We start from the raw sequence: 57671 nt of genomic DNA, 5'->3' as shown, positions 1-57671 counted from the left end.
TCGAGTGGACTCGGGTTACCATATTGGCTAGCCGTTTCAGGTGCTTTATTAGGTGCGCTTGCGATAGGTGGGTTGAATGCGCTTTTCGTCGTTAAGTTTCGTATTCCGTCAATCATAGTCACCCTCGGCACTATGATGGTCGCGCGCGGTATTGCTCAGGTTATCACTGAAGGCTCACAGAGAAACACGAACCTGCCTGCTGAGTTTGGCATCTTAGGTAACCTGAAAGTATTTGGCACTTCAATGCAGTTCCCGGTCTTATTCATGCTGATCCTTTTCTTTATCGCCATCTTTATTGAACGTAAGACCGTGTTTGGGCGCATCACTTATTGGATTGGAGCTAACCCAGAGGCAGCTAAGCTATCTGGTATTGATAACGCCAAACACGTTACCTATCTCTATTTGTTTAGCGCGTTAGTGGCGGGAATAGTCGGCATTCTTCTCTCTTCAGAATTCAAGTCTGGTTTCTCTAATCGTGGTCTTCTGATGGAGTTTGATGCGTTAGTCATCGCACTACTTGGTGGTATTGCCATTGCCGGAGGATTCGGCTCTGTAATCGGGATGTTCTTCGGTGCGATTATTCTTGCTGTTGTGACATCTGCCGCAACCGGTTTAACGCTCTCTCCGGATTGGCAATTCATTCTCAGAGCCGTAGCTGTGTTCTTGGCAATTACCGCCCAAACTTGGGCTCTGTCCTTACGAAGTAAATAATCAAGGTGTAAGTTATGTCTGAAACTACTAAATCACTCAACTCATCACCAACATTCGGTAACCAAGCCGCAGAGTTTATTCGTAACTATTACATCTACTTTGTGCTTGCAGCTATCGTCGTGTTCCTGAGCAGCGTTAACTTAGATCAGTATGCGCTTTTTGAACGCGGTAACTTTCTTTACAAGAAAAATATCATCAATATCCTGCGCGTTTCCGCTCCTTTGCTTGTTTTAGCCGGGGCGTTCACGTTACTCATGGTGTCTGGGTACATCGATCTTTCCGTCGGTAGCACCATGGGGTTAACCGCCGTGATTTATGCCATGCTTGCGATCAATGGTGTGCCGTTCTGGGCTGCATTTTCGATTACCGTGTTTTGCGGCGTGCTGTTAGGTGCAATAAACGGACTTCTGGTGGTCAAATTTAACATCACTCCCGTTATTGCTACCTTGATTACGTTGAGCCTTTATAAAGGCGTTGCCCTGCTTCTAGTACAAGATGGCGTATCTGCAATCAAATCTATGGGCGATATGAAAATGCCAGCCTGGTTTAATGACTATGGGCGCGATGCTGTACTGCTTGGCTTACCAATGGCGTTTTGGGTCGCGGTTGGTGTCACGGCATTACTCATCATCCTGCAAAACCGTTCTTTGTTGGGTAAGTACGCGGCCGCAACGGGTGGTAACCCTACCGCAGCTAAACTATCGGGAATTAAAACGGGTTTAGTGGTATTTGCTCTGTATGCGATTGTTGGAGCAACAGCTGCACTGGCTGGAATCGCACGCTCTAGCTTTATGTCCCTTGGTGATCCTCTCTCTGGAGATGGTATGGAGCTAACCGCTATTCTTGTGGTACTGATTGGTGGCACAGCATTCAGCGGCGGGGAAGGAAAAGTACTGCGATCATTCATTGGTGCCCTGATCATTATGACTCTTACAGTCGGTATGCTGACGCTGGTTCCTGCGTACTACCAAACCTTGGTAATTGGCGCGGCACTTTTGGCTGCTGCTGCCTCTAACCATCTGGTGAGTAGAAAATAACAAATTCAAAAGCGGAAATATTGCCAGCCTTCCAATGGGAAGGCTGGGTTACCTGATTTAACAACGAGTTGTAGACCTTGGGATTTCACGCCAGGTTTCTTTAGTGATTTTGTATAAGCAATGCCTTTCTAAGGGATGCCCTTTCTCAACCTTCGGGTGATTGAAGTTTTGCTTAGTATCAACCATACCTATTTTCTGCATGACGCGCTGTGAAGGTACATTTTGTAAGGTGGTAAATGCATAGACGGTCGGAACGTCGAGCTCTTCAAAAGCAAACTCTAATGCTTTTTCCGCTGCTTCAGGTGCATAGCCCTGCCCCCAAAACTCAGACAACAACCGCCAACCAATCTCAATAAATGGCGCATTCGGAAAGCCACTGTCTTCATCCTGCTGATGTAAACCAACAAACCCTATGAACTGAGCTGTTGATTTTAGTTCGACCGCCCAAAAACCCCAGCCGTTCTTAGCAATAAGGTTTTGAGCTTTAGTGGCTTGCTCTTCACTCTCTTGGCTGGAAAGTGTTGAAAGGAGGTATCTCATCACATGTGGATCTGCACACAGTTCAGCGTAAGGCTGGAAATCTTCACTTTTCCACTGACGCAGGATCAACCTGCTTGTTTCTAAAATCATAACCTTCCCCCCTGACGAGATAACTAACTAAACACTCAGCTCGGTTTGTGATTCAACTGGCACAATTTTCACCCTTTTCGCTCGCCAATCTTGTGCTGCCATTTCGTCTGGCCAGAATTCTTTTTGTTTAACAATCAACCCATTTTTAACTGTGTGAAACGTTATCGCTCTGGCACTTTGTGCACCATCCGTTACTGATACATCGGTCACCACGGAGTCCCCTTCACACACGACAGAGTGAATTTCAAATTGCCAGACACCATGAGCTGGATAGTACGAATTAATGGCCGCGAAATTTTCTCGGCCTAAAATTAGCTCGCCGGATTGTGGCCAGTATCCTTCAAAACCTTCACTCAGGAATTGGCTCGCTTGAGTGAAGTCATTTGACTTCATTGCATCCCAGAAGCTAAGCACGACTTGCTTTGAATCCATCATCACTCCATATAGGCATATCCTCAGTATTAACGCCTACCTACAACCAACACTCGAAAATAAAGGTGACAACGTCACCCAGTGTGATACTGCATTTCGATTAACTGATGTTCCCCCACTATTTCCACTTCTCGGATAAACTCAAAGCCAAACTTTTCATAGTAGTTTCGCAGATACCCGTGAGCATGAATTTCGATCGAGCTTACCCCATTGTTTTGAGCGTAATCCATTAACGACTGAACGACTTTCGAGGCGATTCCCAAACCTCGATAAGGCTCGGTAACGGCAACTCTCGCCATGACAGAAGATCGGTCTGCTTTGATGGTTAAACGTGCGGTAGCAACCAAAGCATCATTCTGGGTTACTAAGGCGTGAATCGAGGTTTCATCTAAGCCATCCAGATCCAGTTCTCTCGGTATTTGCTACTCAAGCGTAAATACCTGATAACGGATAGCTTGTGCACTTTCTATGATCTCAGGGCTATTCCCAATGACGATTTCCAAACTCACTTCCTTAACTGCCCTAGAGCCCACTCAACGCCATGCGTAGCGTGAATTTGTGTAGTGTCGTACAAGGGTACTGTCGTATCACTTTGTTTCACTAACAATGCAATTTCAGTACATCCCAAAATCACTGCCTGAGCTCCTTGGGCCTGTAAATTGGCAATTATTTCCAAGTAACGCTCTCTGGAGTCACTATTAATTTGTCCCAGGCAAAGTTCTTGATAAATAATGTCATGAACTAAAGTTTGTTCGTCGGCGTCAGGAACAATAACTTCTATTCCAAACTTTTCGGTGATCCTGCCTTTGTAGAAATCTTGTTCCATTGTAAAACGTGTTCCCAGTAAACCAACTTTCGTAACTCCGTCTCGTACCAGGCTTTTTGCTGTCGCGTCGGCGATATGTAAGATCGGAATAGATATTTGCGATTCAATCTCTGGCACAACTTTGTGCATTGTGTTCGTACAAATCATTAAAAAATCGGCACCGCCACGTTCTACTGATTTAGCGGCTTCTGCCAGAATCAAAGCCGTTTCTGACCAATTACCCTGATGCTGTAGCTTTTCTATTTCATCAAAATCGACGCTGTATAAACAGATCTTCGCCGAATGTAAGCCACCCAACTGAGATTTAACACCTTCATTAAGCGCTTTATAGTAACTGGCGGTTGATTCCCAACTCATCCCACCTAACATACCTATTGTCTTCATTTATCTTCCTTTACCTGCGTCACTCAACACTAAATTACCTGTTTATCTGCCAGTGGTACTCCATTTGGCGCGCAACGACTTTCGCTAGCTCATCACTATGTAACTGAGACACCAAATGTAAACTCATGTCGATACCTGCAGAGATACCACCAGATGTGATGTACTTTCCGCAGGTAACCCAGCGCTTATTGTCGATAACAAGTAAATCTGGAAAACTGCTTTTCAAGTCAGGAATATCCTCCCAATGAGTCGTAACCTTACATCCATCAAGTAGTCCCGCACTCGCTAACAAGAATGCACCAGTGCAGACAGACACAACCCGATTCGCACTTTTATCGACTGACTTTATCCAGTTCAGTACATTTAATTTCGTCATTTCCTGCGTGTGTACACCACCAACAACAACGAGTAAATCAATATCAGGGTGATCTTGAATGGAATAGTGGGGCAAGATGTTGAATCCGCCTCTTGCAGCAACAGCATCCTTATTTTCGGCCACGAGAAAGACGTTCCAGTCGCTTGTTGCTAATCGCTTCGCTGTACTAAACACTTCGAAGGGGCCAGAGAAATCCAGAACCTCTGCCTCATCGTAGATATAAATCCCGATATTCATTGCGCCTCCATGCACATCAAGCCTTGCTGCACTTTAACTTTTTGCCCACTGTTTGAGCAACCCTTGCATACTTTTACCGACTAAAACGATCAGAATAGCGCCCAGTAAAACTGGCGTGACCAGGAACGTCCACCCCTGACCAGAAAGCATTATTAACAGAGGGTTTGCTCCTGCTGGCGGATGGGTGGTTTTCGTTATCAGCATCAGACTCACAGCAATACCAGTCGCTAGCGCAAGTGTCAGTGGCGAGACGCCGATATATTGGGTAAAAATGACACCAACTAGCGATGTAATCAGATGCCCGAAAATAACATTCTTAGGTTGAGCCAAAGGGCTATCCGGCACACCAAAAACTAAAACAGCCGTTGCTCCAAAAGGTGCCATTAGCAGAGCAACATCACTCATAGTTGAATCAAAAAAAAGAGAGTAACCCGATTGCTAAAAATGCCCCAACACCTGCAATGATCGATAATCCTATATTTTTCATTTTAAGCTCCAAACAAGTAGACCGATTTGTCTACAAAACAAAAATAGACAAACCGGTCTACTTTTGTCAAACTGCTTTTCCAGGAGGAGTCTTATGAGCAAAAAGCGTCAGTTACTTGTCGATACTGCGTTGTCCCTTTTTTATACCAACGGGATTAATTCGATAGGCATCAATGAAATACTTAACGTATCCGGTGTCGCTAAGCGTACGCTTTACACCCATTTTGCAAGTAAAGAAGCGTTAGTTTTGGCCGCTTTACAACAAAGGCACGACACGTTTTCTGGCTGGCTTGATACAAAGCTTTCCGGAGCAGCCTCAAATCGGGAAGTGATACATAGGTTATTTTCCGCATTAGCGAGCTGGTTCAATAATCAAGAACCAGAACTAGGTGACTTCAGAGGCTGTTTTTTTATTAATACTTCTGCTGAGTTCAGTGATTTGAACTGTGACGTTGCCCGCTTTTGTAGCCAACACAAAAAAGAAGTTCGGTCATTGATAGCTAAGCATCTGCAAAGCCCAAGCGACGCGTTGATTGATGCTGTCTGCATTATTAAAGAAGGTGCGATTGTGACTGCTCATGTGAGTGGGAGCAGCCAAGATATTGCCAATAAATGTATTCAAATACTGGACCAAATTGAGGGCTAATTGAGAGTTAAAGAAATTTTACTCTCTCATCGATGCATTCATATGACCCCATTTCGAACTCACGGCATATCCAGGGCCTGTTCTCGTAAATGGTGCACATGTACGTTTCTCTGTCCAAAGCTGCGCACCACCCGTCATCCAGCCTCATCATGGTTTCACCTCCATACTGGTCACGTAAGATGTACTGTTCTGGCACACCAGTATCTGAAATGATCATAACTTCGAGCCGGCAACAACAGGCTTTACAGTTAGAACAGGAGGGTGTTTCGGGAGAAGTGTTTTTAACCGGTATATTCATGAGTAACTACAATTTAATCAATTGTGCATGATACCTTAAATCTAATATGACTTTCGGAACTTTATAAGAAATATTTGCGTTGTCATCGATGTTGACTGGCCCGTTAGCAAATGCGATGTGAAGAAACATCTCAATAATCTGTACAGCAAACATACTCTTAGGATTTTTTGAACCCAGTGACGGGTATTAATTGCTTGGTTTGTCAGAATATACCTGAGACAATGGCCGCAACTTACTACAGGCAAAACACTATGAAACTTTTAGTCCGCAACCTTGCGCGAACCACCACAGAGCATGAGATTCGTGTTCTTTTTTCAGCCTACGGCACGGTCAATGAATGTAACCTCGTATTAGACCAGGAAACCGGGCAATCTAAAGGCTTCGCTTTCGTTGAAATGCCGGATGCTGAGGAAGCGAAAAATGCACTTGAAGGTCTACATCACACAAACGTAGCCAAGAGCAAAATCAGAGTTAAATTCGCTCAAGACTAAAGCTGTACGCGGAGCCTGACTAACCACGCGTTAACGGGCTTCGCATATTGACTCCCGCCCCCCTTCTGCAGTTCTACAAATATCTATTCTTTTAAGACAATAAAAAACCAACGCCTAGCGTTGGATTTAGATTTTAGCAATAAAGTAATGCGGTTTTGGCTACGACATAATGTGAGTTGCACAAAGTTTATTGCCTGCAGGATCTCGCAAATAAGCGAGATACAGTTCTCGTGGACCACCAGTTCTCACACCCGGAGGATCTTCACATTCTACACCACCACTTTCCAGACCAGTTTTATGCCACAACTCAACTAATTCTGGGCTATCCACTTTAAATCCGATAGTCATTCCATTACCTGAAGTAGCTTCTTCACCATTAATTGGTGCGGTAATAGCGAAAGTACCCTCTGGATGAAAATAGAAGCAGCGGCCATATGGATCTATGATACCTTCCTGGTAACCAAGCACTGACAATATGGCATCGTAAAACTTTTTGGATTCATCGATATCATTTGAGCCAACCATAACGTGACTAAACATTTATACGTCCTTTTTGTGTTATTGAACTAACCTACTCTGCTATATCAACTTTCTTATGTCTATTGAAACTAAGCTAAGGTGTGAAGATCATAAACTCTGGTATTTCAGTAATCAGAGTTTGTTGAGAGTCCTAGAACAAACTATCGTATAATTTTCATCCATTGAAATCCTGATTCTGAGCGTTCCAAGCCAATAAGCAGCTAACGAACTCATAAGCCACTCAAGTTAAATGCCCAGATAACTTTCCAGTTCCGCCTTTTTAGTCTTGCAAACCGCCACATCACGAGATAGGACCACACTACGATGCCTATCACCAGAAAAGGTATTCAAGTTTATATGACAGTTTCTGTTCCTAGTCCCGACATCGAAGGTTACTCTCTCTATATCTGACTTTTCAATATCTTTATCTAGCGCCGACCACACATAGCCTAAGTGTATACGACTGTCCAAAATCTCTAACTGATGAAATCTGGAAACTACTGGATAGGTAAAGAGCGTAAAGATCAGGGCAAATAGCAGCACTTTCATGCTGATACTAAACGCACTTTCTCTTCTCACCATGCCCGCAACAAAAACAATAAAGCACGTTATGGATCCCCAGAATACGATCATATCTAGCGTGACTAATTCTGACTCTAGTTGTACTTGTATGAATTCCATGTTTAATCAACTCAGATAAATCTAACGAATTTACTGCGGGGTTATTGTGTTCATGGCTTCTGCACTTTCCTCAAACATTTGCTTATACGACTTCGTTTGGAGAGCAGATTGAGTAAGTCCAAACTTGAGTGCGAGCGCTTCAAGTTCAGATTTATATCGTGATAGCAGAGCATCATCATCAGTCATGACAGCGAACTCAGCAAAATCACCAATACCAGCTAAAGAATCAACCGTAATATGGAACTCACCTACAAAGTAGATACTGCGAACTTTTTCTGCTTTTAGAACAACCTCGTAACCCATGGTTTCGAGCATACTAACGGCATTTTTAGCATTGGTGATATTGGTAGCTTCACACCTATCTGGCTCAGGACCTTTTACAATCCACAAGTTAATTCCGGACGGTTCCATTGTACGAATGCAGAGGCTTTTATTCTCGGCTTTTAGCGTTTTATCAGGAAAATCAAAATACCAGTCGCACTCAATGTTATCTTCAAGCATCACTTCATGAGGTATTTGATTCAAGATGTCTAAGAACTCTGATTTTGAGCGAAGACGATATTTTAGTTCTACTTCGTACTTGCCCTGGAAATGGTCGTTACTCATCTGCTATGTCTACCGAAAAACAGCAATAATATCATATGGCAGAACTTCACAACATCTGACATCTGCTGAATTAACTGCCTGGCAGTAACAGTTAGTTTTCGTACAATTCTAGCGGAAGTCCGTCTGGATCTTTAAAAAATGTGTATTTCTTTCCGGTGAACTCATCTGTTCGAATCGCTTCGACATCCACTCCTTTAGAAACCAAATACATTGCCATATCTTCAACGGACTCAACAATGAATGCCAAATGTCTAAGCCCCCTCGCTTCAGGGTGACTAGGCCTCAGTGGCGGCTCTGGGAAAGAAAACAGCTCAATTTGATTACCATTAGGCAGCGCAAGATCAAGCTTGTAGGATTGCCTTTCTTCCCGATAATTTTCAGCTATGACTTTTAAACCAAGGGTTTCTGTATAAAACGCCTTTGATTTTGGGTAGTCCGAACAAATGATCGCTGCATGATGAAAACCTTTAAGAAGCACCTGATTCTCCCCAAGAAAATGTGTGTATGAATGATGCTACATTAAACATAAGCACCCAACCACCAAGCCTAACCGATTACTGTATTACTGCAAGCTTGTATTCATCACCACACGTATAACCTAAAGTAAACTAAGAAAAATGCGATGAAAGCAAGACCAAACCAGACAAATTGAAGATAGATACTGCTAAAAGACACGAGAGTCATACGGGCGAGAAAATTAAGCTTTTCAAAATGCGTTATGTAAAGGAATCACTTTTCAGTACAACTAACTATCAACTTATAAATCACACCGGCATTAGCTCGACACTAACCAAGCAAATGTTTACCGACGTGCTCTTTCATATTCACCGTGTAAACACACATCTTTCGTTGCGAGTTAAGGCTTTGAATGGTCTAATACTCTCATCGGTTCCGTAAACGGTAAGCACAATGCACCAAGATAATCAGCCCACTTTTTTCTTCTTTGACTACGAGACTTGGGGCACCAACCCCGCCAAGGATCGTCCAAGTCAATTCGCTGGTGTTCGTACAGATGAAAACTTCAATATCATCGGCGAACCTTTAGTTATGTATTGCCAGCCGCCTGCTGATTATCTCCCTTCACCTGAAGCGGCATTGATTACAGGAATTCCCCCTCAAAAGGCTGTTCAGGATGGCCTTTCTGAACCTGAATTTATTGCCAAAATCCACGCAGAATTATCCAAGCCAAACACCACCAGTTTGGGTTACAACAGTATTCGTTTTGATGACGAAGTAACGCGCTATGCCTGTTACCGCAACTTCATTGATCCGTATGCATGGAGCTGGCAGAACGGCAATTCACGATGGGATCTACTTGATGTTATGCGTGCATGCCATGCGCTTCGTCCAGAAGGCATTGAGTGGCCTGAAAATGAAGACGGGTTTACTAGTTTTAAGCTAGAGCATCTATCCGTTAGAAATGGGATCGAACACAGCAACGCGCATGATGCGATGGCTGACGTTATCGCGACTATCGAGATGGCGAAAAAAGTCAAAGCTGCTCAACCTAAACTGTTTGAGTATTTCTTCTCGATGCGTCAAAAACGTAAGCTGAACGAGCTGGTCGATATCGTCAATATGACACCTCTGATGCACGTATCAGGGATGTTAGGACGTGAGTGCCAGTACACCAGCTGGATTGTTCCGGTTGCATGGCACCCGACCAATAATAATGCGGTAATCACCATTGATTTGGCAAAAGATCCTCAGCCAATCCTTGATTTGTCCGCAGAAGAACTACATGAAAGACTATACACCAAGCGTGAAGAACTCGGTGATCTGTTACCTGTGCCTGTCAAACTGGTACACCTGAACAAGTGCCCTATACTAGCGCCAGCAAAAACACTGACAGCTGAAAATGCAGAGTCTATCGGTATTGATCGTCAACAGTGTTTAACTAACCTAGCGTTACTTCGTCAGCACCCAGAGATTCGTGAGAAGCTGATCAGCCTGTTTGCCGTTGAGCGCAAATTTGAAAAGGATGATGATGTGGATACCCAGCTTTACGATGGATTCTTCTCTCCAGCAGATCGCACAGCAATGGATATCATCCGAGAAACTGACCCGAACAACCTCGCAGCACTGGATATCGAATTCGATGATAAACGTATTAAGCCATTGCTGTTCCGTTATCGAGCCCGAAACTTCCCGGGTACGCTCGATGAACAAGAACAAAGACGCTGGGCACTGCACTGCCGTGAAGTATTTGAAAGCCAAATCGAAGAGTACATGATGAATTTGGAAAACTTAGTTCACGAGCACGAGAGTGATGAAAAGAAAATCGCGCTATTAAAATCTGTTTATCGCTACGTGGAGAGCCTGGCCTCTTAATTTATCAGTCAATCAAGGGCACCTTTGGGTGCACTTGACGTTTTTATATGCTTTCAAAATGATAAAAGATCGATTATTACACCTGATCCAACTGCTTATTTCCCTCTCTCTCATCATGGGCGCACTTGGTATCGGAGTTACTATTCAAAAGTTCACTGACATTTCTGTTCCGGGCAGTGTCATCGGCATGCTCATCTTGTTTTTTACTATGGTCATTGGCATCGTCAAAGTTGAATGGGTCAAACCCGGCGCGACTCTATTCATACGCTATATGATTTTGTTGTTTGTTCCTGTTAGTGTCGGCCTTATGCAGCATTTCGACCTTCTATTTGCCAACGCCTTGCCTATTTTGGCAAGCGCAGTAGGTGGAACATTGATCGTTTTAGTAAGTTTGGCGTGGCTGTTAGATTACCTGCTTAAGGAGAAGCACTGATATGTGGATTATCCTCACTGTTGTCGTTTTCCTTATTGCCCGAAAAATTGCAGTTAAGGCCAACCACCCACTTGTGAACCCGCTACTTATCAGTATCGCGGTTATCATTCCATTGCTGACGTATTTAAAGGTACCCTTTGATACTTACTACGCCGACAATGAAGTGTTCAGCTTCTTATTACAGCCTGCGGTAGTGGCGTTGGCTTATCCACTTTATGAACAGCTTCCGCAAATCAAAGCAAACTGGCGTATTATCTTCTTCGCTTGTGTTCTGGGCAGCGTGATGTCAATGATGACGACGACCTTGATTGCCGTGGCATTCCATACCGAGCTTAGTTTAATCGCAAGTCTAGTAGGTAAATCTGTAACCACCCCTATCGCGATGGAAATCTCCAGTCATCTTGGCGGAGAAGCGGCGGTTGCTGCAATAATGGTTCTTCTGGTTGGTTTGCTGGGCGCGATCATCGCCTACCCAATCTATAACCTCATTGGTATTAAGCACCCTATTGCCCGCGGCCTTACTATGGGTACCGTGTCACACGCTCTTGGTACAGCGACCTGTGTAGAGAAACAACCCGCTGACGCAGCATTTTCATCACTGGCACTAGTATTGTGCGGCATTATCACTTCTGTTTTGGCTCCGAGCTTTTTCGCCTTAGCAGTCTGGTTCTACCAATAGTCAATAATACTCGGCCTGCCTCCTCTCTCTGCAGGCCGAATAGTTTCCTTTCCCTACTCTCTACTTTGGCCATGTCTCGATAAGCTTAGTTGACAGCTTCGACCATTAATTGTCGTAACACACGATCTTCAATTGTTTGGGTATATACGTTTGAGTTGATATATTTATGAGACGCGATTAACACTCAACGCCTGTGCAATCGAATACATGTGTGACATCACTCTAATTGTGTAACGAAGAAATTACTTGCAGCACATACCGTGATCTAAAGCACAGAACATTTCTCTACTTTGCATAGAATAACTGTCCATGCAATAACAAGGATTCCACATGAAAAGTCGCATTGAACAAGCGCTAGCAAGCGCTCCTGAAGCACTTTCAAACCAACTTGCTCCAATCGTCTTAGCCGATGATTTTGATGCCACTCTTTCAGTACAGCAGTTTGAACAGTTACTTTCCGCTACTGGCCTATCAGATAAAGAGCTGCGTGTCGCTCTGCTTCCTTTTGCTGCTGCTTATTCTTACGCTCCTATTTCTGAATTCTATGTTGGCGCAATTGTTCGCGGCCTTTCAGGGCGTCTTTACTTCGGGGCAAACATGGAGTTCCTTGGTGTTCAGCTAGGTCAAACCGTTCACGCCGAGCAATCAGCAATCAGCCATGCTTGGATGAAAGGTGAACGCGGCCTGACGGACATTACCATTAACTTCAGCCCTTGCGGTCACTGTCGTCAGTTCATGAATGAGCTTTCTACAGCCAAAGAGTTAAAAGTACAGCTGCCAGAACGTGAAGAGAAATCACTGCACGAGTACCTTCCTGAAGCGTTCGGCCCTGCAGATCTGGGCATCACATCAGGCTTAATGGCAGAGGTTAAACATCAGTTCGGCTGTGACGACAGTGACACATTGATTCAAAAAGCTGTCGACGCAATGAACATGAGCCATGCTCCTTACACCAATAACCTTAGTGGTTTAGCGTTAGAGCTTACTGATGGCCGAGTTTTCCAAGGTGCATACGCTGAAAATGCGGCATTCAATCCTAGCCTTCCTCCTCTTCAGGTTGCGCTGATTCAGGTTCTGCTAGCAGGCGAAACGTTCGATAAGATCAAAACCGCAGCTCTGGTTGAGAACTCAGAAGGTAAGATTAGCCATCTGGCTGACACGCAATCGACACTGGAAGCACTTAACCCAGACATTCCACTAAGTTTCGTTAACGTGTAAGTCACGCAGCCAAGTCGACAAAAGCTCTACAACAAGTAGAGCTTTTTTATTGGCAAAAATCCTTACGCAAACGTTTGCTTTGCAGAAAAAAATCAGTATGATCCCCTGAAAATTCTGTCTCATCATACCAATCTCAGTACGTAAGTGTTCAGAAATAGCGTAGGAAAAATGCTTGAGAACAAGGCGGATATTTTCGATAAGTAGTTATTCTACAATCAAACTACTTTGTTAACGAAAAAGGTAACGCAGTTATCGAGCATTTTAACAAGCTAGAATGACCACTTATCTACATAAGATTGGTATCAATATATTTTGTAAGGGAACAATATGTTCGGTACTGCAACTAGCGCGAATGCTACCCGTGTATTACTTTTAGGCTCTGGCGAACTTGGTAAAGAAGTAGCAATAGAATGCCAACGACTTGGTTTAGAAGTCATAGCTTGTGACCGTTACGCGAATGCACCAGCAATGCAAGTCGCTCACCGCAGCTACGTACTTGATATGTTGGATGGTCAAGCTTTAGAAGAGATCATCAACAAAGAACAACCTGACTACGTTGTACCGGAAATTGAAGCTATCGCTACCGACAAGCTGGTTGAACTAGAAGCGAAAGGCTTAAATGTGGTTCCAACAGCGAAAGCGACTAAGCTCACAATGAACCGTGAAGGTATTCGCCGTTTAGCGGCGGAAGAACTTGAACTAACCACATCTCCTTACCGATTTGCAGATAACTACGATGACTTCAAAGCTGCAGTAGAGTTCGTAGGTATCCCATGCGTTGTTAAACCAGTGATGAGTTCATCTGGTAAAGGCCAAAGCGTTATCAAAACAGAAGGCGATATTGAAAAAGCGTGGAATTATGCACAAGAAGGCGGTCGTACTGGTGCTGGTCGTGTAATTGTTGAAGGCTTTATTGATTTCGACTACGAAATCACCTTGCTAACCGTACGCGCTGTTGATGGCGTTCATTTCTGCGCGCCAATCGGACACCGCCAGGAAGATGGTGACTACCGTGAATCATGGCAACCACAAGTAATGTCAGAAAACGCAGTAAAAGCGGCAGAGTACGCAGCTGAGAAGGTAGTTAATGCGCTAGGCGGTTACGGTATTTTTGGCGTTGAGCTATTTGTGAAAGGTGACAACGTTATCTTCAACGAGGTTTCTCCTCGCCCACACGATACAGGTATGGTTACGCTGATTTCTCAGGAAATGTCTGAATTTGCGCTGCATGTGCGTGCGTTCACAGGTATGCCAATCAATCAAATCGTTCAGTATGGCCCATCAGCATCAGCGGTCATCCTAGGTCAAGGTACTTCAACGAACATTCGGTTTGATAACCTGTCTGAAGCTCTGGCACAACCACAAACGCAAATTCGTCTGTTCGGAAAACCAGAAATCGATGGTCGCCGTCGTTTAGGTGTTGTACTCACTCGTCGTGAGAACACGCAAGAGTCAGTTCAGGACGCGATAGAAAGTGCATCTAAAGTAAATATCATTTACTAGATTACTCTCGTTAAAACTCTAGAATCACTAAAGCGCAGCTACTAGTTCCTAATAAAGAAAATAGTAAACTGCGCTTTTTTGTCTTCACCCACTAGCTCCAAAAATCACTAAGCTTCGATTAAGTACACTTCTTCAGAGAAACGATTCAGGCCCTGCTTAGCAATTTTCGGATGACTCTCATCTGCTTCATCCACGTTCAGGCACGTTACCTTATAATCAGAGAACAATTGTTCAATCTCGTTAACCGGAACACTAAATGGAGGACCCGCCATTTCTTGCTGAGCGTAATTGAGTGTCACAAGTAAAATACGACCTCCCGGATTGAGAAGCTGTTGTAAACGGCTCGCGTACTCTTCTCGCATTTCTTGCGGCAGCGCAACTAACGCTGCGCGATCATAAACAATATCTGCTTGAGACACAGGTGCGGTAAAAAAGTCTCCGGTGTAAATCGAGAGTTCATCGAACTGATAGAGTTCGTGCATGCCGCTTATCGGTGTAACCGTCGGAGTATAAAAATGCTCCGCAAAGAAAGCGCGCACCGCAATTTGACTTAACTCAACCCCAATCACTTCGTTATGTTTGGTTGCCAGCCATACAAGGTCTTCAGACTTACCACAGAGCGGAACCAAGACCGTATCTTCTCGTTTCGGATTGGTATGATGCCAGTACTGAGGCAATAACGGATTCACATCTTCCAGGTGGAATCCAATTTTGTTACTGGCCCATTTATTGTGCCAAAATTCTGGATCTCTCATGTTTACTTTCTACTTGCCGACTTAGTATTACTTTGTGAAGTAAGACTAATGATTTTTTCGAATTTGTCTATGTCGTTCATCTTTCGTTAACCAATAGATGGTACGGTGGTGCTACTCTACAAAGCTCAGAGGCTGAAACAGCAGAATAATAAAAAGAAAAATGGTGATCTGATACATAGTTCCTCTATAAATACATTTATAAACCTTGGAATATATTATTTAACCTCCATAAATAAGTAACGACCTAATTTGCAAACTTAGCGACCTTTACGTTTCCCTTTTTCTAAGTGCAAGCAAGTAAGGAGAGTGAATGAGCTTATTTTTACGTACAACAGCATTGATGCTTTTGGTATTAAGCCGTGCACCTGCATTCGCCGCAATTCCGATTACTACAACTAACGATCAAACCCGTAGTACCAGCCAAAACGAAGTTTGTCCGAAGTTCTTCAAACACAGCCTCAGTGGTTTGTATGGCATTCAATCTATCGACTCCAAACCAACTCAGCCATACACAGATTTTGATATCCTTTATAGCAAAGCACATCAAGCGCAGTATGAGCTTGAAACCATTTGTAAAAGTACTGCCCTACTCACTGACTCTCAACCCTACTTTGCTGGTGTTAAATCTAAACATCGCGCGGAAGAAAAAATAGCCCACGAGTTAAACGGTCAAGTTGAGCGCATTACCGACCTAGCTCGCGCGACCATTGTGGCAGAAGATGTGGCAAGTTTAGTATCCATTTACGAGACACTAGAACGTGAAACGACGATTGTTAAAGTTAAAAACCGTTTCAAAAAACCGGGGCCTTCAGGTTACCGAGATTTGAACTTACTGGTACGTTTACCCAAAACCAATCTTATTGCAGAAGTTCAGGTGCATTTGAAAGCAATTGCCGATGTAAAAAACGGTACAGAACACGAGCTTTATGAGAATATTCAGAAGATTGAACGACAGGCGAGTATGGAAAAACGCAGTCTGACTGAGTTCGAAATGGCATCCATCAGAAACATGCGTAACCAAGCAAAAAACTTGTATCAGCAAGCATGGCAGCCTTACTTAACAACACATTTAGAAGCGGCTTAGAAAAAGCCCGCCCTGAAAATAGCAAACCACCGCATGCGGTGGTTTTCTTTGCATGCAGATACTACCTGCACACACAACAAAAAATCACTTAAGAAGATGATCTATTTGCTAATTTGCTGTTCTTTCTTAAGGCTTTCTACGCGAGCTTTTAACTTCTGACCCGGGCGGAACGTAACTACACGTCGAGCAGTAATTGGAATATCTTCACCAGTTTTCGGGTTACGACCAGGTCGTTCGTTTTTGTCACGAAGATCAAAATTACCAAAACCTGACAGTTTTACCTGTTCGCCACTTTCTAGTGCCTTGCGAATTTCTTCAAAGAACACTTCCACCGTTTCCTTGGCGTCCCGTTTACTAAATCCCAATTTATCAAACAGGTTTTCTGCCAATTCGGCTTTTGTGAGCGCCATAAAACTTTCCTCAAAGCTATGTTAAACAATGCTACCTTGTGTAGCGCCAGAGCAGTTTTACCCTACCAATTCAACAACATATCGGGGTTACATCAGGAAGTGTATGACAAGCTCATGATTTTCGCCAACATTTTTCTCTACGAATAGGTAAATCGCTAATGTATTAATTATTGCGAAACACCATCATCTCAATATTTTTCATTTATAAAATACACAAAAATACAAAAAATTTTGATTTAAAAAAACCAAAAAATAAGGCCTACGCAATATTTCGCCCTATTTAATAAAAGAATCAACTATAGACTATTTTACAAACACCTGACATAAAACTTATCAGTATTTCAGTAATTTGAGTGTTTTTCTGCTGTTCGAATAGCGCTGCTACCGTTTAAACGACATAACCAACCAGTCAATTTAAAAGCTTGATTCAACCCAAGGTTCTTACTGTTTAGCAATGACTCATCGTACAAAGGTTGATAGTGTGAAATCAGGGTTACTTTGTAACTGAATTATCACATTTTTTACTACCTAACCTCAGCTCGGGATAAGAAAGTCTATATAGCTCGATCTTTCATATAGTTAGTCGAACTGATGAGTCAGTACAGCAATTTTAGATGGATAACAAGGCAAAATCACAAGTCAATAGCTAGTCTATTGCGGTGATTTTAACGCAGTTAGGCGCGAAAAGAGTTGTGCTGAATGGCTTAAATTATCCCGAACTGAGGTTACCTACTTAAGAGCAGCCATGATCAATCAAGTCATCAATATTCTGTTTCCTGTATTTGCCTTAGTAGGTATTGGTTATCTGGTAGGACGCCACCTAAAGCCAGATTTCCGCCCAATTAATCGAATAAATATTGACGTCTTTACGCCCGCGCTTGTGTTTTCTTCACTTGTCAGCATGCCTCTCGATGCAGAACAAGGCCCCCTTCTTTTCGCTGCTATTGTTGCTGTTCTGGTACCTGGACTGATGATGATACCTATCTGTAAAGCGACGGGATTAAACTTCAAAGCATGGGCTCCACCACACATGTTTCGTAACAGTGGAAACTTAGCTATCCCTCTATTTACTTACACATTTGGTGACGTTGCGCTTTCTTCGGCAGTTTTATTGTTCGTTGTATCGGCCTGTTTGCATATCAGCGTAGGAATGATGCTGATAAGTAACGGAAATCCACTTAAGCAAATCATTAAAATGCCCGTTTTTTTCTCAGCAGCTCTTGCGCTAGGTTTTAACTTATCGGGGATAGATGTTTGGACGCCACTCTATGAAGCGACCGCTTTACTAGGTCAAGCCGCGGTACCCGTCATGCTGATTTCTCTTGGTGCACAGATGTGTAGCTTACGTTTAGATGGTTTAAAAGTCGGTGTAATATGTACAGTGCAATCACTGACAACCGGAGCGATTGCATTTGCCGTTATCTACTGGTTCATCCCTCTGCCGACTATGCAGTTACAAATGATGGTGCTTTTCACCATGTTACCACCAGCAGTTATGAACTATTTATTTGCTGAACGACTTAACATAGAGCCAGTAAATGTAGCTTCGATGGTATTGTTTGGTAACTTTTTCAGCGTGTTAACACTGCCACTTCTATTAAGTTACACTCTGTCATTGGCATAGCATAAAAAAACCCTGCCGGTCCGGCAGGGTTTTTATCACTCTAGAGTTAGTTAATTTAGAGCTTAGTCACGTAGAGTTGCACCAAACTTCTCAGATACGTGAGCAACGATAGCTTCTACCGCTCCTGCGATGTCTGCATCTTCAAGCGTGCGCTCTACTGATTGTAGAGTCAGAGCGATTGCAAGGCTCTTCTTACCTTCTTCAACGCCTTTACCTACGTAAACATCGAATAGTTTCGCATCTTTCAGGAATTCGCCACCCTGCTCTAGGCAAGCATTAACAATGTCACCTGAAGCAATCGCGTCATCAACAACAACAGCGATGTCACGACGGTTTGATGGGAATTTAGAAAGCTGTACCGCTTCTGGAATCACTTTCGTGTTAATTGCAGACCATTCGATTTCAAATACGATAGTACGTCCGTTAAGACCAAACTTACGCTCAAGCTCTGGGTGAACAGTACCGATAACACCTACCTCTTTGCCATCTACGATAATTGCCGCAGATTGACCCGGGTGAAGTGCTGGGTGTTTAGCTGCAGCGAAAGAGTATGCTTTTTCGTTAGCTGACAGCTCAAGAATCGCTTCTAAATCACCTTTAAGGTCGAAGAAATCCACGGTATTTGTCTCGATGTCCCAATGCTCTTCACCACGAGTACCAGCGATAACACCTGCTAACATTGGCTCTTGACGCATGCCGTTTTCAGCAGATTCACATGGGATGAAACGAAGACCGTATTCGAACAGACGAACGCGCGGTTGTTGACGCTTCTGGTTGTGAACAACCGTGTTCAATAGCCCCTGGATAAGACCAAGACGCATTGCAGACATGTCTGCTGAAATTGGGTTTGGAAGCACTAGAGGCTCAACCCCCGGAACAACCAGTTTTTGCTGCTCTGGCTCAACGAAGCTGTAGGTAATTGCTTCGTGGTAGCCACGGTCAACAAGTAAGTCACGAACGCGTTTTAGAGGTAGATCCGCTTCAACGTGGTTGTGCATCTTAAGCGCTGCCGCTGGGTGCTGGTTTGGAATGTTGTCGTAGCCGTAGATACGGCCAACTTCTTCAATCAGATCCTGCTCGATAGCGATATCGAAACGCCACGTCGGCGCTACAGCCAGCCAACCTGACTCACCGTTTTCAAGAACAGTAGCTTCTACAGTTAGACCAAGACGCTCAAGAATCTCTACAACGTCCGCATCTGCAATGTGGTGACCAAGTAAGTTATCCAGTTTAGTGCGACGCAATGCAACTTTGTTTGGCTTAGGTAGATCTGCTTCAGACTCAGCCGCAACAACCGGAGCAACTTCACCACCACAGATTTCAACAAGCAGTTGAGTGGCACGCTCCATTGCACTTACTTGTAGTGCGTAATCAACACCACGCTCAAAACGCATAGAAGAGTCTGTGTGCAGACCGTAGCTACGAGCACGACCACGGATATGGTCTGGTGCGAAGAAAGCACACTCTAGCAGCACATCTTTAGTTTCTGTGCTTACGCCAGAATCTTCACCACCAAAGATACCAGCAATTGCCAGTGCTTTATTATGGTCTGCAACGACTAATGTGTCAGCGTTCAATTCTGCTTCGGTGCCGTCAAGAAGTGTAAGCTTCTCGCCTTGCTCAGCCATACGAACAACAATGCCACCTTCGATCTTCGCCAGATCAAACGCATGCATTGGTTGGCCTTGCTCCAGCAGTACGTAGTTCGTGATGTCTACTACAGGGTCGATAGAGCGGATACCACAACGACGCAGTTTCTCTTGCATCCAAAGTGGTGTTTCAGCTTGAACGTTTACGTTCTTAACAACACGACCTAAGTAACGCGGACATGCTGCTGGCGCTTTCACTTCGATAGACACGTTGTCTTCGATTGAAGCTGCGACAGTTTCTACAACTGGCTCAGTTACGTCAACACGGTTAAGTACGCCGACTTCACGAGCCATACCGCGGATGCTGAAACAGTCAGCGCGGTTTGCTGTTAGATCAACGTCTACAGTTACATCGTTTAGACCTAGGAATTCACGGAAATCAGTACCAATCACTGCGTCTTCTGCTAGTTCCATGATACCGTCTGATTCTACATCGATGCCCAGTTCAGTGAATGAACAAAGCATGCCGTGAGAAGGCTGACCACGTAGTTTTGCTTTCTTGATTTTGAAATCACCAGGAAGCACTGCGCCTACTGTTGCAACCGCAACTTTTAGACCTTGGCGACAGTTAGGTGCACCACAAACGATGTCTAGAAGCTCTTCTTCGCCTACGTCGATTTTAGTTACGCGTAATTTGTCTGCGTCAGGGTGCTGGCCACATTCCACAACGTGACCAACTTTAACGCCGGTAAAAGAACCCGCTACAGGAAGAACATCATCTACCTCTAGGCCGGCCATTGTAATTTGGTGAGTTAGCTCGTCAGTAGTAACCGCAGGGCTTACCCACTCACGAAGCCATGATTCGCTGAATTTCATGTTGATGAACCCTCTGGATTACTTGAACTGTTTTAGGAAACGAAGATCGTTCTCAAAGAACGCACGCAGGTCGTTCACGCCGTAACGAAGCATCGTTAGACGCTCAACACCCATACCGAATGCGAAACCAGAGTATTTTTCAGGATCGATGCCTACGCTACGTAGTACGTTCGGGTGAACCATACCGCAGCCTAGTACTTCCAGCCATTTACCATTTTTACCTTTCACGTCTACTTCTGCTGAAGGCTCAGTGAATGGGAAGTAAGATGGACGGAAACGTACTTCTACTTCCTCTTCGAAGAAGTTACATAGGAAATCGTGCAGAATGCCTTTCAGTTGAGCGAAGTTGACGTTCTCATCAACCAGCATGCCTTCCACTTGGTGGAACATTGGCGTATGCGTTTGGTCGTAGTCGTTACGGTATACACGGCCCGGAGCAATGAAGCGGAATGGTGGTTTACCATTTTCCATTGTACGGATCTGTACGCCAGACGTGTGAGTACGAAGCATCAAATCTGGGTTGAAGAAGAAAGTATCGTGATCAGTACGTGCTGGGTGATCAGCAGCGATATTTAACGCATCAAAGTTGTGGAACGCGTCTTCGATTTCTGGACCAGACTCAGTGTTAAAACCAAGTTCGCCAAAGAACTTCTCAATACGCTCTACAGTGCGAGTAACTGGGTGTAGACCACCGTTTTCAATACGACGACCTGGCAAAGTAACGTCGATTGTTTCAGCGGCTAGCTTCGCTTCAAGTTCTGCACGTTGTAGTGCATCTTTGCGAGCTGCGATTGCCTGCTGAACTACGCCTTTTGCTTTGTTGATCTCTTGACCAGCTTCACGGCGCTCTTCTGGTGGTAGTTTACCTAGGCTTTGAAGTTGAGCAGTCAGCTCACCTTTTTTACCCAGGTACTGAACACGCACTTCATCAAGTGCGACTAGCGATTTGGCAGCTTCAATTGCACTGCTCGCGCTAGCAATGATCTCTTCTAGATGTTGCATCGTTTCCTCATCTACCTGTTGGTAGTGTCCATAAGGGAGTGATTGGTTTTTTGATAGCTGTACATAGTAGCCAAACCAGACACCAATTCCAAATTGAATTACGAAAAGAAGAGGTTATTGAGTAAAAAGAACGCAAAAACGTAAAAAAAGCAGTGTTGCTCTTAAAATGAACCTACTTCGGTTGAGTTGATTGCGTAAAACAAAAACCTAGGAGCTCTTGTCAAAACATCCAAGGAAAGTGAAACGTAAAAGTTCACAATGAGGTTTACTGCTAAGAAGAAGTAAGATACCTCTACGATTTCAAACCAAAGCCTATATTAACGGTTTATGAAATAGTAGAGATACTAACTAGCAGAATGAAAAATGTAAGTTAGATTGCCAGGCTTGGCTTCTCACCCGCAGAAGCGATTGCATAGCGGATATCATCAATAAAGTGAGTACTTGTTTCTGTGATACCATCCGAGAATGTGATTGGCTGATGTGGACCCGCTAGTACAACGACGTTGGTAAAATCTGAAACATTGTAGTTTTCCGCCACAACGTTCTTTGAATGGAAATCTAGCACCGATTTTGCAATCTGCTCTTCAAGTTGCAAAAGTTGTTCTTCAGTAATCTTCATCCGTGTTAAAGCAACACGAACACAGTTTTCTGACGCTGTCGCCTGCTCTTTAATGATTTCCGTGTACTTATCGTTAAGCTTCGACTTTTCTGCATACTTGTAATAGAGAGGTCCGTGAAGCGTAATACTGTTATCTTGGTCGACATAGACAAGATCCAATAGTTCCAATGCTTTGAGATAATCGGCCATGCTCTGTTCAGATAGCCCATACTTTTTCTTTAAAATAGTGTAACCGTCTTTACCCCGCAGCATTCTTAACTCACGATAAAAATCATAAAGATGTGGGTATTGGAAAAATACTTCGTCCTGAGTATGACTGAAGTAATCTTCATCTTCTCCTTGTAGCTGGTCTGCCAGTTTTTGTAGTTCATCCAGCGTACAGTCAATCGCACGACAGTATTCGAGTAATTTATCTAAAGCCAGGTTGGTACTGGTTAAATGCCTTTTAAAAGTGGACAATGGCATACTCATTTTTTCAGATAGCTCTCGATATGTTAGCCCTTTTGTTTTAATCGCTTGTCTTAAAGCGGCTAGCAAATACTCGGGAGTCAAATCTCTCATCTAAAATTCCTTCTGGCAACGTTACTGCTGTACAACATTTGTAACAACTTAGAACCACTCGGCAGGTCAATAGTTCATATTTTTATCACAAAAACATGCATTAATATACTCACCATTACATTAACCAAACAAATGAATGAACTAAAAACTCAAATGAGTTCATTATGTTTTCGTAATTAATACAACAATGAAATAAAGCAAATTTGCTATTATTTTAGACATTTAAAATAACACTTATAACAATTGAAGAATGTTACACCATCTAACCCTCACTATCTCAGTACGTTGGCCTTGATAACAACACTCGACAAGTGGAATAAAAATTCAATTTAACCAGCATAAAATACAGTTTTAGAAATTACGACGAAGTTCCCAGAAATGTGATCTTTGTTTTTCCTTGAGAGCTAACAGTCAAAAAGCGCCGAATAGTGCGCCTTTTCATCATCTGTCGGATGCACACTGCAGTTTCAGTCTGGGGGTAAGATAACCTGGAACAAGAAAGGAAAGGAAAGATAAAATGACAGGAAATAAAAAAGGAGAGCAGATGCTCTCCTTTTCTTAAACCTAAACTGCTAATTAAAGAGCAGCTTTCGCTTTTTCAACTAGAACTGCAAATGCAGCTTTGTCGAATACTGCGATGTCCGCAAGGATCTTACGGTCGATCTCGATAGATGCTTTCTTAAGACCGTTGATGAAACGGCTGTAAGATAGACCATTTTGACGAGATGCCGCATTGATACGTGCAATCCACAGTTGACGGAATTGACGTTTCTTAGCGCGACGGTCACGGTAAGCGTATTGACCAGCTTTAGTAACTGCTTGGAAAGCTACGCGGTAAACACGTGAACGTGCACCGTAGTAACCTTTAGCTTGTTTTAGAACTTTCTTATGACGTGCACGAGCTTGTACACCACGTTTTACGCGAGGCATTATGCTTCTCCTAAACTAAACGATTGATAACTAAAAAGAATTAAGCGTATGGCAACATACGAATTACTGCAGCCACTTCACATTTTGGAAGGATTGCATTAGGACGTAGTTGACGCTTGTTCTTAGTAGTACGCTTAGTCAGGATGTGACGTTTAGTAGCGTGCTTGTACTTAATACCACCAGCAGTTTTCTTGAAACGCTTAGCAGCACCTTTGTTGGTTTTCATCTTAGGCATGATGAATAACTCCGCATTGTAGTAGTTTAATAAACAATGTAATTAAGGCGAACAAAACCTAGCCGACATACCTCCTATTTAAAGGAAAGCAGCTAGGTTTTAATTACTTGATGAGCCGTTAATTACTTCTTCTTAGGGGCTAGCACCATGATCATCTGGCGACCTTCAATTCTCGTTGGGAAAGATTCAACAACAGCAAATTCTGCAGTGTCTTCTTTCAAACGATTAAGAACGTCAACACCGATTTCTTGGTGAGCCATTTCACGGCCACGGAAGCGAATTGTTACCTTCACTTTGTTGCCGTCTTCAAGGAAACCAGTCAGGTTGCGTAGTTTTACCTGATAGTCTCCGATATCAGTTCCAGGGCGGAATTTAATTTCCTTAATCTGGATCTGCTTTTGCTTCTTCTTCTGCTCTTTAGCAGCCTTGCTCTTCTCAAAGAGGAATTTACCGTAGTCCATCACACGACAAACTGGCGGCTCAGCGTTAGGACTAATCTCAACAAGATCCATACCTGCTTCTTCAGCAGCAGCAATCGCTTCTTGGATCGATACAACACCAACTGATTCACCGTCAGCGCCTGTTAGTCGAACTTCACGAACGCCACGAATTTCACCGTTTAAACGGTGTGGGTTTTGTTTTACCGGCTGTTGGCCGCGTCTTCCGCCTTTAATAGCTTATTCCTCCAGATTGAGCTTACGGCTTGAAATCTCGTCTTGGATGTAAGAAATAAAATCATCCACTTTAAATTTACCGAGATCTTTACCTTTACGAGTACGTACTGCGATTTCGCCAGCTTCCATTTCTTGGTCACCAACGACAAGCATATACGGTACACGCTTCAAAGTGTGTTCGCGGATTTTAAAGCCAATCTTCTCATTTCTCAAGTCCGCTTTAGCTCTAATTCCACTTTTTTGTAATTTTTGTACGACTTCATGAACATAATCTGACTGTTTATCAGTAATATTCATAAGAATTGCCTGTTCCGGCGCCAACCAAGTTGGGAAGAAACCAGCATACTCTTCAATAAGGATACCAATGAAACGCTCTAGTGAACCTAAAATTGCACGGTGAATCATTACCGGAACAAGACGTTCATTGTTTTCGCCTACGTAAGTTGCGCCAAGGCGACCTGGCAGGTTGAAGTCCAGCTGAACAGTACCACATTGCCATGCACGGTCTAGACAGTCGTATAGCGTGAATTCGATCTTAGGACCGTAGAATGCACCCTCGCCCTCTTGAATCTCGTATGGGATTTCCATTGATTCAAGAGACAGTTTCAGAGCCTCTTCAGATTGATCCCAGATCTCATCAGAGCCTACACGTTTTTCTGGACGAGTAGACAGTTTCACTACAATGTTGTCGAAACCAAATGTTTGGTACGTATCGTAAACCATCTTAATACAGCTTGTTACTTCCTCTTGGATTTGACTCTCAGTACAGAAGATATGAGCGTCATCCTGAGTAAAGCCACGTACACGCATGATGCCGTGTAGTGCGCCAGATGGTTCGTTACGGTGACATGAACCGAACTCTGCCATACGTAGCGGAAGGTCACGGTACGATTTCAGACCTTGGTTAAAGATCTGTACGTGGCCCGGACAGTTCATTGGTTTAATCGCGTATTCACGGTTCTCAGAAGAAGTCGTGAACATCGCATCAGCGTACTTGTCCCAGTGACCCGAACGTTCCCAAAGAACGCGGTCCATCATTAGCGGACCTTTTACTTCTTGGTAGTCGTACTCGTTTAGTTTGTCACGAACGAACACTTCTAGATCACGGAAGATAGACCAACCATTGTGATGCCAGAACACCATGCCAGGTGCTTCTTGTTGCATGTGGAACAGGTCTAGTTGCTTACCGATTTTACGGTGATCACGTTTCGCTGCTTCTTCAAGGCGAGTTAAGTGAGCCTTTAGTGCTTTCTTATCGTGGAAAGCGGTACCGTAAATACGCTGAAGCATTTTATTGTCGCTGTTACCACGCCAGTAAGCACCTGCAACATTCAATAGTGTGAAATGTTGACAGAAGCCCATATTAGGAACGTGAGGACCACGACACATGTCAATGTATTCTTCATGGTGGTAAAGGCCAGGACGATCATCACGAGATACGTTTTCGTCTAAGATTTCCACTTTGTACGGTTCACCACGTGATTCAAATGTATCACGCGCTTCCTGCCAGCTTACTTTTTTCTTAACAACTTCGTATTTGGTTTTCGCTAGCTCTTTCATACGCTTTTCAATCTTTTCAAGATCGTCTTGCGTTAGAGACTCGTCTAGGTCGATGTCGTAGTAGAAGCCATTGTCGATAGTTGGACCAATCGCCATTTTCGCTTGCGGGTAAAGCTGCTTCAGAGCGTGACCAAGAAGGTGAGCGCATGAGTGACGAACGATTTCCAGACCGTCTACTTCATCTTTTACTGTGATGATCTCAAGGCTTGCGTCTTCTTCAATCAGATCACACGCATCTACGCGGTTACCATTAACACGGCCAGCGATGGTTGCTTTTGCAAGACCAGGACCGATCGATAGCGCAACTTCCATTGTAGATACTGGGTTGTCAAATTGACGCTGACTGCCGTCAGGAAGAGTAATAATAGGCATGCTATGTCCTTTACAGTGGTGTTGCACACCAAGCAACACATGTTATTCAAAATTAGAAGCGATTAGATTGAAACTAATGGCTAGAAAATAATTGATGGTCAATAGTGGTCGCTCAGTAACACGAATACCGGACCGCTATTGAATAGGCGATTGTACATAGCTCACAATTAGAATGCAAAGCGCGATTCACTCCGCTAACTTTTCATGCCTAAATTACCGAGTAAAAAGCGTTTTCCCAATAGAGCCAATGGCAATTAACATAAATTTAACACTATGTTTATATTAATTATTGATTTTCATTTAGGTCGTCATAATGATGAAATTCAGATGGTTTCCTACAATTGCCTCGTCAGCTGCTCTTACTACCCTTCCTATCGAGGCAGTAACAGATTTCTATGGCCCGCTACGAACCTATGCCCAGTCACCTATGCAGTCGGTTAGTCATACTAACTACCTCCGCTCCGCCTTTAGTCTGCCTGCTGACTACTTCGAAGCTCATGGCTCGGCTGCGATAGCCAGTGTCTGGGCTCATACCTATGAATATGCATTAGATTACTACCACAATCAGATCGAGCTCGGAGGAAAATGGCAAATCAGTGACCATTGGCAATGGGAGTTAAATTATCGCTGGGTGTTTGCTGCAGATAATCATCTCGATGGACTGACACAAAGCTTCCATGATTTATTTAGCATCGACCAAAATGGCCGAGATGAAGTCAGTAACAATCGATTTTATATCCCAATGCCTCACTATGATATTTTCGAGGATGAGTTTGAAGGCCAATCTATCACTAACAATATTTCATCTTACCTTCAATATCATCTCCTGCAGGATAAGCATCACGCCCTAGCTTTTGGTGGCAGTATTTATTACAACTACGTGTCCCACGGTCCATTTAAACGCAGTAATTTCGAGCAAGGAATCCAGCTGAACTACAGTTACTTAAGAAATCCTCACGCGATTTATACCATGGTCGGAGCGACATTTCGCTCTGACGCTAGTGCGTTAGTAAACTTACCCTATCGTCATACAACTGTCGCGTTAGCTGGTGGTTATCGTTATGCAATAGCAGAAAAACATCACTTGCTCATTGAATACCACTGGTACCAGGGTTCAAATAAGGGGCCGGATGAGTTTTCTGATGCCGCCAATGAGATAGCCATAGGGTATCGCTACCTAATGCAAAGCTCTGCCATTGAACTTATAGCGACGGAAAATGTGAGGAATATGGATAACAGTACCGATATCGCACTTGCGTTTGGATATCGGTACTTATTTTCTCCAGACTGACTAGGGTCTGTTTACAAACTCTAATTTACAAGCTTAAGACAGGTGCTACCGCAGCAGCAACTTGTGCGTCTGTTGCGTTGATTGGCAAGGTAAAAGAGCGATACTGGTCACCAGACAAACTCAGTGATCTGTCAATTTCCGCCAAACAGTGCATCGCCTGACCTTCTAGGATAAACGAAAGCTCAATTTCTTTCGAAGAGATAAAACCGTTATTGCGGAACTCCAGTTCCTGATAGAAACCAGATTTCGAAGAGAAAGAACCGCCTCGTAGGACCCCTTTTTCGACATCCGCTTTCACCATGCTAAAACCGGCTTGTTCAATCGCCTGAATAACTCGGGATGCCACTGGCAATGGTTTAATCTCAAGATAATCACGATCACGTGGGTCCATCGCAAAGTCGATATCTAGCGTTGTTTCCAACCAGACGTGACATTGATTCTTGAGCGCTTTAACAAGCGTAATTGGTGTTTCCTCATGTAGCTTTAATTGAAACGGTACTTGTTTTTCTTCATTAGGCTGAATAACAAACGGTTCCACGGCTTTTAATTGATCAATCGTATAGGTTTGGTAGCTGACACTATCATCCGCTTCAACCTTTATTTCGGTGTTCAGCTTGATAGTAATAGCATCAATCTGCTGTTCAACGTCGCCACCAACAATATGAACGTTACCCGTTAGCGTAGCACCTTGAAACACGCTCATCTCATCCAAGATGGTATCTACTTTTGCCGCCCCAATACCTAATGATGCTTTTAGTTTTTTAAACATTTCTTCCCTTTTTATTACTGTATTTTTGTTAGCTATATTTATTTCTTACACAATAGCTTTGTTCGCTTCAAGCAATAGACTGTAATAGTACGGGCGAATTCCCCTATCGCACCAAAAACCACTCATTTTTCCACAACCGCCAGACTTGCAAAAATCAGAAATTTGTAACTAAACCATGCATATCGATGCGATTTAGAGAGAAGTATTTGCATTTCATACTTAAATTGAGCACTATTTGTATAGTCAATTTATAGGAAGCTATTATGTCTGCACCACTCTATATGCAAATCAAACGATTTATCCTCGATAAGATTGAGTCGGGTGAGTGGATTGTAGGCCAGCGAATCGCAACTGAATTTGAATTAACTGAGCAATTCGGCGTCAGTCGGATGACCGTAAACAAAGCTATCCGTGATCTCGTCAACGAAGGAAAGCTACAACGCCGACCTCGGCTTGGAACATTTGTCTGTGATCCGGTTGAGAAATCGGAATCACCGCTATTAGACATTCGAAACATCGCTGAAGAAGTGAGTGATCGCGGTCGTCAGTACAGCAGTAACGTACTGAAACAAGTTGCGATTAAAGCCGATGATAAAATTGCGATAAAACTCGGGGTAATGCTCGGGTCTACGGTTTTCTACAGTGAAATTATTCACTACGAAGACAGCAAACCGATACAGCTAGAACTTCGCTGGGTTAATAGTCAATACGCGCCTGGTTATCTGAGCCAGGACTTCACTCACATCACACCGAACCAGTATCTATCAGATAACTGTCCGTTGAGTGCGATAGAACATACCGTTGAAGCGATCATTCCCGATAACCGAATCAAACTTGATCTCAAAATGCAGGCCAACGAACCTTGCCTGCTCCTGAACCGCAGAACCTGGAGCCAGGACAAGCTGGTCAGTACTGCACTGCTCTATCATCCGGGTAACAAGTATAAACTGAGTTCCAAAGTTCTGACTTAACGGCTACCTGCAAAGGTAACAGCTAAGTTACGTTCACATTTCTTCCGCATCTATCTTGTCATAGATACTTTCTTGTTATACATATTTGTATATACATTTAAAAATACCAACCAATATAGGATACAAAAATGGATTTGCTGATTGAGAATGTACGTCTGGTCACTATGGCACAAGGAGAAGAAGGTTATTTGCCGACATCACCTGCTCGTGTCGGAATTCAATCAGGAAAAATCGTCGCTATCAGTACTGAAACCGTTGGCGAAGATGATCCTAAAGTAGAATCACTACTGTCTCCTCAAAACTACTCTCAAAGCATCGACCTCAAAGGCAAGTTAATGATGCCGGGTCTTATTGACTGCCATACTCACCTTGTTTACGCCGGTAACCGCGCAAATGAGTTCGAGATGCGTTTAAACGGCGTGCCTTATCAGGAAATCGCGAAACAAGGCGGCGGTATTCTTTCTACCGTAAAGGCGACCCGTGAAGCAACCGAAGAAGAGTTAGTAGAACTCGCCCTGCCCCGTTTAGACGGCTTGTTAGCGAGCGGTGTGACTTCTATTGAAGTAAAATCGGGCTACGGGCTAACGCTCGATGATGAACTTAAGATGCTACGTGCTGCAAAAGCATTGGAACAAAAACGAAAAGTAAAAATCACAACAACACTTCTTGCTGCTCATGCTTTACCACCTGAGTTCACAGGCCGTGCAGACGATTATATTGAGCATATTTGTCAGGATATCATTCCACTGGTCGCAAAAGAAAAGCTGGCCACCAGCGTGGATGTGTTTTGTGAATCAATCGGCTTCAACCTGGAGCAGACAGAAAAAGTATTTGCGACAGCAAAACAACATGGTTTAAAGATTAAGGGGCACACAGAGCAGCTATCTAACCTTGGTGGTACCGCACTTACGGCAAAATACGACGGGCTCTCTGCCGATCATATTGAGTTTTTAGATGAAGAAGGCGTTATCGCACTGTCAAAATCAAATACGGTTGCAACTCTGCTTCCTGGTGCGTTTTACTTCTTGCGTGAAACTCAACTACCACCAATCGAATTGTTAAGAAAGCATCAGATCCCGATGGCGATTGCAACCGATGTAAACCCTGGTACCTCTCCTTTTGCGGATGTCACCTTGATGATGAATATGGCTTGTACCCTATTCCGTCTGACCCCGCAGGAATCGCTGCGAGGCGTAACTCAGCACGCGGCTAAAGCATTGGGCTACGAACATTCACGCGGTGCTATTGAAGTAGGCTTTGACGCTGATTTCTCAATTTGGGATATCGACCATCCCGCAGACTTGAGCTATCAAGTTGGCGCAAAACGTCTGGTAGGTCGTATAGTAAATGGAGAATACATTTCGCACTAAGGCGTTTTAATGTCACAGTCAGATCTGCATAAGCAGTTATTTCATTGGCAAGGCCGTCATGATCCTGAAGAAGGTAAAGACGGTCGGCGCGTTCATCACATCGTTCAACATAAAGCGACAAGTGAACTGGATAATAATGGTGCACAAGGCATTTCCATTTTAGGCTTTGCAACCGATGCTGGCGTAGCAAGAAATAAAGGCCGCATCGGTGCAAAAAAAGCGCCCGACTTAATCCGCCGGGCACTTGCCAATCTTGCGTGGCATAAAGACACGCCAATTTATGATCTCGGTACAGTGGTGTGTGAAGATGACTTATTGGAAGAGAGTCAGGCACGCTGCGCAAAAACCATTGCACAAGCTCTGCCTCATACTTCCGTAATTGTTCTTGGCGGCGGTCACGAAATCGCCTGGGCCTCATTTTCCGGCTTAGCCGAGTACTTCAAAACGCACCACCCAGATAAGAAACCCAAAATCGGCATCGTCAATTTCGATGCCCATTTTAATTTGCGAGCTTTCGATAGCTCACATGCTGACTCAAAGCCAAGTTCTGGTACACCATTTAACCAAATCCATCATTTTTGCCAGCAAAACGATTGGACATTCCATTACGCCTGTTTAGGCGTCAGCCGCAGTAACAACACACTGGCTCTATTCCATAAAGCCGACGAACTGTGCGTATGGTACGTAGAGGATCATCAACTTAATTGCCTGAATCACAGCTATCACCTGACGCAATTGCAGCACTTTATCGACGACTGTGACTACCTTTATCTCACCATCGACTTAGGCGTATTTCCGGCGGCCACAGCTCCGGGTGTCAGCGCTCCGGCAGCCAGAGGAGTGAGCTACGATACAATCGCTCCCTTCTTAGAGCGGATTCTTCATTACAAAAATAAGTTATTACTCGCGGACATTGCTGAATACAATCCAAATTATGATGTCGATAGCCAGACAGCGCGATTGGCAGCCTATTTATGTTGGGAAATCGCCAACGCCATGGCAGAAAAACAAAATACATAACAAGCAATCTAAGCCCTGATGGGCTCCGGCCCCTTTTTTGTGTCTATACTTTTACCAAGTAACGCTATCACTATAAGCCACAAAAATTATGTTTCTGACGCCTTATTTTTCAAGCCATGACCACCAGTTTCAGTTCACTCGCGAGCAAGCAAGTCACTTTGCTAAGCGTGTTGCCGGAGACTACAACCCTATACACGATGAAGACAACAAACGCTTTTGCGTTCCCGGCGATCTTCTCTTTGCGGTACTACTTAGCAAAGAAGGTATTAGCCAAAAAATGTGCTTCAAGTTCTCTGGGATGGTTAATGATGGCGTAGCACTGCATATCGAAAATAAATCGGCGAATGAGAGCGCGGTTGTTGATGAGTCTGGCAAAGAATATTTGCATATGTCTCATGAAGGTGAAGTCAATCACGATTCATCTTTCATTGAGCATGTCGTAACAAACTACGTCCAGTTTTCTGGAATGAACTTCCCGCATATCATGGTTCCTCTTATGGAAGAACAGCAGATGATGATCAACTGCCAGCGACCACTAGTCATATATGAAAGCATGGACGTTGAGTTTACTCGCCTAGATCTTACTCATCCTGAAGTGGAATTTAGTGGTGCAACGTTCGATGTAGAAGGTAAACGCGGAGTGGTTACCCTCAACTTCGCGTTTAAAGAAGATGGTGAAGTGGTTGGTAAAGGTATTAAGCGTATGGTTGCCAGCGGCTTAAAACCTTACGATAAAGAAGCGGTAGACGATTTGGTTAAGCGTTTTCATGCACGTAAAGATGCATTTTTAGCAAAATTTGAGGCAGCGTAGTCACTGCCCCAGTATAACTGACCTACCATTAACAAGCTTTTCTCTGCGGCAAGCTTTCTATTAGTTGCCGCTGTTTAGCTCTCTCGCTGCCTGTATTAAGGCGTCAATATGTGCTGGCCCCGTAGGACGGATGCCTGCTGGATTCAGCTCTTTAATGGAATAATACCCTGCTGTGATGTGATCAACACTCACAGTGTCTACCACGCCTGGCAAGTTGAGTATTCGTTCCATATATCCGGAAAGATTCGGGTAATCCGCAATTTGCTTACGATTGGTTTTGAACAGCCCGTGGTATGCCGCGTCAAAACGAATCAGGGTAACAAAGGTACGGATATCTGTTTCTGTTAGTCGATTACCGATCAGGTAGTCCTGCCCTTCCAAACGAGCTTCCAGTTCGTCCAGCATCGAAAACACTTCGTTTACCGCTTCTTCATAAGATGACTGGGACTGCGTAAAACCAGCCTTGTAAACACCGTTATTGAGGTCGTTATATATACGCGGATTGAGTGCTTCAATTTCTGCAGCAAACTCTTCCGGATACAGTCTGATGTCGGATGGCACTATCTCTTCAAATGCCGTATCCAACATTCGCAAAATATCGGCACTTTCATTGTTCACCAGTACATTTTGCTTCATGTCCCACAGTACAGGTACGGTTGCACGACCGGTGTAAGTGGGGTTAGCTCGCGTGTAAATCTCATGCATGTATTGTGATGCAAACAGTGGGTCAGTATCCGCGCCTTCATAACCACCAAACGCCCAGCCTTGCGAAGTCATTTGAGGGTTAACCACGGTTACCGGAATAATGTCTTCCAACCCTTTGAGTTTACGTGCGATCAATGTGCGCGAAGCCCAGGGACAAATCAGTGCAACATATAGTCGGTAGCGCCCCGGTTCTGCTTTAAAGCCACCTATCCCAGTAGGACCAGGACTGCCATCTGGCGTTATCCAGTTACGAAACTCTGAAATCTGACGAACAAAACGCCCTTTATCATCCGCTTTTTGCAACGCTTTCCAGTTTTCTGTCCATTTGCCATCTACTAACATAATTTTATCCTCAAAAAACTAAGCGCCACTAAAAACAAATGAGCGCATTGAAATAGAGCCTAACTCAACCCCTTCAGAGGTATAAACGAGTTCATCTTTTAAACTAGAGGCACCGGCAATCGTCAAGGCTGGTGCATAGTGCTCTAATGTCGGGTTAGCGATACGCAGGAGGCTTCCCATCGAAGCGATATCAGTTAACGATTTAAAGTCACGTTTATTCAAGTGCTCGGCGACGTACTGATCAAATTCAATTGCCCAGTCATGGGGTTTACCATCGAACTGTAGGGCTCTTAGATTGTGAACAATATTGCCCGAACCAAGTATCAGCACACCACGGTTACGTAATTCAGCTAATTTTTTTCCTATGCTCAGATGCCAGTTCATGTCTTTAGTAATATCAATGGATAGCTGGAAAACTGGCACATCTGCAGCAGGAAACATCGAGTTTAATACCGACCATGCCCCATGATCTAATCCCCACTTATCATCGGTGTGTACATTATGATCTGACAGTAAAGCCGCTACTTCATTAGCCAGCTGCGGGTGACCTTTAGCTGGGTATTGCTTCTCGTATAACGCATCAGGAAAACCGTAAAAGTCATGAATAGTACGAGGCAGTGCTGAAACATCGACTAACGTGCTACCCTGAGTCATCCAGTGAGCAGAAACAACGAGTATCGCCTGAGGTCTTGGTAAAGTACGACCAAGTTCCGCCCAGCTGCGAGTAAACTCATTATCCTCAATGACATTCATCGGGGAGCCATGACCAAGAAATACCACTGGCATTCTTGGTGAGGCTTTAAATCTTTCTTTCAGCTTTTGTAGTGAGGACATAACGCTCATCGTTCTTTCCTTATCTGGCCAACATTATTGTGGCTTATCTGTTCGGTATGGGGAAATTATGTCTTCACCAAACTTTCAATACAATGGCGATTATGTAGAATGATAATCCACAATATATTCCTAATTGAGTTGATAACATGGACTTAATTGATGGCTTAAAAGCGTTTGTTGCAACTGCTCAAACGGGCTCCTTTACCGAAGCGGCACAAAGGCTCGGTGTATCTAACCGAATCACTTCTAAATATGTCGCTCAGTTGGAAGAGAAAATTGGCGCACAGTTATTGCAGAGAACCACTCGCAAGGTAGGCTTGACACCAACAGGCCAGGAATTACTTGCACGTGCTCCTAGTCTATTAGATGAACTGGATGATCTGCTTGGCGCAATATCTGAAGAGTCGAAAGGGCTGACTGGTGTTCTGAGGGTGTCAGCGCCATTAACTTTTGGAGAGATCTACATTACTGGCTTGCTTAGCCGTTTTTCAGCCCTTCATCCGCAGCTCTCTATCGATCTGCGCTTAAGCGACTCGTACGTTGACTTAGCAAAGGATGGTATTGATTTAGCATTCCGTATAGGGCTTCCTGATACGGCAACCTTGAAAGTAAGAAAACTTGGCGAGATCACCAGTTGTGTTGTTGCCTCTCCGGAATACCTTACTCAGCGAGGAACCCCAAACACACCTCAGGAGCTTAGTGAACATTTCTGTATTATCGATACCAACCGAAGAGGCCACAATAAATGGTGGTTTTACAGAGGAAAAGAAGAAGTATCCGTCGTGCCAGACAGAAACTTGATGGTCAATAGCGCTCGAATTGCAAAAGACTGGGCGATAGATGGGCGAGGAATCGCAATCTGTCCCGATTTCGTTTTACAACGAGATCTTGAAAGCGGGCGGCTGGTAAAACTGCTTAGAGAATACAGCATGAAAACCCACCCGATTAATGCTGTTTATCTCGAAGGAAATGTCGTGCCTCGAAAGGTCAGAGCACTCATCGATTTCGTCGTGGAAGATTTCGCCAAAAGACCACCAGGTAGGATGTAGACTAACTCTGTGCACTAAGATGTTAAAAGTCGCGTTATATCCAGCGACGCACGCGGTTTTTATATTTCAGGTACTCTTCACCAAACAGACGCTCCAAGACGTGTTCTTCCGGTTTTATCTGGTATCGGTTCATATAAGATACGAAAAGAGCGCCACAGACAATCACGCTTAAATGTTGCCACCATAGCCCTAACGCAATAATAAGCAACAGTAACGCAACGTACATCGGATTGCGGGTATAAGCGAAAACGCCTGTATTTACTACAGTTGAAGCCTTCTCTGGTTTAACCGGATTAACCGTAGTTTTTACTTTCCGAAATTCATAAACTCCGGCAATACCGATATAGCCCGATAGCAGGACTAAACCTGCGACAACAAATTTCAGAAAAGGTACCGTTACCGTAAAGCCCGGCGCCAAACCTTTCAGTAAATACATCAATAAAACCACCAGCAAGAAAACAGCAACAGGTGGCACTCTTAGTTCTAGCTTTCTCAATTTTCTCAAGATTGGAGTCCTTTCTAATCCTAAAAAAGCCCAGTAGAACTGGGCTTAATTTGTACTAAATGTAATTATACGAGTGTTAGTAGCGCTTGGACCGGATGTTTTGGCTTAGTTCCTTCAAAGCGTTTAACCTGGCTTCGACAAGAGTAGCCGGTTATTAAGCACCGCTCATTATCCAGCTTATCTAAATTTGGCTTCCAGCTCAGATTGTAAATGTCTTTCGACATTGACAACTTATCGACTTCGTGCCCAAACGTCCCTGCCATACCACAACAGCCAACTGGTACGGTATTAAGTACCCCGCCAAAGTGAGCAAAAATAGCCCCCCACTCTTTTTCGGCATTTGGCATTTTGGTCTTTTCTGTACAATGCGCAAACAGGTACCATGGTTCTTGTTGTCCGGATTCTACCACTGCAAAATCCTTCAACCTTGGGTACAACCATTCGTGTGCTGTCAGAACATCGAAATCACCGCGTTTATTACCAAGTACTTCTACGTACTCATCCCGGTAGCAAAGCACTAAAGCAGGATCAACACCAACCATCGGTATACCCAGATCAGCAACTAACCCTAAAAACTTAGCCGTGTCTGCTGCTGTTTCAGAGAACTTACCTAAAAAGCCTTTAATATGCTGAGCCTTACCATTTGGTTTAAACGGCAGCAGAACCGGATTCATTCCCAGCTTTCTGACCAGCTTAACAAAGTCTTCCACGACTTCTGCATCGTAATAGCTGGTAAACGGGTCCTGAACAATCAGTACATGCTTACTCTTCTCTTCTGAAGATAATCCAGACAACGCCTTGAGGTCATAACTTGTAGTCAGAGAATCGATACGCTTTTGCAAAGTCGGGACAGACAACAGCGGAGCGTCCACATAGCCTACCGTCGATGCCGTCAGGCTTTTAACCCAAGATTGTTTAAGAACACCGTTCACGACGCTTGGTGCTTTAGCCATTAGCGGTAACATAGTTTCAATGTTTGCCACCAAGTAATCTTTGGCTGGACGCTGGTAGCGAGAATGGTAAATGTTCAGAAAGCGAGAGCGGAAGCTTGGTACATCCACTTTAATCGGACACTGGCTGGCACAAGCCTTACAAGCAAGACAGCCATTCATTGCTTCATAGACTTCATGCGAAAAATCATATTCATGACGACGGTTAATCGAGTTACGTACACGGTCGATCATCGTTTTGATAGAAGCTTTATTTTCCAGAGCCTGTTTTTCCAGATCCAGAATATCAATACCTTGCTCAGTCAACTGACGGAGCCACTCGCGCACTAAGCCAGCACGCCCTTTTGGAGAATGGCGACGGTCAGCAGTTACTTTCATGGACGGACACATCGGAGAGCTGGTGTCATAGTTGAAGCACAAACCGTTGCCGTTACATTCCATCGCTTGCTTAAAGCTATCACGGACCTGAACATCAATCTGACGGTCAAAGTAACCACGTTTGGTATCGGTGACTTTCACCAGTTCCGCATCACTGTTTAACGGTGTACAGATTTTGCCCGGGTTCATTTTATTGTGCGGGTCAAATGCAGCTTTTACACGTTTAAGCTCGGTAAACAGCTCTTCACCGAAGAACTCAGGGCCATACTCAGAACGGAAGCCTTTACCGTGCTCGCCCCACATCAAACCGCCGTACTTCGCTACCAGCTTAACGACTTCATCCGACACTTCATGCATCAGAGCTTCCTGGTGCGGGTCGCAGAGATCCAGCGCCGGACGAACGTGTAATACGCCTGCATCAACGTGGCCGAACATGCCGTAATTCAGAGACTTTCCATCCAACAGCTCACGGAACTCGGCAATAAAATCCGCTAAGTTTTCAGGAGGAACACAAGTGTCTTCTGCAAATGGTACAGGTTTAGCGCGACCTTTAGCCGCTCCGAGCAGACCTACCGCTTTCTTACGCATATTGTAAATACGGCCGATACTCGCTACATCATTGCACACCTGGTATCCGATGATACCCGCCTCTTCTGTTTCCAGCATGGTGTCGAGCTTGGCTGTTAACGCGGCAACTTGAGACGCGATTTCCTCTTCATCCTCGCCGGCGTATTCCACCATATTGATACCAAGCATCTCTTTATCAGGTACGTCAGTGATTAAATCGCTCACCGTATGCCAGACAATGTCTTGTTTTGCTAGGTTAAGAACTTTTGAGTCAACCGTTTCTACAGACATCGCATTCGCCTGAACCATCAGTGGCGCATTGCGTAATGCAGAATCAAAACTGTTGTATTTAACGTTAACCAAGGTTCGCACTTTAGGGATACGCGTTAGATTCAACTTAGCTTCGGTGATGAAGGCAAGAGAACCTTCTGCACCACACAAGACACGCGTAATATCAAAACTGTCAGTCAGCTCATCTAGGGCGTTCTTTAAGTCATATCCGGTCAAGAAGCGGTTTAAAGGTGGGAACTTGTCGTTGATTTGCTGACGTTTTTCTCGACATACCGATTCAGTAACGCTAAGTGCGGTTGCAGCAAACTCGCCTTCTTTCGGATAACCATGAGACAAGTCAGATTCTAATACAGAGCCATCAGCAAATACCGCTTGCAGTGACAGCACATGATCAGACGTTTTGCCGTATTTCAGCGAGCCCTGACCGGAAGCATCCGTATTTACCATACCGCCTATCGTAGCGCGGTTACTGGTTGATAAATCAGGAGAGAAGAAATAGCCAAACGGACGAACCGCATCATTCAGCTGATCCTTTATGACACCAGTTTGAACACGCACCCACCCCTCTTTTTCGTTGATTTCAAGCACCTTGTTCATATGGCGCGACAAATCAACCACGATGCCTTTCGTCAACGACTGGCCGTTAGTGCCCGTACCACCACCGCGAGGTGAAAACGTAATTCGTTCGTACTTTTCTTGATTGCTCAGCTTACCAATAAGTGCAACGTCTTGAGTCGTTTTAGGATGGACAACCGCCTGAGGAAGTTGCTGGTAGACACTGTTATCAGTAGCTACCGCTAGTCGGCTTGAATATTGGCTTTCTATATCGCCAGAAAATCCTGCTTGTTCAAGCTCCTTCAGATAAGTCAGAACAAGAGGATCGACATCAGTTTGCGAGTGTAATCTTGGTAACATTTGCTTCCTGCCCCTACTGCGCTGATCCTATCAGCTGCGGGTTATGTAATTATTTTACTCATTCCGCAGTTATGCTAATCGGGCAATGACAAGATGCGCAGCGAGAATGAGTGGTATGAAATTTTTAGGATTTGATCACTTTACAACATTTGAAAAAGCGATTAAATCAGAATCTCAATACAAGATTTAAACTTATGCTTTCTTTTTACACTATTAATGCCTTACATTGAGACAGAAATAGCCTTTCTGTATGAGCTTTAAGAATGAAAAAGAATAAAGTAGTAACCAATGAAGATATTCTTCTGAAACTTTGCCAGTCTGTTTCTGGCGTACTTACCACAGCAACCTCTTCGCAAGTAAGCTATTCCGCAATGGTGCAAAAGATCAACAAAACCAGCCTCAAGCCCGATTTTGGTTGTTTTGTTCTGTTTGATGGCGGCTTCAGCGGCTTAGTTGTGATTAATTTTACTGCTAAAGCAGCCCTCGAGATTTACACCAACTACATGCGCAATATGGGAATGCCTGAAGAGGAACTGGCAATCTCGCATACCTCAGATGAAGTTGCTGATGTGCTTGGTGAACTGATGAACCAATTAGTAGGTGATTTCACCAACAAAATCCGCAAAGAGTTACAAACTAACATCACGCAAAATCAGCCTAAAATGCTGGCACTCAATAAACAGGTGATCTTGCAGGTAGACACCAATCTTGATCGCCCTCAGGCCCGCCGTGTTACCTTCTCTACGGCCAACAACAACATCTTTTATCTTGAACTGGCGATGGACAAGACCGAATTCATTCAACTTGAAGAGTTTGAAATCGCTGAAGACGAGAACCCAGATGACATTTTGGAAGCAACACGTAAAGAAATGTCAGAAAAACAAGCTCATAGTACAAACACAAAAGATGATGCTGATGACTTACTAGACCAACTAGGCTTGTAAGGTTAAGGCTTTTGAATCCTGCATCAAGTTAACTCTTAACCATCCAGCCTCGTGTTATACGAGGCTGAATCCCCTAAGTTAGAACATGCATCGTATTTCGTTTTTATGTCAAAAAAGGTAATATGTTCGACTTCGTAAAATTTCTGCTCTCGTTACTGGTTGTCGATGGATAAACAAAAAGCTCTGAAAAAAATCGCCAAGTGTTTAGAACTGGGTAATTCTGCTAACGTCAATGAGGCCGCAAATGCCATCAAGATGGCGCATCGCCTTATGCTCAAATATGGTCTGGATAAAGACGATATTGAGTTTATCAAAATGGGAAAAACCCAATCCTCCCATTTGTTGCCTTCAAACGTTAGTTCCACTCTCTTGCGAGTAATCCGCGGTATTAATACCAAATTTGGCGTTGAGGCAGTTCTGCTGAATCACAAAGGGCTTAAGCGTGTCGAATTTATCGGTGAAGCTGATCGAGCAATATTCGCAGCGTTCGCATTCGATATTATCTATCGCGAGATGAACGAAAGTACCGGCCAATTCCGCAATAGTTTTGCCGGTAGCGGTACCTCTGCCACGGAGGTGACCCGTCGAGTTAATTCGTTTGTTTCAGGTTGGGTCGAAGGTGCCATAGAAAAGCTGCCTATTATCTCTCCAGACGAAGAGTCGGCCAATAAAATCAACGACTATATCGACAAAGAATTCAAAAACATCGATCGCGAAACCTTCAAGAAACAGCTAAAAGAAGCGATGAAAAACCTCACTGAAGACTATGAAGTCGGTTTAAAGAAAGGCCGAAAAGTGTCTGTAAATCGAGGGGTTGGTGGTGAACAAGCAAGAAAAATGCTGGGTAATAAAGTAGAATAAGTTTCTTATTTCCACTTATTACCCAAATAACCTCAAGATGTTAGGTTCAGCGAGAATGAGTTGGGTGTAAAAAGCGTTTTAACCGTAAATTTGCTGAAGTTATTTGGCTATAATTGGGTTTATATGAACTTTGTTACAATTTCTGCCATCGCTTGACTTTCGCTTAACATTCGTCGACAACGACTGCACAATAATTTACGTCCCATTTTAAAGCAGCGTTTCGCCTCACTTTTATACGGAGATTTTCCTTTGAATAAGCTGACTATTGCAGCGGCATTAGTGCTCGCTCTTACGGGCTGTCAAGCCACTCAACGCCAAAACGCCACGACTGGTGAATACGAAACTAACTCAACCACACTGGGTGCCATTACTGGTGCCGTTGCTGGTGCAGCAATCGGGTTAGCAACTGGTGATAATGCCGATGAACGACGTAAACGCGCCTTAATCGGTGCGGCTGCTGGCGGCGCAACAGGCGCTGGCGTCGGTTATTACTTTGACCAACAGGAAGCCGCTCTGCGCCAACAACTACTGAACTCAGGTGTTCAGGTACAGCGTGTCGGTGAAAACCAACTTATGCTTCGTATGGAAAATGGTATTGGCTTTGGATCAGATTCATACCAACTGGATTCTGGTATCCACAACACCCTTCGTGGTGTCGCGCGTATTCTTGTTGAATATCCGGATACAAGCCTTGTAATCGATGGCTACACCGACAGCACAGGCGGTGAATCTCACAACCAGACTCTGTCTGAAAGACGCGCAGAATCGGTGCGTCAGTTCCTTGTATCACAGGGAGTTGCATCGGGTCGCGCAATCGCTCGTGGCTACGGTGAGCGTAACCCTATTTGTTCCAACAGCACAAAAGAAGGCCGCGCTTGTAACCGCCGCGTCGAGATCCAGATCTTGCCTCTGAAATAATTTAGTAGCAACATTGGTAATTATCAGTATTACCGGAGCAGGCTCGGGGTTATCTACCCGGGCCTGACATATTCATGTCTATCAGAACTATTGTTTTTGGCTTAATCTTAAGTGCTGGTCTTTCTGGCAACCTATGCGCATCTCAGACACCCACCTCCCCGGAACAACAATTTCAATACGCTCAGCAATCAGCAACCAACTCGAAAGAAGAGGTACGATACTGGTTAGAACAATCAGCAAAACAGGGATATTTACCAGCGCAAAAGCAGTTAGCACGAGATTTCGAAAGTGGGTTAACAGGCCCGGCATCCTCTTCTCTGGCAATCTACTGGCTCACATCCATCGCATTGAACGACCCACAAGATCACGGTTATTTGCTTGCTAGTTATTTAGAAAAGAATCAGAAAGATATTTCCATTAACGAATTGATCGAAGCCTGGTATCAGCTTTCTTCTATCCATAATCCTCAAGCTGAAGCTGCCTATAACCAGCTACTTGAACAGCGTTTTGACCAATTACGGGCTAAACAAGTATCCGAAATAGAAGAGCTGGATAAAAAATCGGTAGTACAACACGAGCTTCTTCCTCGCTCAGACGAAGAGCCGTATATTTCACAACTTAAGCCTTTAATGGCTTTCGGTATAATGAGCTTAATAGCTGGTGTTGGATGGATTGGCTACAGAAGACAAAGAGATACTCAGCTCGTTCGCTCAGCAAGAGAAGCAACTCAGACCCAACAACTCGACATGAAAATTAAAGAGTTGGAGTTCACAAACAAACAGCTAAAACGCCAATTAGAGAAAGTATTTCGTGAGTTTAAGAAGACAAAGTCTCAATCAGATAACCATAAGTTTGAGCTTGCCTGCGCGATATTTGGTTACACACCACAGACACTCCCTGAATCCAAAGCAATAAAATTGCGTTACCGACAATTATCTAAGCTCTACCACCCTGACTCTCGCGGTAGTGAAGAAGAGATGAAACGCCTGAATCAAGCCTTTCGACTCATTACACAAAATGTTACAAATTCGTAAATAAGCTAGAATCTTAATAGGCACCACACCTTCAGCGCAGATAAATAGTACATTGCAATCGATCTCTCTCTCAGATTAATTAACAGACATTTAACCTGCGTCGCCTCTTTGTGTCATAATACTCACGAAAAATAGCACCTAAAGACTCAAATTATTCTAGGTGGGGAGAAATCAATGTTCACTGAAGAAGGCACCTGTGACTGGTGTAAAAAACCTGCTCTAATCACTCGACATGACTATGTAGATGGTAAACACCATCACTCATGTGAATCTTGCTACGACATGGCGAAAATCGATGTCCGCCTGTTTAACCAAGGTGAATTGCAAATGCGTGAGCGTCTTACTCAACGCGCGGGTTGAAAAAGAGCAAATCAACGGAACTGATTTTTGAAAGCGCCTTATACAAGGCGCTTTTTTATTGCCTTTTATCTATCCCAACGTCCCCACCTATGCCGCTAGCAATGATTTCATCTCCATTTAGCTTGTCGCCTGCCTCCAATTACCTAGGTATACCATCGGATGTAACTGTCCAAACTGATTAAAACCACTGTATATACAGTAGTTATGCTCTCTGCATACAGTATCCATTCTGCTAGCCACCTCACATTATGGAACCTAAATCACACTTACCTTCCCACCAATAAATCATTATAACTCAACAACTTAAACAAGAATCAAAGCTATTAATAAGTAAAAGCTTGCCACAATGGGCATAAAAATCAGTTGATCGCGTATCAAAAACAAACTACTGTATAGACATACAGCATGTATAAAGGAACAGTAAGATGCAGCTACACGGTCAAACTCAAACATACTCTCGTTACAATGTACTGGCACAAGCGACTCAACCAATGGACGGTTCTGAGCAGCTTCTTTCTAAGCTCGCTGTTCTGTCACAGCAGAAACAATGGATATTGTTTACTTCCGAGTGCCCTCGTCCCAATTTTGACCAGCTATCTGCTTCCAGTATTTGTTGTAAAAACGTCATTCAGATGAAGCCATCTCAACAGCTTTCTGAAGTCGAGATTGTAATTAAAGCGATTAAATCTGGTAACGCCAGTGCGATAGTTGCCTCCAATAGCATCGCGCCAACAAATCAATCCATATTACGTGACATTGGCCTGCGTTATCAGTGTGAAGTCTTTTTCGTCGAAGGCAGAGTAAATCAGTACCACTAACAAGTTCGACGTTATCCATCCTGCATCTCGCCTCCTTTTTAAGGGGGCATTTTTTTATCTCTAATTTAGTGAACGAACAAATTAAGCAAACGTTTGCTTTTTATCTGGCGAGTTAAAATAGTTCTGGTATGATGCCCACATTCAATTTATTCAGCACTTCACCCTTGCTGAATATCTTCTCTTTATGACGTTTGATTAAGAAGATAGGAATGTCGCAATGAGCCTTGCCAATCAAGTACTTGCCGTCAATGACGACCTGCCAATTCGCACTCACAAACCCGTACATAGCGGAAAAGTTCGTTCAGTTTACTGGTTAACTGAAGAAGACAGCGCCCGCCTGATCAAAGAAAAAGGATATGACGTAGCTCCAGACGCGCCATTGGCGATCATGGTGATCAGTGATCGCATTTCTGCTTTTGATTGTATTTGGCATGGCGAAGGCGGTCTGAAGGGCGTGCCGGGTAAAGGGGCCGCATTAAACGCAATCTCTAACCACTGGTTTAAGCTGTTTAAAGATAATGGCCTGGCTGACAGCCACATCTTAGATATTCCTCACCCGTTTGTTTGGATCGTTCAAAAAGCGAAACCCGTTAAAATTGAAGCAATTTGCCGCAAATACATTACGGGGTCGATGTGGCGTGCATACGCAAACGGTGAACGCGAGTTCTGCGGAATTCAACTACCTGAAGGTCTGGAAAAAGACAAAGCCCTACCTGATCTTTTGATGACACCGTCAACTAAAGGCATTTTAAAAGGTATTCCCGGCGTACCGGAAGCGGATGACGTTAACATTACTCGCCAGAATATCATTGATAACTTTGAAGCATTTAACTTCTCAAGTGCAGAAGACATCGCACTGTACGAAAAGCTATTAAAAGAAGGCTTTAACGTTATCAGTGGCGCATTAGAGTCGATTGACCAGATCTTTGTCGATACCAAGTTCGAATTCGGTTATGTACAAGATGCTGCTGGTAACGAGAAGCTGATATACATGGATGAAGTGGGCACGCCTGATTCTTCACGTATTTGGGATGCGAAAGAATACCAGGCTGGTAACATCGTTGAGAACTCAAAAGAAGGCTTCCGTCAGTTTCTTTTGAACCACTTCCCTGATCCGGATATCCTGTTAAACAAAGAGCGCATGCCTGAACGTGAAGCGCTTGCCCGCGACAATGATCTGCCAGTTGAGTCGTTGATGGATATTTCTAAAACTTACATCGGCATCGCTGAAAAGATTACAGGTAAGCCAATTAACCTAAGCGAAAACCCGAAAGCAGAAATTATCGAAGTGCTCAGCAAAGAATACGGGTTGATTGACTGATCAGTTAATCATACTTAATTAAAAAACAAAAAGTCCGCATCAAAGCGGACTTTTTCTTTATAGACCTAGACGGGACTCTCTCTATCGTTATCTACTGTAACAAAGGATGATTTAAAATTTTAGAGTCAGTACGTCTTGCTCTGATGCATCAATTTTTAAGTGACCCCGAGACTCAATGTACTCGATTTGTTTGGCGTCCAGGGAATACGGCATGGCAACACGAAGTTCATCTATCCCCTCGTGCTTCGCTAAGCGCGTTAACTTAAGCAAGTTGGATTCATCACTATGACCCGATGATAAGTCCTTTAACGCAGCTTGCCATAAGCGATCTTCTGGCTTACTCAGTTCAGCCAGATTATTTTTCCACATTAAACCAAAAATGGGAGCAATGGTGTCAAGTGCATCTGCGAAGGTCCACTTTTTACTTGCTGTTGCCCCTAGAAAACTAGTGTAGTCGAATTCAATGCATGTCTTTTGTTGCTGGTTCACTCTATGCTCCGACATTCGAAATGAGATATTCCAAATATCGTTCAACTATTTTGATATAGCAATGGGATATAAAAGATTGGTCTTTTATACCCAAATTTAAAGTCAAAAAGAAATATTAAAACCAGCCTCGTAACAAGATCTGCACAGGTTTCATTATATACGCAACCATTTGATTAATATTTTTAGTAACAAACTAAACACTAAGTAAAATAAGCACGATCTATGATGCCAGACTATAAATTCATCAGCTTAATACCAAAGCCAACACGCGTTTGCGAATGGTCATAATCAATCAGTGTCTCACCATAACCGTGATAGCCCTGAAGATACACACCAAGAATGTCATTGAAATAAAACGTATAGCCTAGCTCAACGCCGCCTTTATCATATTCGAAGTTATAGAAACCTCGGGTATTTATAACTCCGGCACGGGTATATACCTTCGCCCACAACTCATAGGGGGCATAAAAGTTCTCTATGTCGTCATTCTCAGTGGTGATGACCCACCAAGCATGGACTCCATATTCTACGGGGCCAGAAAAGCGCTCCGCAGCGACATACAGCCGATCCCAACTGCGGGACAAAGCGCTGGATTGACCATTCGACTCATGCTTATATCCCGCTTCAACATGGTTAAATAACAGCATATTCGATTGATGCGCAAGGAAAATCTGTGGCTTGTAATTCGTCTCCCTGAACGGAGAAGAAATGTCGGAGTTTGCTAACTGCCAAAGCGATTTTTGAGTGTAAGAGCCCATCAACGCGGTGCCGGAACTGAATCTATAGAATGGGATAGACGCCGAGATCTGAAACTTCACTTCAAAATCTTGTAGCGAATCCATTTCAGAACCCACCTCACTATATGCGCTCTGATTGATGTCAGTGGTATAAGTACCCAGAACGTAGTTATCTTCATAGGTAGAAATGTGAGTGATATTTTTTCCGTAAGCGAGTACGGGACACAACAATAGTGGAATTACTTTATACTTCATCGTTTTCCTTCTGCCACTTCATCGAAAAGCGGCAATGTCTTTCCTTATCGCTTGTTAAATCAGCGATAAACTGCATAGAAAAACGGTTTTAGCAATTTTCGTTCCGAATCTATCAATATGTGGATATTCCAATTGAATATCAGCTACTTCACATCAACTACACGACTGGCTTTTTTATATTGGACTCGCCAACCGGGCCAACGCGGCAGCTCCCAACGCTTTGGATCGCCTTTCCGACTGCCTTCACTATAAATAATGTGAACAAGTTTACGCGAAGCGAAATACTCAACATCTAACTTAAGCTCGGCGAGAAACAATTTTAAAGGGTATCGCTCTGCAAAATCCTGGTATTCCCATTCAGGAACCCCTTCAAAAGGCAGGTCATCGGCCTCGAAAAGTTCGATATCTTCAACCGATTCCACTCCAAGCGTCTGAAGCTGCTCAGATAACCAATCGGTAAACGTGAGTGATTCCAACCCGGAAACAACCGCAGTATGTTGATTCAGTCCAAGTGCGTTATACAGTTTCCAATGCTGAATTTGCTGTTTACGTAATGGTGCAAAGCCCGGCATCAGGCTTTCGTCTTCTATCATTTCTACTATCGGTTGAATAGCAACTTTACCTTGCAGCTCCTGATATTCCGTCCTCACCACGCGGCCGGCGTACAGCAAGTTCATCGTCGCGCGTGGAGTTACTTCATCGTGATTAGTCTCCCCTTGCTGCCATTCTCCTAAGTTAAGATCATCGATTAGAGTGATAGGGATCGGCATCATCACAGATGCAAGGTTGAGGGTCTGCTTGACTCCCCTACCAGGTACACTGTGGCTATCTAATACTAAGGCTGCTTCTTGTTTGTCGGCAAAGCGACTACTACGGCCGACGACCATTTCCATCCTGCCATTAGCCAAGGCTTCACGGCGACGCTCTCGACGCACAAACACTAACTCGGGGTGAAGAGCCGCAATAGCTTTGCTTAACGCATCACGTTTGTATCTGGAAGCGACTTCCAAATGTGGCAGTTCAAACAGCTCGCGCATTTGCTTGGCAAGTCCCTGTGCTTCTTCCAGAACCGCGGCGTCCACTACCACGCTAGGTAATTGCTCCCCGCGAACCACACGAATCAGTAAAGAGGCATCACACCCCGCAGGCTCCTCAGTTGCTAATGCTTCTGCTGCTTCACCACTTTGCAGTTGATATAGCTGAGCCGGAACAGACAGCGCGGCGGCCAGATCGATCATCGCTTCTTTTTCTGCTTTGGACTGGATACGGGTAACCAAATCCGCAAACAGCGCATCAATAGGGAGTGGATAAACTTTTTTGCCGTGTTCGGTGACATTTCCTTCGGCATCGATGGCATTCATCGCTTGCAACGTTTCAAAAGCCAAGTGAAGTGATTTTTCAGGAATCGTATCCAGGAAAGCCAGTTCAGCTAATTTGTGCCCGCAACACGCTGCCGCAAGCATCGGCTCAACAAGTTCTTCCCGGTGGAGTTCTGGTGGCGTTACCAGTTCGAGTGGTGCATGTTCGCCATACAATCGGATACAGGTCCCTTCTGCTACGCGCCCGGCACGCCCCATGCGCTGTGCAGCACTGGCTTTGGAGATCGTCACGAGCGTCAATGTGGTGCGGCCATTTCGCTGTATCGTGCGTCGTTCCAAACCGCTATCAATCACCACCCGAATATTTGGGATAGTCAAAGACGTTTCTGCAACATTGGTCGCAAGCACGACTTTTCGCTGATTTTGAATCGTCAACGCTTGCTGGCGTTCCTGGTCACTTACAGAAGCATGAAGTTTGACCACCAGCACATCATCTGACTTTTGCTGCAGCATTTGGGCACACTGAGTAATTTCTTTACGACCTGGTAGGAAAACCAGGATATCGCCCTCTTCATCTTCTAACGCTTCATTTACGGCGCGAACAACATCATTTTCGCACCCTTTTTTATTAGGAAGATATCGGCTATCCAGACTTCGATGAGTTACAGTAACCGGAAAGCAGCGACCTTCTGATCTCAGACGTTCGGCGTCTAAATATTTAGCTAGCTTTTCACCTTCTAACGTAGCAGAGGTAACAATCAAACGATGCTGGTTTTCTTGTTTTAAAAGCGCAGTAAGCAGGTCTATATCCCAGCGGCGTTCATGGAACTCGTCCACCATAACGATATCAAAATTGGCCAACTTATCTTCTGCGAACCATCTAAGCGCCACACCCGGAGTCACGAATACTACTTGTGTATTTTCATCGAAATACGCGTGAAGTTTTATCGCGTACCCAATTTTATCACCTATCGGTGCCCCAGATTGCTCCGCTAGAAACTCTGCTAAAGATGTACAGGCAATTCGACGCGGCTCAATGACCAGAACTCGTCCATGTTGTGCTGCCCACAGGGGTAAACGTGTCGACTTTCCCGATCCGGTTTCGGCTTCCACCACGAGGTGACTGCACTGTAGCTGCTGGTCAAACTCGGCTTTTAGGCTATCAATAGGTAGTTGGGACATAAAATTAGATTTTTACTCAGAGAATGGGCGGTATTATATACCCAAGTTAAACTCTTCTGTCTTTTTCGCACTTCAATAAGTGGCCGTATTTTCACTGGACGCACGTTTTTTCTGCAACATTACTTTGATGTTTATCAACGAATGTTTACAACCAATTAGTGAAACCGTTAATATTTGGTGCGCATTCTTCAACCCTACATAAGGCACCTAATGAACAACGATAAACGCCCACTATATATTTCATACGCGGGCCCGGCTCTTCTAGCGACACCTCTTTTAAACAAAGGCAGTGCATTTTCTGCTGAAGAACGTAGTTCTTTCAACTTAGAGGGTTTGCTACCAGAAGCCACAGAAACGATTCAAGAACAAGTAGAGCGTGCTTACCAGCAGTACAAAGGTTTTGAAAGTGACATGGATAAGCATATTTATCTACGTAACATTCAAGACACCAACGAAACCCTGTTCTACCGCTTAGTACAAAACCACGTTTCTGAGATGATGCCGATCATCTACACCCCAACTGTTGGTGCAGCATGTGAGAATTTCTCCAACATCTACCGTCGTGGCCGTGGTCTTTTCATCTCTTACCCTAATCGTGACCGTATCGACGACCTGCTAAATAACGCCGCAAACCACAACGTGAAAGTAATCGTGGTTACCGATGGTGAGCGTATTCTTGGCTTAGGCGACCAAGGCATTGGTGGCATGGGCATCCCTATTGGTAAGCTGTCTCTTTACACCGCTTGTGGTGGTATCAGCCCAGCTTATACTCTTCCTATCGTGTTAGATGTAGGCACCAACAATCCGCAGCGCTTGGCTGACCCTATGTATATGGGCTGGCGCCATCCTCGTATTACTGGCCCAGAATACGATGCCTTTGTTGAAGAGTTCATTCAGGCGGTACAACGCCGCTGGCCTGATGCTTTAATTCAGTTTGAAGATTTTGCACAAAAGAATGCAATGCCTCTTTTAGAGCGTTATAAAGACCGCATCTGTTGTTTCAATGATGATATTCAAGGTACCGCTGCAGTTACAGTTGGTTCTCTACTTGCTGCATGTAAAGCGGCCGGTACTCAACTTTCTGAGCAGCGCATTACCTTCCTGGGAGCAGGCTCTGCTGGATGTGGTATCGCTGAAGCAATCATTTCGCAAATGGTGTCTGAGGGTATTTCTGACGAGCAAGCCCGCTCTCAGGTTTACATGGTTGACCGCTGGGGTCTGTTGCAAGAAGGCATGCCTAATCTGCTTGATTTCCAACAGCGTTTGGTACAAAAGCATACAAATACCAGTGACTGGGAAACAGAAGGTACCGGTTTCTCGCTATTAGATGTAATGCGTCATGCTAAGCCAACAGTGCTTGTTGGTGTATCAGGTGCGCCTGGCTTATTTAGCCAGGAAGTGATCGAAGAAATGCACAAACACTGTAAGCGCCCAATCGTCTTCCCGTTGTCAAACCCGACAAGTCGTGTTGAAGCAACTCCAAACGATATTATTCGCTGGACAAACGGCGAAGCTTTAGTAGCAACAGGCAGCCCGTTTGATCCTGTAGTACACGAAGGTAAAACCTATCCTATCGCTCAATGTAACAACAGCTATATTTTCCCGGGAATTGGCCTAGGCGTGCTCGCGGTTAACGCGAAGCGTGTTACTGATGAAATGCTGATGGAATCGAGCCGCGCATTGGCGACCTGTTCTCCTCTGGCCATTAACGGGCGCGGTGCACTCCTTCCACCACTAGAAGAAATTCATCTGGTATCGAAGAAAATTGCATTCGCAGTGGCGAAAAAAGCCATCGAGCAAGGCGTTGCATTAGAGATCACCGATGAAGCCCTAAACGATGCGATTGACCAGTCATTCTGGCAGCCGGTTTATCGTCGCTACAAACGTACAGCATTCTAAACTTTGATAAATTTGTATAATAATTAGCCCCTTTTTGACAGGGGCTTTTATTTTTCTATCTGTTTTGAATCAACCTAACCATATTTTGGCACAAATGGGCTTCTCTCTTTTTGTTCCAATCAGATATGATGGACAGACACTTTTCATTAAGGATAAAAAGCGTTTTGTGGTTTTCTCGTATAAGGTCAAAGTGGATGCTTAAGTTTTCATGGAAGCGACTTGCTTTGATTTTGTCGATCGCGGTATTTAGTCTGCTCGGTTCTGTTATTGCTATCGACCGTTGGGTGGTACTTCAAGCGAGAAATAATATTTTTACTGACTTTAAGAACATACCGCAGCACGAGGTTGCTGTAGTTCTTGGTACCAGTAAATACATTGGAAAAATCCTCAACATTTATTACACCCATCGCATCAACACAGCGATTGAGCTTTATAACCAGGGTAAAGTAAAACAATTTTTGTTGAGTGGCGACAACGCACACCGCTCTTACAACGAACCCTGGACGATGAAGCGGGATTTGCTTAAAGCAGGCGTCCCCGAAGAGGTAATTCACCTTGATTACGCAGGATTTCGCACTCTCGATTCCATCGTACGCGCAAAAAAAATATTTGCTTCAGAACGCTTTCTTATCGTCACTCAGCGCTTCCATTGCGAGCGAGCGCTATTTATTGCTAACGCTTATCACATTGACGCACAATGTATTGCGGTGGCCGAACCGGTAACAGATAAACAAAAAGCATCAATGCGTATGCGTGAACTTCTTGCTCGTGTTAAGGCATTCCTCGACCTATATATATTCGATACACAACCGAAATTTCTCGGGCCGCAAGAGCCAATCATTGCAGTAAAAGAATCAATAGAACCAACACAAGTCCCTATCGAATAAGATGCCAGCTACACAAACAACTTTAGTAACATTTCTGTAAAGATAATGGGTAGTTTTCTACCCATTTCCGATTCTCAACGTCACATTTTCTTAATTGCTCTACGATTGAGACCAAACTCCTTCAATTATTCCAAGTAACATTTGACCAACAAACAACCACAAGTCAGTTACTTTGCCATAAAAAATCAACAAAAAGGCAACGAACAAGGAGCATACCCCATGACCGCACTCGCTGTGACATTGAAGAACTGGTTCTTCACTCGCAACAGTATGATTTTGAATGCAAATATCCTACTGTTTTTTATTTTACTTAATACTCTGCCTTTTGAGCCTCAAGTCGTAACTGGCGTCAGTATTTTGGTTTTTGTTGCCATATTATGGTTAACAGAGGCCATTCACGTAAGTCTTACAGCTTTACTGGTACCCTTACTTGCGGTATTTCTCGGCGTGTTCAATACACAAGCTGCGCTCAACAACTTCTCTAACTCAATCATCTTTTTGTTCTTAGGTGGTTTTGCTTTAGCTGCAGCTTTACACAAGCAGAAGTTAGACCAAGCCATTGCAGACAAAGTGTTGCTTCTGGCTCGTGGTAAAATGTCGGTGGCAGTTTTCATGTTATTCGGTGTGAGTGCTGGCCTGTCAATGTGGATCTCCAACACTGCTACCACTGCGATGATGCTTCCGCTTGTATTGGGCGTGATGAGCAAATTGGACGGAGCTAAGAACCATCGAACATTTTTGTTTGTACTGCTTGGTATTGCGTACAGCGCTTCAATCGGTGGTATTGCTACACTAGTCGGTAGCCCGCCAAATGCTATCGCTGCTGCGGAGGTTGGTCTTAACTTTACTGAGTGGATGAAACTGGCGCTTCCAATCTCTTTGATTTTGATGCCTGTCGCTATACTGATACTTTACACCATGACCAAACCAGATTTGAGCCATACCTTCGAGCTTGACCACAAACCTGTCGAATGGACAAACGGCAAAAAGATCACCCTGGCGATTTTTGTCCTGACTGTCACACTGTGGATATTCAGCAAACCAATCAACGCAATGATAGGCGGTTTTGCGAAATTTGATACGCTGGTTGCAATGGGAGCTATTCTTCTGCTGGGTGCGTCTCGCGCTGTAGAGTGGAAAGATATTGAGAAAACCACAGACTGGGGCGTACTGATTCTGTTCGGTGGTGGTATCTGTCTGAGTAATGTTCTAAAAGAAACAGGCACCAGTGTTTTCCTGGCGCACGGTTTGTCTGGCTTCCTGGATCAAGCTGGTATCTTATTGACGATTCTAGCTGTTGTTGCCTTCGTCGTATTCCTGACAGAGTTTGCAAGTAACACCGCCAGTGCTGCATTATTAGTGCCCGTCTTTGCAACGATTGCCGAAGCACTAGGTATGTCACCTGTGATTCTATCTGTATTAATTGCAGTAGCTGCATCTTGTGCATTTATGTTACCAGTGGCAACGCCACCAAACGCAATTGTCTTTGGTACAGGTCATATCAAGCAAAAAGAGATGATGCGTATAGGTCTTGTACTTAACATTGCATGTATTGGTGTACTTACCCTATTTGCCTGGCTGTTCTGGTAAGCCCCGCTGACTTCATAAGCACTACACTACTGTACTTCGCACTCCCCCTAAACGAAGTACAGTAGTCCCCCCCCAAAAAAAAAATGATGACCAAATGGCCACCATTTATATTTTTAAATATCTATACCTTACGCCTCTCGGGGTGAGCGACTCACCGAACCATAGTGAACTTCTACACGATTACGACCATTACGCTTGGCGGTATACAGGGCTTCATCCGCTCTTGCCATCGCTGCCGTTACACGCTCATTTTGCAGTTGTGCCACACCAATGCAGCACGTTAAAGCTTCACCGTGAACCCAGAGGTGATTAGCCACATTCTTACGGATTGTCTCTGCTTTAATAATGGCTTGTTCAATATTCGTCTCCGGACAAAATACGACGAACTCCTCTCCACCCCAACGAACCAGGCGGTCGTCATTATCTGTAGAGCTTGCAACAACCATGACGAACTCGCGCAGGATATCATCGCCTATCTGATGACCAAATTTGTCATTAATCATCTTAAAGTGGTCTAAATCCAAATACAGGAAACTCAATGCTGATTGCTCCCAGCGAACCAGGCGAGCCTGTTCATCCAGCCATTTTTGAACAGCGTGCCGGTTTAATGCTCCCGTTAGTGCATCACGATGAGCCAATTCCGCGAACTCATAGTTTTGAGCTCTAAGGGATCGGTTTACTTTTTCCAGGTGCTGATGGCGTTGCTGCGCTTTTAGGTAAGCCGCTTTACTTTTACGTATCTCATACAAAGTAAACACCAGACCCAGAGTCATCCAAGAACACAGCAGAATAAAAAGTAATGTCTCTTTTGCAAGATATTCACCCTCGAACTCTATCCGGTCGATGATGATTTTATGCTGCCCCATTGATGTGGCGGCACCCGTTGCGATATCTATACGAGTAATGTTGGTGAATTCCGGCGCTGAATGTTCAATCGCCACTTTATTGTCCGCTAACCACCAAGTCATGACTTGTAAGTTCGCAATCGGTATTTCTATCGTGCCATCAAACTTGGCAGGTGAAAACTGCATACCATTGTATTTAATCGTATATTCATCATCTGGTTTAGAATACTCGGGGTTGTAGTTTCTCAAATACAGGCGCAACTCTTTTTTAGGGGTCTCTGTATCGCCCCCTTTTTCATAGTTTATCTTTAGCCTGATCGTGTGATAGCTGGATAAATCAATGCCTTTTGTCGCTTCAACTACGTCGGTATATACCGAAATACCACAATATGGCCATGCGTATGAACTTTTCTTAATATCGCAGTTTAGTATCAGTCTGTTATCTTCAAAGCTCAGCTCGGCTTCACTTAATCCACCAGCCACCGCATCTTTCGTCGCGTAGATATTGAACTTATCTGGCGTAACAACAAGCTTACGTGTATCTCCCAATATGCTGTAAAGCGCGACTAAACTTATAGTACAAATCGAGAGAGCGAAAATTAACTTGTGTATCCTTTTCATGGGCACAATGACCTACTTTATTACTAGTCAAATAACGTCTAACCATGCGCTCATTCAGAAAAAGATATTCTAATCAATTAATAAAATGAACTTTCACTGGCTTTCTTAATTTCGATACATTTTACCTCTAAAGTTGAATGTGATCTTGCTTCAAAATTGTAAGAATGTTCTGCCTAAAGCTGCTTTGCGAGGCACTTCACGCAAGCAAAGGAGTGTGCGACAGTAAAAAGTACTCTAAGTAAGATCACTATCGCTTCTCCGCTGCATCTCACTTCGCATTCAGATATACTGTGCAAAAACACAATAATGAGTAATGTTATGTCATTAATTGCAACTGGCACGTTAAATAAAATGCGCGCTTCTCTTGACGGTGCAGTGAGCTACCGTCTTCCTGTTGGTGATGAAGAGATCGATCTGTCGCCATTCCTCGGTCAGACTTTGACACTTACCCACACTGGTAATATTTTTTGCTGTTCATGCGGGAAGAAAACCAAGAAGAGCTATTCTCAAGGCCACTGTTTCGTGTGTATGAAAAAGCTGGCAAGCTGCGATATGTGCATCATGAAACCAGAGACCTGTCACTACGAGCAAGGTACCTGCCGTGAGCCGAAATGGGGCGATGAAAACTGTATGGTTGATCACTTCGTGTATCTGTCAAACACTTCAAGTCTGAAAGTCGGTATCACGCGCCATACGCAAATACCAACCCGTTGGATTGACCAAGGAGCGACACAGGGTCTGCCTATTTTCAAAGTCAAAACTCGCCATATCTCAGGCTTGATTGAAGTTGAACTGGCAAAACACATTGCCGATAAAACGAACTGGCGTACACTGCTTAAAGGCGATGGTGAACCCATTGCACTTCAAGACAGATTTGCTGAGCTGCTTCCTTTAGTGGAAGAAAAGATCGCCGAGATCAAGCAAAAATACGGTGAGGATGCGATCGAAGTATTAAGCGAAAACATCACAGACCTGAGTTACCCGGTTCAGCAACACCCTACTAAGATCACTTCTCATAATTTTGATAAAAATCCTGTCGTTACAGGTATTCTGCAAGGCATTAAAGGCCAGTACCTTATCTTCGATACAGGGGTCATTAACGTGCGTAAGTTCACTTCTTACGAAGTCGAAGTTAGCGTGTAATTCCAGCCGTAGTAACTAACTGTTGCTTTTAGCTTTTGCTAGTTTCAGAAACAAAAAAGCTCGGGTGTAATTCCCGAGCTTTTTTGATAGTTAGAGTTAGGTCGTTTCAACTAAGCATCAAGAATGCTTTCTAGTACATCAAACAACATATCCACTTCTTCAAGCGTGTTGTAATGCATACAACCTATTCGTACCACCCCGCCCTTCTCTTCAAGTCCGAGCTGACGCACTAAACCAAGCGCGTAAAAGTGACCATTCCAGACACAAATGTTGTGCTCACCCAAAGTCTTCGCAATAAACTCTGGCGAGTATTTGTCGAATGTCAGGGCGAACGTCGGTGTACGGTAGTGGGAGTCTGCTTCGCTGATGCCATACAGCTTAACCCCTTCTAGCGCATCTAAACGTTGAAGAAAACGCTCACTTAGAGACTGTTCATGCTCAGTGTATATCGCGTAGCTTTGCTCAAGGCGTTGTCTTAGCGGTAGCCCTTCTTCACCAAACTGAGCTAAGTACTCTACCGCAGCAGTTACGCCTGCCAGACCTTCAAAGCTTTGCGTCCCTGTTTCAAATCGACCCGGGCCGATATTTGTCGCAGGTTCAACTTTGTAAGGACGTAGGCTGTGTAACCACTGGTCAGCAACGTAGGCGATGCCCACATGAGGCCCGAAGAACTTATAAGCTGAACACGCCAGAAAATCACACCCTAATGTCTGCACATCAACTAAATGGTGCGGTGCGTAATGAACCGCATCGACATAAACCTGAGCGCCTGCCTGATGAGCCATTTCAACAACACGCTGAATATCTACGATTGAACCCGTAGTATTTGAGGCATAAGTGAGCGCAACTAAGCGCGTCTTCTCAG

55 protein-coding genes and 2 pseudogenes (2 of these 57 only partly in view) are annotated in these 57671 nt (G+C 44.1%); 28 read left to right on the top strand and 29 right to left on the bottom strand.

Annotated elements, in window-relative coordinates:
• Positions 1-711 carry the 3' portion of an ABC transporter permease gene (locus tag KHN79_RS06300; protein ID WP_244812616.1) on the top strand. 165 nt of this gene lie to the left of the window's left edge, so 711 of the gene's 876 nt are visible here — the last part of the coding sequence; its start codon lies beyond the left edge, outside the window; its stop codon occupies positions 709-711.
• A 14-nt stretch (positions 712-725) separates the two neighbouring features.
• A complete protein-coding gene (locus tag KHN79_RS06295; RefSeq protein ID WP_182007962.1) occupies positions 726-1748 on the top strand; it encodes an ABC transporter permease in 1023 nt (340 codons plus the stop codon).
• 57 nt (positions 1749-1805) lie between these two features.
• Here KHN79_RS06295 and KHN79_RS06290 read toward each other — a convergent pair whose 3' ends face one another.
• The 6 genes and pseudogenes from KHN79_RS06290 to KHN79_RS06265 all read right to left on the bottom strand — a co-directional run bounded on the left by KHN79_RS06290 (position 1806) and on the right by KHN79_RS06265 (position 5120).
• A complete protein-coding gene (locus KHN79_RS06290; RefSeq protein WP_182007963.1) occupies positions 1806-2378 on the bottom strand; it encodes a GNAT family N-acetyltransferase in 573 nt (190 codons plus the stop codon).
• 27 nt (positions 2379-2405) lie between these two features.
• Entirely contained in the window at positions 2406-2810 is a 405-nt protein-coding gene (locus KHN79_RS06285) for a nuclear transport factor 2 family protein (RefSeq protein ID WP_182007964.1), read from the bottom strand.
• Positions 2811-2884: 74 nt separating this feature from the next.
• A pseudogene (locus KHN79_RS06280) lies at positions 2885-3313 on the bottom strand (GNAT family N-acetyltransferase).
• Between the two features lie 2 nt (positions 3314-3315).
• The gene (locus tag KHN79_RS06275; protein WP_182007965.1) at positions 3316-4020 is read right to left on the bottom strand and encodes an aspartate/glutamate racemase family protein; all 705 of its coding nucleotides are present in this window, start codon (positions 4018-4020) and stop codon (positions 3316-3318) included.
• Positions 4021-4054: 34 nt separating this feature from the next.
• Positions 4055-4633, bottom strand: coding sequence for a DJ-1/PfpI family protein (locus KHN79_RS06270; protein ID WP_182007966.1), 579 nt, complete (start codon positions 4631-4633; stop codon positions 4055-4057).
• Positions 4634-4666: 33 nt separating this feature from the next.
• A pseudogene (locus tag KHN79_RS06265) lies at positions 4667-5120 on the bottom strand (HPP family protein).
• 93 nt (positions 5121-5213) lie between these two features.
• Here KHN79_RS06265 and KHN79_RS06260 point away from each other — a divergent pair.
• A complete protein-coding gene (locus KHN79_RS06260) occupies positions 5214-5765 on the top strand; it encodes a TetR/AcrR family transcriptional regulator (protein ID WP_182007968.1) in 552 nt (183 codons plus the stop codon).
• 7 nt (positions 5766-5772) lie between these two features.
• Here KHN79_RS06260 and KHN79_RS06255 read toward each other — a convergent pair whose 3' ends face one another.
• A complete protein-coding gene (locus KHN79_RS06255) occupies positions 5773-6063 on the bottom strand; it encodes a YkgJ family cysteine cluster protein (protein WP_182007969.1) in 291 nt (96 codons plus the stop codon).
• A 251-nt stretch (positions 6064-6314) separates the two neighbouring features.
• On the opposite strand from KHN79_RS06255, the gene KHN79_RS06250 reads away from it, so the two are divergent.
• Positions 6315-6554 carry an RNA-binding protein gene (locus KHN79_RS06250; RefSeq protein WP_182007970.1) on the top strand — a complete coding sequence of 80 codons (240 nt, stop codon included), beginning with the start codon at positions 6315-6317 and terminating at the stop codon, positions 6552-6554.
• Between the two features lie 159 nt (positions 6555-6713).
• On the opposite strand, the gene KHN79_RS06245 is transcribed toward KHN79_RS06250, so the two are convergent.
• The 3 genes from KHN79_RS06245 to KHN79_RS06235 form a co-directional block, all read right to left on the bottom strand.
• Entirely contained in the window at positions 6714-7094 is a 381-nt protein-coding gene (locus KHN79_RS06245; RefSeq protein ID WP_182007971.1) for a VOC family protein, read from the bottom strand.
• Between the two features lie 690 nt (positions 7095-7784).
• Positions 7785-8360, bottom strand: coding sequence for a class IV adenylate cyclase (gene cyaB / locus KHN79_RS06240; protein WP_182007972.1), 576 nt, complete (start codon positions 8358-8360; stop codon positions 7785-7787).
• A gap of 91 nt (positions 8361-8451) precedes the next feature.
• On the bottom strand, positions 8452-8838 hold the full coding sequence (locus tag KHN79_RS06235; protein WP_182007973.1) for a VOC family protein: 387 nt from the start codon (positions 8836-8838) through the stop codon (positions 8452-8454).
• Positions 8839-9269: 431 nt separating this feature from the next.
• Between KHN79_RS06235 and sbcB the strand changes: the two genes are divergently transcribed.
• The 5 genes from sbcB to purT all read left to right on the top strand — a co-directional run bounded on the left by sbcB (position 9270) and on the right by purT (position 14524).
• The gene (gene sbcB / locus KHN79_RS06230) at positions 9270-10691 is read left to right on the top strand and encodes an exodeoxyribonuclease I (protein WP_182007974.1); all 1422 of its coding nucleotides are present in this window, start codon (positions 9270-9272) and stop codon (positions 10689-10691) included.
• Between the two features lie 58 nt (positions 10692-10749).
• The gene (locus KHN79_RS06225; protein WP_182007975.1) at positions 10750-11124 is read left to right on the top strand and encodes a CidA/LrgA family protein; all 375 of its coding nucleotides are present in this window, start codon (positions 10750-10752) and stop codon (positions 11122-11124) included.
• 1 nt (position 11125) lies between these two features.
• Positions 11126-11803: a CidB/LrgB family autolysis modulator gene (locus KHN79_RS06220; RefSeq protein WP_182007976.1), complete on the top strand. Its 678-nt coding sequence runs from the start codon at positions 11126-11128 to the stop codon at positions 11801-11803.
• 330 nt (positions 11804-12133) lie between these two features.
• Positions 12134-13021: a cytidine deaminase gene (gene cdd, locus KHN79_RS06215; RefSeq protein ID WP_182007977.1), complete on the top strand. Its 888-nt coding sequence runs from the start codon at positions 12134-12136 to the stop codon at positions 13019-13021.
• Positions 13022-13348: 327 nt separating this feature from the next.
• The gene (purT, locus tag KHN79_RS06210) at positions 13349-14524 is read left to right on the top strand and encodes a formate-dependent phosphoribosylglycinamide formyltransferase (RefSeq protein WP_182007978.1); all 1176 of its coding nucleotides are present in this window, start codon (positions 13349-13351) and stop codon (positions 14522-14524) included.
• Between the two features lie 107 nt (positions 14525-14631).
• On the opposite strand, the gene KHN79_RS06205 is transcribed toward purT, so the two are convergent.
• Positions 14632-15279 (bottom strand): thiopurine S-methyltransferase, encoded by a 648-nt coding sequence (locus KHN79_RS06205; RefSeq protein WP_182007979.1) that lies wholly within the window; start codon positions 15277-15279, stop codon positions 14632-14634.
• 310 nt (positions 15280-15589) lie between these two features.
• Between KHN79_RS06205 and KHN79_RS06200 the strand changes: the two genes are divergently transcribed.
• Complete coding sequence (locus KHN79_RS06200; protein ID WP_182007980.1) at positions 15590-16363, top strand: phosphoribosylglycinamide formyltransferase; 774 nt, start codon at positions 15590-15592, stop codon at positions 16361-16363.
• 101 nt (positions 16364-16464) lie between these two features.
• Here the strand turns inward: KHN79_RS06200 and ihfA are convergent, their stop codons facing one another.
• The gene (ihfA, locus tag KHN79_RS06195; protein ID WP_182007981.1) at positions 16465-16773 is read right to left on the bottom strand and encodes an integration host factor subunit alpha; all 309 of its coding nucleotides are present in this window, start codon (positions 16771-16773) and stop codon (positions 16465-16467) included.
• Between the two features lie 745 nt (positions 16774-17518).
• Here ihfA and KHN79_RS06190 point away from each other — a divergent pair.
• A complete protein-coding gene (locus KHN79_RS06190) occupies positions 17519-18397 on the top strand; it encodes an AEC family transporter (RefSeq protein ID WP_182007982.1) in 879 nt (292 codons plus the stop codon).
• A gap of 62 nt (positions 18398-18459) precedes the next feature.
• Here the strand turns inward: KHN79_RS06190 and pheT are convergent, their stop codons facing one another.
• The 7 genes from pheT to thrS all read right to left on the bottom strand — a co-directional run bounded on the left by pheT (position 18460) and on the right by thrS (position 26815).
• The gene (pheT, locus tag KHN79_RS06185; RefSeq protein ID WP_182007983.1) at positions 18460-20862 is read right to left on the bottom strand and encodes a phenylalanine--tRNA ligase subunit beta; all 2403 of its coding nucleotides are present in this window, start codon (positions 20860-20862) and stop codon (positions 18460-18462) included.
• A gap of 18 nt (positions 20863-20880) precedes the next feature.
• Positions 20881-21864: a phenylalanine--tRNA ligase subunit alpha gene (pheS, locus tag KHN79_RS06180; RefSeq protein WP_182007984.1), complete on the bottom strand. Its 984-nt coding sequence runs from the start codon at positions 21862-21864 to the stop codon at positions 20881-20883.
• A gap of 370 nt (positions 21865-22234) precedes the next feature.
• Positions 22235-23044 carry a helix-turn-helix transcriptional regulator gene (locus tag KHN79_RS06175; protein WP_182007985.1) on the bottom strand — a complete coding sequence of 270 codons (810 nt, stop codon included), beginning with the start codon at positions 23042-23044 and terminating at the stop codon, positions 22235-22237.
• Between the two features lie 576 nt (positions 23045-23620).
• Positions 23621-23974, bottom strand: coding sequence for a 50S ribosomal protein L20 (gene rplT / locus KHN79_RS06170; protein WP_004727974.1), 354 nt, complete (start codon positions 23972-23974; stop codon positions 23621-23623).
• A 40-nt stretch (positions 23975-24014) separates the two neighbouring features.
• Entirely contained in the window at positions 24015-24209 is a 195-nt protein-coding gene (gene rpmI / locus KHN79_RS06165; protein ID WP_005377932.1) for a 50S ribosomal protein L35, read from the bottom strand.
• Positions 24210-24331: 122 nt separating this feature from the next.
• Positions 24332-24883: a translation initiation factor IF-3 gene (gene infC / locus KHN79_RS06160; protein WP_182008292.1), complete on the bottom strand. Its 552-nt coding sequence runs from the start codon at positions 24881-24883 to the stop codon at positions 24332-24334.
• Between the two features lie 3 nt (positions 24884-24886).
• Positions 24887-26815: a threonine--tRNA ligase gene (thrS, locus tag KHN79_RS06155; RefSeq protein WP_182007986.1), complete on the bottom strand. Its 1929-nt coding sequence runs from the start codon at positions 26813-26815 to the stop codon at positions 24887-24889.
• 313 nt (positions 26816-27128) lie between these two features.
• Between thrS and KHN79_RS06150 the strand changes: the two genes are divergently transcribed.
• Entirely contained in the window at positions 27129-28106 is a 978-nt protein-coding gene (locus KHN79_RS06150; protein WP_182007987.1) for a DUF3187 family protein, read from the top strand.
• A 25-nt stretch (positions 28107-28131) separates the two neighbouring features.
• On the opposite strand, the gene KHN79_RS06145 is transcribed toward KHN79_RS06150, so the two are convergent.
• Entirely contained in the window at positions 28132-28875 is a 744-nt protein-coding gene (locus tag KHN79_RS06145) for a sporulation protein (RefSeq protein ID WP_182007988.1), read from the bottom strand.
• 263 nt (positions 28876-29138) lie between these two features.
• Between KHN79_RS06145 and hutC the strand changes: the two genes are divergently transcribed.
• The 4 genes from hutC (at position 29139) to KHN79_RS06125 (ending at position 33047) form a co-directional block, all read left to right on the top strand.
• Positions 29139-29846, top strand: coding sequence for a histidine utilization repressor (gene hutC / locus KHN79_RS06140; protein WP_182007989.1), 708 nt, complete (start codon positions 29139-29141; stop codon positions 29844-29846).
• A 128-nt stretch (positions 29847-29974) separates the two neighbouring features.
• Positions 29975-31216: an imidazolonepropionase gene (hutI, locus tag KHN79_RS06135; RefSeq protein ID WP_182007990.1), complete on the top strand. Its 1242-nt coding sequence runs from the start codon at positions 29975-29977 to the stop codon at positions 31214-31216.
• A 9-nt stretch (positions 31217-31225) separates the two neighbouring features.
• A complete protein-coding gene (hutG, locus tag KHN79_RS06130; protein WP_182007991.1) occupies positions 31226-32236 on the top strand; it encodes a formimidoylglutamase in 1011 nt (336 codons plus the stop codon).
• An 88-nt stretch (positions 32237-32324) separates the two neighbouring features.
• Positions 32325-33047, top strand: coding sequence for a DUF3581 domain-containing protein (locus KHN79_RS06125; RefSeq protein WP_182007992.1), 723 nt, complete (start codon positions 32325-32327; stop codon positions 33045-33047).
• Between the two features lie 60 nt (positions 33048-33107).
• On the opposite strand, the gene KHN79_RS06120 is transcribed toward KHN79_RS06125, so the two are convergent.
• Positions 33108-34094, bottom strand: coding sequence for a glutathione S-transferase family protein (locus tag KHN79_RS06120; protein ID WP_182007993.1), 987 nt, complete (start codon positions 34092-34094; stop codon positions 33108-33110).
• 18 nt (positions 34095-34112) lie between these two features.
• Complete coding sequence (ygiD, locus tag KHN79_RS06115; protein WP_182007994.1) at positions 34113-34937, bottom strand: 4,5-DOPA dioxygenase extradiol; 825 nt, start codon at positions 34935-34937, stop codon at positions 34113-34115.
• 137 nt (positions 34938-35074) lie between these two features.
• Between ygiD and KHN79_RS06110 the strand changes: the two genes are divergently transcribed.
• On the top strand, positions 35075-35977 hold the full coding sequence (locus KHN79_RS06110) for a LysR family transcriptional regulator (protein ID WP_182007995.1): 903 nt from the start codon (positions 35075-35077) through the stop codon (positions 35975-35977).
• A gap of 34 nt (positions 35978-36011) precedes the next feature.
• Here KHN79_RS06110 and KHN79_RS06105 read toward each other — a convergent pair whose 3' ends face one another.
• Together KHN79_RS06105 and KHN79_RS06100 are read right to left on the bottom strand one after the other, a co-directional pair.
• Positions 36012-36473: an isoprenylcysteine carboxylmethyltransferase family protein gene (locus tag KHN79_RS06105; protein WP_182008293.1), complete on the bottom strand. Its 462-nt coding sequence runs from the start codon at positions 36471-36473 to the stop codon at positions 36012-36014.
• A gap of 74 nt (positions 36474-36547) precedes the next feature.
• Positions 36548-39583 carry an FAD-binding and (Fe-S)-binding domain-containing protein gene (locus tag KHN79_RS06100; protein WP_182007996.1) on the bottom strand — a complete coding sequence of 1012 codons (3036 nt, stop codon included), beginning with the start codon at positions 39581-39583 and terminating at the stop codon, positions 36548-36550.
• 263 nt (positions 39584-39846) lie between these two features.
• Here KHN79_RS06100 and KHN79_RS06095 point away from each other — a divergent pair, with 263 nt between their 5' ends.
• The 7 genes from KHN79_RS06095 to KHN79_RS06065 all read left to right on the top strand — a co-directional run bounded on the left by KHN79_RS06095 (position 39847) and on the right by KHN79_RS06065 (position 45839).
• Positions 39847-40527 (top strand): DUF3334 family protein, encoded by a 681-nt coding sequence (locus tag KHN79_RS06095; RefSeq protein ID WP_182007997.1) that lies wholly within the window; start codon positions 39847-39849, stop codon positions 40525-40527.
• 165 nt (positions 40528-40692) lie between these two features.
• Positions 40693-41388 (top strand): DUF2786 domain-containing protein, encoded by a 696-nt coding sequence (locus KHN79_RS06090; RefSeq protein WP_182007998.1) that lies wholly within the window; start codon positions 40693-40695, stop codon positions 41386-41388.
• Between the two features lie 249 nt (positions 41389-41637).
• The gene (locus tag KHN79_RS06085) at positions 41638-42306 is read left to right on the top strand and encodes an OmpA family protein (protein WP_182007999.1); all 669 of its coding nucleotides are present in this window, start codon (positions 41638-41640) and stop codon (positions 42304-42306) included.
• 74 nt (positions 42307-42380) lie between these two features.
• On the top strand, positions 42381-43340 hold the full coding sequence (locus KHN79_RS06080; protein WP_182008000.1) for a J domain-containing protein: 960 nt from the start codon (positions 42381-42383) through the stop codon (positions 43338-43340).
• Between the two features lie 174 nt (positions 43341-43514).
• Positions 43515-43700, top strand: a complete 186-nt coding sequence (locus KHN79_RS06075; RefSeq protein WP_182008001.1) for a hypothetical protein — start codon at positions 43515-43517, stop codon at positions 43698-43700.
• Between the two features lie 425 nt (positions 43701-44125).
• Positions 44126-44518, top strand: a complete 393-nt coding sequence (locus tag KHN79_RS06070; protein WP_182008002.1) for a SulA-like leucine-rich domain-containing protein — start codon at positions 44126-44128, stop codon at positions 44516-44518.
• A gap of 217 nt (positions 44519-44735) precedes the next feature.
• Complete coding sequence (locus KHN79_RS06065; RefSeq protein WP_182008003.1) at positions 44736-45839, top strand: phosphoribosylaminoimidazolesuccinocarboxamide synthase; 1104 nt, start codon at positions 44736-44738, stop codon at positions 45837-45839.
• 111 nt (positions 45840-45950) lie between these two features.
• Here the strand turns inward: KHN79_RS06065 and KHN79_RS06060 are convergent, their stop codons facing one another.
• From KHN79_RS06060 to KHN79_RS06050, 3 genes are all read right to left on the bottom strand, one after another.
• Positions 45951-46328 (bottom strand): transporter, encoded by a 378-nt coding sequence (locus KHN79_RS06060; RefSeq protein ID WP_182008004.1) that lies wholly within the window; start codon positions 46326-46328, stop codon positions 45951-45953.
• Positions 46329-46561: 233 nt separating this feature from the next.
• Positions 46562-47320: a phospholipase A gene (locus tag KHN79_RS06055; protein WP_182008005.1), complete on the bottom strand. Its 759-nt coding sequence runs from the start codon at positions 47318-47320 to the stop codon at positions 46562-46564.
• A 143-nt stretch (positions 47321-47463) separates the two neighbouring features.
• Positions 47464-49821, bottom strand: coding sequence for a helicase-related protein (locus tag KHN79_RS06050; RefSeq protein WP_182008006.1), 2358 nt, complete (start codon positions 49819-49821; stop codon positions 47464-47466).
• Positions 49822-50031: 210 nt separating this feature from the next.
• On the opposite strand from KHN79_RS06050, the gene KHN79_RS06045 reads away from it, so the two are divergent.
• The 3 genes from KHN79_RS06045 to KHN79_RS06035 all read left to right on the top strand — a co-directional run bounded on the left by KHN79_RS06045 (position 50032) and on the right by KHN79_RS06035 (position 54197).
• Positions 50032-51720 carry an NAD-dependent malic enzyme gene (locus KHN79_RS06045; RefSeq protein ID WP_182008007.1) on the top strand — a complete coding sequence of 563 codons (1689 nt, stop codon included), beginning with the start codon at positions 50032-50034 and terminating at the stop codon, positions 51718-51720.
• A gap of 194 nt (positions 51721-51914) precedes the next feature.
• Entirely contained in the window at positions 51915-52607 is a 693-nt protein-coding gene (locus KHN79_RS06040; protein WP_244812613.1) for an ElyC/SanA/YdcF family protein, read from the top strand.
• A 219-nt stretch (positions 52608-52826) separates the two neighbouring features.
• Entirely contained in the window at positions 52827-54197 is a 1371-nt protein-coding gene (locus KHN79_RS06035; protein ID WP_182008009.1) for a DASS family sodium-coupled anion symporter, read from the top strand.
• Between the two features lie 128 nt (positions 54198-54325).
• Here the strand turns inward: KHN79_RS06035 and KHN79_RS06030 are convergent, their stop codons facing one another.
• On the bottom strand, positions 54326-55663 hold the full coding sequence (locus KHN79_RS06030) for a GGDEF domain-containing protein (RefSeq protein WP_182008010.1): 1338 nt from the start codon (positions 55661-55663) through the stop codon (positions 54326-54328).
• Between the two features lie 318 nt (positions 55664-55981).
• On the opposite strand from KHN79_RS06030, the gene KHN79_RS06025 reads away from it, so the two are divergent.
• Complete coding sequence (locus KHN79_RS06025) at positions 55982-56806, top strand: DUF2797 domain-containing protein (protein ID WP_182008011.1); 825 nt, start codon at positions 55982-55984, stop codon at positions 56804-56806.
• Positions 56807-56916: 110 nt separating this feature from the next.
• Here the strand turns inward: KHN79_RS06025 and KHN79_RS06020 are convergent, their stop codons facing one another.
• Positions 56917-57671: the 3' portion of a cysteine desulfurase-like protein gene (locus tag KHN79_RS06020; protein WP_182008012.1), read on the bottom strand. The gene runs 481 nt beyond the window's last position; only the last 755 of its 1236 coding nucleotides appear in the window; the start codon falls outside the window, past its right edge; its stop codon occupies positions 56917-56919.

This window comes from Vibrio sp. B1FLJ16 (assembly GCF_905175385.1).
Taxonomy (GTDB): domain Bacteria; phylum Pseudomonadota; class Gammaproteobacteria; order Enterobacterales; family Vibrionaceae; genus Vibrio.
This window is presented reverse-complemented; position numbering and strand designations above follow the sequence as displayed.

Coding starts and splice junctions, on each gene's coding strand:
- KHN79_RS06205 (WP_182007979.1), bottom strand. CDS start 15,279: ATGAGAGATCCAGAATTTTGGCACAATAAATGGGCCAGTAACAAAATT.
- KHN79_RS06225 (WP_182007975.1), top strand. CDS start 10,750: ATGATAAAAGATCGATTATTACACCTGATCCAACTGCTTATTTCCCTC.
- KHN79_RS06070 (WP_182008002.1), top strand. CDS start 44,126: ATGCAGCTACACGGTCAAACTCAAACATACTCTCGTTACAATGTACTG.
- hutG (WP_182007991.1), top strand. CDS start 31,226: ATGTCACAGTCAGATCTGCATAAGCAGTTATTTCATTGGCAAGGCCGT.
- KHN79_RS06030 (WP_182008010.1), bottom strand. CDS start 55,663: ATGAAAAGGATACACAAGTTAATTTTCGCTCTCTCGATTTGTACTATA.
- KHN79_RS06200 (WP_182007980.1), top strand. CDS start 15,590: ATGAGCTTATTTTTACGTACAACAGCATTGATGCTTTTGGTATTAAGC.
- KHN79_RS06100 (WP_182007996.1), bottom strand. CDS start 39,583: ATGTTACCAAGATTACACTCGCAAACTGATGTCGATCCTCTTGTTCTG.
- KHN79_RS06255 (WP_182007969.1), bottom strand. CDS start 6,063: ATGAATATACCGGTTAAAAACACTTCTCCCGAAACACCCTCCTGTTCT.
- pheS (WP_182007984.1), bottom strand. CDS start 21,864: ATGCAACATCTAGAAGAGATCATTGCTAGCGCGAGCAGTGCAATTGAA.
- hutC (WP_182007989.1), top strand. CDS start 29,139: ATGTCTGCACCACTCTATATGCAAATCAAACGATTTATCCTCGATAAG.
- KHN79_RS06040 (WP_244812613.1), top strand. CDS start 51,915: ATGCTTAAGTTTTCATGGAAGCGACTTGCTTTGATTTTGTCGATCGCG.
- rpmI (WP_005377932.1), bottom strand. CDS start 24,209: ATGCCTAAGATGAAAACCAACAAAGGTGCTGCTAAGCGTTTCAAGAAA.
- KHN79_RS06025 (WP_182008011.1), top strand. CDS start 55,982: ATGTCATTAATTGCAACTGGCACGTTAAATAAAATGCGCGCTTCTCTT.
- KHN79_RS06065 (WP_182008003.1), top strand. CDS start 44,736: ATGAGCCTTGCCAATCAAGTACTTGCCGTCAATGACGACCTGCCAATT.
- KHN79_RS06285 (WP_182007964.1), bottom strand. CDS start 2,810: ATGGATTCAAAGCAAGTCGTGCTTAGCTTCTGGGATGCAATGAAGTCA.
- KHN79_RS06125 (WP_182007992.1), top strand. CDS start 32,325: ATGTTTCTGACGCCTTATTTTTCAAGCCATGACCACCAGTTTCAGTTC.
- cdd (WP_182007977.1), top strand. CDS start 12,134: ATGAAAAGTCGCATTGAACAAGCGCTAGCAAGCGCTCCTGAAGCACTT.
- KHN79_RS06035 (WP_182008009.1), top strand. CDS start 52,827: ATGACCGCACTCGCTGTGACATTGAAGAACTGGTTCTTCACTCGCAAC.
- ygiD (WP_182007994.1), bottom strand. CDS start 34,937: ATGAGCGTTATGTCCTCACTACAAAAGCTGAAAGAAAGATTTAAAGCC.
- KHN79_RS06220 (WP_182007976.1), top strand. CDS start 11,126: ATGTGGATTATCCTCACTGTTGTCGTTTTCCTTATTGCCCGAAAAATT.
- cyaB (WP_182007972.1), bottom strand. CDS start 8,360: ATGAGTAACGACCATTTCCAGGGCAAGTACGAAGTAGAACTAAAATAT.
- hutI (WP_182007990.1), top strand. CDS start 29,975: ATGGATTTGCTGATTGAGAATGTACGTCTGGTCACTATGGCACAAGGA.
- KHN79_RS06120 (WP_182007993.1), bottom strand. CDS start 34,094: ATGTTAGTAGATGGCAAATGGACAGAAAACTGGAAAGCGTTGCAAAAA.
- KHN79_RS06245 (WP_182007971.1), bottom strand. CDS start 7,094: ATGTTTAGTCACGTTATGGTTGGCTCAAATGATATCGATGAATCCAAA.
- KHN79_RS06250 (WP_182007970.1), top strand. CDS start 6,315: ATGAAACTTTTAGTCCGCAACCTTGCGCGAACCACCACAGAGCATGAG.
- KHN79_RS06295 (WP_182007962.1), top strand. CDS start 726: ATGTCTGAAACTACTAAATCACTCAACTCATCACCAACATTCGGTAAC.
- KHN79_RS06150 (WP_182007987.1), top strand. CDS start 27,129: ATGATGAAATTCAGATGGTTTCCTACAATTGCCTCGTCAGCTGCTCTT.
- KHN79_RS06190 (WP_182007982.1), top strand. CDS start 17,519: ATGATCAATCAAGTCATCAATATTCTGTTTCCTGTATTTGCCTTAGTA.
- KHN79_RS06110 (WP_182007995.1), top strand. CDS start 35,075: ATGGACTTAATTGATGGCTTAAAAGCGTTTGTTGCAACTGCTCAAACG.
- rplT (WP_004727974.1), bottom strand. CDS start 23,974: ATGCCTCGCGTAAAACGTGGTGTACAAGCTCGTGCACGTCATAAGAAA.
- KHN79_RS06270 (WP_182007966.1), bottom strand. CDS start 4,633: ATGAATATCGGGATTTATATCTACGATGAGGCAGAGGTTCTGGATTTC.
- KHN79_RS06055 (WP_182008005.1), bottom strand. CDS start 47,320: ATGAAGTATAAAGTAATTCCACTATTGTTGTGTCCCGTACTCGCTTAC.
- ihfA (WP_182007981.1), bottom strand. CDS start 16,773: ATGGCGCTCACAAAAGCCGAATTGGCAGAAAACCTGTTTGATAAATTG.
- KHN79_RS06175 (WP_182007985.1), bottom strand. CDS start 23,044: ATGAGAGATTTGACTCCCGAGTATTTGCTAGCCGCTTTAAGACAAGCG.
- thrS (WP_182007986.1), bottom strand. CDS start 26,815: ATGCCTATTATTACTCTTCCTGACGGCAGTCAGCGTCAATTTGACAAC.
- KHN79_RS06050 (WP_182008006.1), bottom strand. CDS start 49,821: ATGTCCCAACTACCTATTGATAGCCTAAAAGCCGAGTTTGACCAGCAG.
- pheT (WP_182007983.1), bottom strand. CDS start 20,862: ATGAAATTCAGCGAATCATGGCTTCGTGAGTGGGTAAGCCCTGCGGTT.
- KHN79_RS06095 (WP_182007997.1), top strand. CDS start 39,847: ATGAAAAAGAATAAAGTAGTAACCAATGAAGATATTCTTCTGAAACTT.
- sbcB (WP_182007974.1), top strand. CDS start 9,270: ATGCACCAAGATAATCAGCCCACTTTTTTCTTCTTTGACTACGAGACT.
- KHN79_RS06075 (WP_182008001.1), top strand. CDS start 43,515: ATGTTCACTGAAGAAGGCACCTGTGACTGGTGTAAAAAACCTGCTCTA.
- KHN79_RS06260 (WP_182007968.1), top strand. CDS start 5,214: ATGAGCAAAAAGCGTCAGTTACTTGTCGATACTGCGTTGTCCCTTTTT.
- KHN79_RS06090 (WP_182007998.1), top strand. CDS start 40,693: ATGGATAAACAAAAAGCTCTGAAAAAAATCGCCAAGTGTTTAGAACTG.
- KHN79_RS06080 (WP_182008000.1), top strand. CDS start 42,381: ATGTCTATCAGAACTATTGTTTTTGGCTTAATCTTAAGTGCTGGTCTT.
- KHN79_RS06275 (WP_182007965.1), bottom strand. CDS start 4,020: ATGAAGACAATAGGTATGTTAGGTGGGATGAGTTGGGAATCAACCGCC.
- purT (WP_182007978.1), top strand. CDS start 13,349: ATGTTCGGTACTGCAACTAGCGCGAATGCTACCCGTGTATTACTTTTA.
- KHN79_RS06290 (WP_182007963.1), bottom strand. CDS start 2,378: ATGATTTTAGAAACAAGCAGGTTGATCCTGCGTCAGTGGAAAAGTGAA.
- KHN79_RS06145 (WP_182007988.1), bottom strand. CDS start 28,875: ATGTTTAAAAAACTAAAAGCATCATTAGGTATTGGGGCGGCAAAAGTA.
- KHN79_RS06045 (WP_182008007.1), top strand. CDS start 50,032: ATGAACAACGATAAACGCCCACTATATATTTCATACGCGGGCCCGGCT.